The organism is Salmonella sp. SAL4457 (assembly GCF_046548235.1).
Taxonomy (GTDB): Bacteria; Pseudomonadota; Gammaproteobacteria; order Enterobacterales; family Enterobacteriaceae; genus Salmonella; species Salmonella enterica.
Window position 1 is genome coordinate 1 of record NZ_JBGDZO010000007.1, and the last position, 57,379, is coordinate 57,379.

Here is a 57,379-nt window from a genome sequence, read left to right on the forward strand (position 1 = left end):
TCCCCATGCGAGAGTAGGGAACTGCCAGGCATCAAATAAAACGAAGGGCCCTGTCGGAAGACAGGGCCTTTTGTTTTTGTCTGTTTCTGCCGGATGGCGGCTCCGCCTTATCCGGCCTACAGGAATTATCCCGCCTACGAAGCTGGTGTTCTTGTAGAACCGACAAGAGTACATCCCACCCAATCGTTAACGATGAACTATCCTTTACACGTGCTTATATAAGCAGTGAGGATTTTCATTGGCTATCAAACCTTTTAACTACCAGCAGGACTTTTCCAGCATCGACTTCCGCCAGCAGCCTGAATTGTATCAGGTTGGACGAGGCGAGCAGGGGGTGCTACTGGTTGAACCCTACAAAAGCGAAATTCTTCCTTTCTGGCGCTATAAAGATGAAGCATCGGCGATGAAATCCGCAGAACAGATCTACCAGTTGTTCGAAGCTTACCGGCAGCAGGATGATTTCGTTGGTATGGACATGGCGCGTAAATTTATTCAGATGGGATACACCCGCGCCAGGCGATACGCTAACTATAAAGGCGGTAAAAAGTATGCAGAAGACGGCAGCCTGAATACACGGGGTAATGATCCTATTAAGGCCGCGGCGGCAACGGTTTTCAAAGGTTGGTGGGATAAAATCCGTCAGGACGAAGACTATCTGAAACGGAAACGCCAGCATCAGGCACGGTGGGGATAAAAATTAGCAAACAAATAATTAACACTTTATTTACTTTTGGGTCTCGCGTAATCTGAATCTCCAAAATAAAAGGCCGATTAAGCCTGGCAACAAGGAGAACAGTATGGCAGAAATTATTCAGCGTATAGATAAAAACAACGCTGAGGCTCCGGAGATGCGGCGACGCATATGGGCTATCGTGGGGGCCTCTTCCGGAAACTTAGTGGAATGGTTTGATTTCTACGTCTACTCTTTCTGCTCGCTCTATTTTGCACATATCTTCTTTCCTTCTGGTAATACCACTACTCAGCTTTTGCAAACGGCAGGCGTCTTTGCCGCCGGTTTTTTAATGCGGCCTATCGGTGGTTGGCTGTTTGGACGCATTGCAGATCGACGCGGGCGCAAAGCCTCAATGTTGATTTCGGTGTGCATGATGTGCATGGGGTCGCTGGTGATTGCCTGCTTACCTGGTTACGATACCATCGGCACCTGGGCACCGGCGCTGCTACTTATTGCAAGGTTATTTCAGGGGCTCTCGGTAGGGGGAGAGTATGGGACCAGCGCGACATATATGAGTGAAGTTGCGCTTGAAGGTCGTAAGGGATTTTTCGCGTCGTTTCAGTACGTTACGCTTATCGGTGGCCAACTACTGGCATTGCTGGTCGTTGTGATTTTGCAGCAGGTTCTGGACGATGCTGAGCTTCGTGCCTGGGGATGGCGTATTCCCTTTGCGCTGGGCGCCGTGCTGGCGGTTGTGGCGTTATGGCTACGTCGCCAGCTGGATGAAACCTCGAAGCATGAGACTCGCGCATTAAAAGAAGCCGGTTCGTTGAAAGGTTTGTGGCGTAATCGCAAAGCCTTTTTGATGGTGCTTGGTTTCACCGCGGCAGGCTCGCTGTGCTTTTATACCTTCACCACCTATATGCAGAAATATCTGGTAAATACAGCAGGTATGCATGCCAATGTCGCCAGCGGCATTATGACGGCTGCGCTGTGTGTTTTCATGTTGGTGCAGCCGTTATTCGGCGCGTTATCCGATAAGATTGGCAGGCGCACCTCTATGCTATGTTTTGGCGCACTCGCGACGCTTTTCACCGTTCCAATTCTCTCCGCGTTGCAGAATGTGACGTCGCCTTATGCCGCATTTGCTTTAGTGATGTGCGCGCTATTGATTGTGAGTTTCTATACCTCGATTAGCGGGATCCTGAAAGCGGAGATGTTTCCGGCGCAGGTTCGCGCCCTGGGCGTCGGTTTATCTTACGCGGTAGCAAACGCGTTATTTGGCGGCTCTGCGGAATATGTCGCGCTGTCGCTAAAATCTGTCGGTATGGAGAGCTCGTTCTTCTGGTATGTTACCGCGATGGCCGTTCTGGCTTTCCTGGTTTCGTTGATGTTGCACCGTAAAGGAAAGGGCTTACGCCTTTAGTATCGCGCCATTTGCCAGATAGCGTAACCGGTTGTCGCGCCAGCGACATCCCAGACAAAATCTTTCCAGCTCCAGCCGCTGCCTTCCGGGCGGCTGTCCCAGAGTTCTTTTGAGGCTCCGAGACTCAAAGAAAACATCAGCCCTATCGCTGCGCTGCGGTCAGGGCTTACTCCCTGGTGACGCGCATACTCATTACCGGCTGCCGATAGCATCGCTGATGCCATAAAATGCTGGGCTTTATCCTGACCGCTCCAGTGGTCGTTAGCCAGATGGCTGCACCCGGAGAGAAACAACACCGTAAAAGGAATCAACACGCGCACCAGTTCACTCCTAAGAGAAAACCCCGTACAGGACGGGGCTTCGATTACAGGATACGGCTAATTAATCTGTCGATGCGGATCCGGCGCAGACGGCGAATCAATTTACGCACTTTTATCGGATAGTCGGCAATGCTCTGCAGGTCACGATAATGTTTTACGATGGTTGTGTGCGTTCGGATAAGTTCCAGCTCTTTTTCCCGCTGAGGGGCAAGCTCCTGCTTAGGATCGTGGATCAAAATGGCGTTTTCCAGATCCAGACGCCAGGCGCGGGGATTCAGGTTGTTGCCGGTGAGTAGCATCCATTTATCATCTACCCACATCCCTTTCAGATGATAGGTATTGTCGTCATCTTTCCACAGACGCACCACAAGCTGATCGGTATTGACGTAATACTGTAAACGGCTCAGGAAGCGGCGCAGGTTAATCTCATAGAGATAGGGCAGCGCGCCAATGATCTTGAACGGTTCATCTTCCGGAATGTAAAAATCATTCGCGGTTTTATCGCCAACAATGATTTCGACTTTCTTTCCGTCGCGCAGTAGCTGAATAATATTCCGCACCAGTACCGCTGGTAGATTGAAGTAAGGGGTACAAATGGTGAGCTTATGCTCCGCACAGGGCATGAGATGGAAAATGGTTTTGTTCAACAGACTGGACTTTCCAAGCCCGACCAGCGGCGTAACGGAGAGCTGCTCGTCATTAGCGTCACCCTGAAAATGATATGACGCATCACGCAGCTCCTGACGGTATAAGCGGATATCGTTTTTAATCTCCGGGCTTTTCGGCCGCTGGGTATTATCCAGACGATTCACACCACGGCCATTCATCAGATTTTGCGTCACCCAGTCAAACATGATGTCTGCCATTTGCCGATTGCGAATCAGCTGGTAGCGATCGTAGCGATATTTGTCATGCTGATGGAGATAGACATCGTTCAGGCTGGCGCCGCTGTACAGGACGCTATCATCAATGATAAAGCCTTTAAAATGCAGTACGCCAAGCGCTTCTCGCGTATTAATCGGTACGCCGTAAACCGGGACATCAATGCCGGGGTTTTCCTGCGCCAGTCGGCAATACCAGTCTGCATTGGTATTCGAGGCCACTGCGCCAATGCGCCCGCGTTGCGCGCGATGCCAGTCGACCAGCACCCTCACGTCCAGTTCAGGACGCTGCCGTTTAGCCGCATAGAGCGCGTCGAGTATACCTTTACCCCCATCGTCCTGTTCCAGATACAGGGCAACGATACAAATACGCTGCGTCGCGCTGGCGATTTTCTCCAGCAGTGTCTCCCGAAAAGTAGCAGGAGTATAAAAGAAATCTACATCATCAACTGACTGAGAAATCTTAGGGAGTTGGGCAAGGTGTTGTTGATGTTTATTACGCTTAAATTTTGACAACATCACAGTGCATTTCTTCTCTGTTCATTGAAGGGTCCTCTGTGCTATGCAGACGACATAAGCGAGCAATAATAACATCAGTACCCGTTAAAGTGGTCAACATTTCCAGTACATTACTCACGATTCATCACATTTGGCCAGATTCAGCGTCAATCCCACGATGCCCTCGTCGAGCTGAATATCGACCTGAAATCCCAGTTTTCTGGCCAGCGCGACCATGCCGCGATTGTTCGGCATCGTAATACCGTTCAGCCGCTTCAATCCGTGATCGCGAGTATAGGCAATCAATTTCTCCATTAAACGGCGTCCTAAACCCAACCCTTTGAGATCTGAACGCACCAATACGGCAAATTCGGCATCTACGTTGTCAGGATCGGAGATCGCGCGCGTTACGCCGAGGATCTCTTCAGCATTGTCCATCCGCCTCACGGCCACAAAGGCCATTTCTCGATCGTAGTCGATCTGCGTCATGTTGGCTAAATCTTCATGGGTGAATTCGTTGATCTCGCTGAAATAACGGTAGTAAAGATCCTCTTTGGTGACCTGTGCGATGAATTGTCGCAGTTGGGGCTCATCTTCCGGCAGGATAGGACGGAACAGGCAGCGATCGCCATTTTTCATCTCCACCCACTCTTCAAGCTGGTGGGGATAGGGGCGTACCGCAAGTCGACTTTCGTTATCGCCATCAAACGGGGCAATATCCAGCGTCACATCCAGCGCGGTAAACTCACTGGCGGAAGCCAGCAGCGGATGGATATCCAGACGCTGAATTTCCGGGCAGTCGACAATCAGGTTTGAAACCTGGACCAGCAATTGGCTTAAACCTACAATATCCAGCGGACGCAGCGCGCTACGGGCGCGAATTTTCCGCTGTTTAATGCCCTGAATCACCAGATAGCGCGCCAGATTCATGTTGAGCGGCGGCAGCGCGACGACCGCCTGCTCTTCCGGACGCCACTCTACGCCGCCTTCACCCAACATAATCAAAGGACCAAACACCGGATCGTGCTCGACCACCACACGCAGCTCCTGCGCGCCGGCGCGGTTAGCCATGCTTTGTACCAGCAAACCGTGAATCCGCGCCTGCGGCCAGGCCATCTTTACACGATCGAAAATGGCGTTCGCAGCCTGTTGTACCTCGCTTGCGGTCCGCAGGTAAAGCATGACCCCCTGAACTTCAGATTTATGCGGAATGTCGGGCGAGCGCAGCTTGAGAGCTACCGGATAGCCTATCTGTTCGGCGATATGCACCGCTTCAGCGCTGTCGCTGGCAATCCAGGTTGGGAGCGTATGCAGCCCATAGGCGTGTAAAATCGGCTGTACTTCATGGGTATCCAGTGAGGTGGCGCCTTCCGCAATCGCCCGCTGTAACAGATTATGCGCCTCAGCGGTATTGGACGTCAGGTTACTCGGCAGCGCTGGCGTTTCCCGCAGTTGCTTCTGGTTACGCCGGTATTCCACCATATGCATAAACGCGGTAATCGTGCCTTCCGGCGTACGGTAGGTTGGTAATCCGGCTTCGCTGAATAGCCGTCTTGCCTCCTGAGACGAGAACTCGCCGCACCAGTTTGTCAGCAGCGTAACAAACTTGCCTCTGGGGTGGCGCTTAATCGTTTCGATCAGGGCATGGGCGCTTTCCGTACCCGGCGCGGCAGCGCTGGGAGAGTGGATAACCATAAGCGCGTCAAAATCCTGACTGGCGAGCAGGATATCCAGCGTTTTGACGTAATGTTCGCTGCTGGCGTCATCACACAGATCCAGCGGATTGGCAATATCAATGTGCGCGGGAAGCGCCTGCCGTAGTTGCAGGCAGGTCTCTTCGCTCAACGTCGCCAGCTTGCCGTTACGCGACCACAACTCATCTAACGCCAGCGCGGCAGGCGCGGCGCCATTGCTGATGATCATCAGTCTGTCGCCGCGTAGCGGACGCATATGGCTCAGTGTTTCGACGGCGGAAAAAAGCTCGTGCGTATCCTGGACTCGCAGCAGGCCTGCGCGCTGGATGGCCGCATCCCACGCAGGGTCCATTCCCGCGCTGGTATTAAGTAAACGCTGGGCAGCCGGGCTTCGGCCGCTTTTAATCACCAGAATCGGTTTGTTACGTGAAGCGCTACGGGCGGCGGAAACAAAACGGCGGGCGTCGCTTAACTGTTCCAGATAGAGCAAAATCGCGCTGGTCTTGCTATCGCGCGCCAGATAGTCCAGTAGTTCATCGACATCAATATCCAGGCTATCGCCCAGCGCGATAAAGTAGGAAAAGCCCATTTCACGCTGTTGCGCCCAGTCAAGAATAGTATTGGAAACTGCGGCAGACTGGGAAATAAAAGCGAGCTTGCCCTGTTTAATCGGGACGGGAGAAAAGCTGGCATTCAGCCCTTGCCACGGCGCGAGGAGCCCAAGACTGTTTGGACCCAGCAGACGCATTTTATAATGCCGGGCACAGGCAAGAAGTTCTTCATGTTGCGACGTGGGAGCAGAAAGGATAATGCACGTTTTACACCCTTTCGCGCCAAGCGCGTCCAGTAACGCCAGGTTACGGCTGGCGTTAGTGCATAAAATAGCCAGATCGGGTGTGAAAGGAAGACTGGCGATATCCGGCCAGGCCATGACGCCTAAAACGGCTTTCCAGGCGGGCGTCACGGGAAGGACGGGGCCATTGAATCCGCCCGCCAACAAGTTACGCATCATCAGGTAACCCGCGCGGTGGGGCTTCATTGATGCGCCAATCACCGCGATCGATTTTGGTCGCAGTAGCGCTTCCAGTCCTTGCTGGCTCATACCGGTTTCCCTTACACAGAAGTGACCGGATAATTTTAAACGCTTTCGCTATTTTATGCTGTGACGTTTCCCGGATGTTGCGTTTTTCCTGCCAGATAGCGCGTTTTAAAACGGGTGAAATGTTCACCTAAACTGGTTGCCGCCTCGGTATCTCCCGCCAGATCTAACAACGCTATCGCGACTTCGGCGGTACAATATTGCCCTTCGGCATGGATTTCACGCAGACGATAAGCTGAAAGACGCGATAAATCGACGGAAATGACCGGCAGATGATCCAGATAAGGGCTTTTACGAAACATTTTACGTGCTTCGGGCCAGGTGCCGTCCAGCATAATAAACAGCGGCGGTTTCCCGGCGGGCGGGGTGGAAATGACCTCGCGCGCTTCGCCGGCGTAGGACGCAGGAAAGACCACTATCGGTTGATAATCCGGATGCTGTACCAACTCCAGCAACGCCTGTGGCGGCTCGGTACGCGACCACTGAAACGCCGCGGTATCCGGCAAAATATCGGCTATCAGCCGGCCGGTATTGCTGGGTTTCATCGGTTCAGTGTCAAACATGACCAGACAAAAACGGCTTTTCGCCTGAGAAGGCGTTAACGTATCACACAGGCAAGATTTTAGCGGCAGCAGGCAGCGTTGACAGCGGCGAACCCGATTGCCTCTGGCAAGAAAAGGGCGTGTAGCGCGCGCAAGCCGTTCGGCGCGTAACTGAAGGACAGCGTTATTGGTCATAGAAAGCGTTTGCGGAGAAAAACGCTATTGTGGCAGAGGTGAAAACGGGGCACAAGATGCGCCCCGTGGCGTTTACAGCGCTTCGTTCAGCCAGCTGTCGAAAGGCGCTTTAGGCACTGCGCCATTAAGCATATCGACCACCTGTCCATGTTTAAAAATCATAATCGTCGGGATGCTGCGGATACCGAAACGGGCGCTGAGTTCCCGTTCCGCCTCGGTATTCACTTTGACGAAACGGACTTTACCGCTGCGCTCTTCTGCGACATCCTCGAAGATTGGCGCAAAGTTACGGCAAGGGCCGCACCAGGGGGCCCAGAAGTCGATCACCACTGGAAGATCGTCCTTCAACAGTTTGTCCAGCGTTTCGCCGGTCGCATTAATGACTTCTCCGTCAAACAACTCATGACCGCAGCGTCCACATTTTGCCGCGTCCTGAAGCCGATCGTCGGGGATGCGGTTAATGGCCTGACAATGGGTACAAACGGTGTTCATAGCTAACCTCTGAATACGTCGGAAGACGTCCCGCTACGCGCGGGATGTTTCTATAATGTTACATATTATCGAGGAGTCTGTGCTAAACAACAATGTGTTTTATTCAATGAGTACAATAGTCGCAAGCTTTTAAACGAAATCATGGCTAACCGGATGCACATCGGGTAATCTTCGCGCTTCGCGCAGCGCTGGTGGAGAAAAGCATGAACGATGAATTAAAAAACAAAAGCGGCAAAGTCAAAGTGATGTATGTCCGTAGTGATGATGACTCTGATAAACGCACCCATAACCCGCGTACCGGGAAAGGGGGAGGCCGCCCAGCAAAGTCTCGCACTGACGGTGGACGTCGCCCCGCCCGTGATGAGCGAAATAATCAGAGCCGTGACCGTAAACATGAAACTTCGCCGTGGCGCACCGTGTCCCGCGCGCCAGGCGATGAAACGCCTGAAAAAGTCGATCATGGTGGTATTAGCGGTAAAAGTTTTATCGACCCTGAAGTTTTGCGTCGCCAGCGTGCGGAAGAGACGCGCGTCTACGGTGAAAACGCCTGCCAGGCGTTATTTCAGAGCCGCCCGGATGCTATCGTTCGCGCCTGGTTTATCCAAAGCGTGACCCCGCGCTTTAAAGAAGCCCTGCGCTGGATGGCGGCGAATCGTAAAGCCTACCATGTGGTGGATGAAGCCGAACTGGCAAAAGCTTCCGGGACTGAGCACCACGGCGGCGTGTGTTTCCTGATTAAAAAGCGTAACGGTACGACCGTTAAGCAATGGGTAAAGCAGGCGGCGGATCAAGACTGCGTGCTGGCGTTGGAAGATGTCGCTAACCCGCATAATCTGGGCGGCATGATGCGTAGCTGCGCGCACTTCGGCGTGAAGGGCGTGGTGGTACAGGATGCGGCGTTGCTGGAGTCCGGCGCGGCGATTCGTACTGCGGAAGGCGGGGCGGAGCATGTCCAGCCGATCACTGGTGAAAGCATTGTTGACGTACTGGATGATTTTCGTCAGGCGGGGTACACCGTGGTGACGACGTCCAGCGATCGCGGTCAGGCGCTCTTTAGTACGACCCTGCCGGAAAAGATGGTGCTGGTCTTAGGCCGTGAATATGACTACCTGCCGGAAGCGGCGCGCGAACCCGACGATCTGTGCGTGAAAATTAACGGCACCGGGAACGTGGAAAGCCTGAATGTGTCGGTTGCGACAGGCGTACTGCTCGCCGAGTGGTGGCGACAGAATAAAGCGTAAGGGCTGCAGCCCGGTGACGCAACGCGCGCCGGGCCAATGATGTACTTCCTACCGCCCGGTCAGACAAGGCGCTTTCGCGCCGTTATGCGGGCGATAAAACGGCGAGTCGCCAACGTTATTCACTCTCAGCCGGTAATACTGGCGTCCAGTCGATAGTTTTCTCGCCGTGTTGTTCCAGCCATTGGTTCGTTAGCGCAAAATGGTTACAGCCAAAAAATCCGCGGTGCGCAGAGAGTGGCGAGGGATGCGGAGCTTTCAGAATATGGTGGCGCTGTGGATCAATAATCGCGCCTTTTTTCTGGGCGTGCGAGCCCCACAGCAAGAAGACGACCCCTTCGCGGTGTTGGTTAATCAGGCTTATCACTTTATCCGTAAAGGTTTCCCACCCCAGGCTGGCATGAGAGTGCGCCTGGCCTGCCCGTACCGTGAGCACCGTATTCAGTAACAGTACGCCCTGGCGCGCCCAGCTTTCCAGATAACCGTGCGCGGGGCGAACAAAGCCGGGAATGGAGGCTTCCAGCTCTTTGTACATATTCACTAATGACGGCGGGGGAGCGATCCCAGGGCGCACGGAAAACGCCAGACCATGTGCCTGGCCGGGGCCGTGGTAAGGATCTTGTCCCAGGATCACCACCTTAACGTCGCCCAGTTCCGTGAAGCGAAAGGCGTTAAACACATCTTTTTGCGGCGGGTAGACCGTGATACCCGACTGACGCTCGCCAGCAACAGTGTGAAGCGTATTGATAAAGTAAGGTTGCTGTTTCTCATCAGCCAGCACATCGTGCCAGGTTAACTCAGTCGCCATCTCGCTCTCCTGCGAATTTCCAGTTCCCTTAGCTTAACTGCTTCTTTCTGCAGTGCAAAATCCTGCGTGCTACAAAAACGGTTACCTACAAAAGATAGTTGAAAATTTATGTAAAAAGTTTATAGGTCTGAATGGTGTAAGTTGATGTAAAACAATAAATTCCCTTCATCACCCTTTTTGTGGTGTGGTTTTTATTGATTTAAATCAAAGAATGAAGGGTGATCGAAGGGTATATATACACTCAAGCAACAATGGTTTTACCAATTGGCCGGGATTAGGCCGACCGAAATCAAATAATTTTGCCTGGGGAGGCATCACATGATTACAGGTATCCAGATTACTAAAGCCGCTAACGACGACCTGCTGAATTCCTTCTGGCTGCTGGACAGCGAAAAAGGCGAAGCGCGCTGCATCGTTGCAAAATCCGGCTTTGCTGAAGATGAAGTTGTGGCTGTCAGCAAACTGGGCGAGATTGAATACCGTGAAATTCCGATGGAAGTTAAACCGGAAGTACGCGTTGAAGGCGGTCAGCATCTGAACGTTAACGTTCTGCGTCGTGAAACTCTGGAAGACGCGGTTAAGCATCCGGAAAAATACCCGCAGCTGACTATTCGTGTTTCTGGTTATGCGGTGCGTTTTAACTCCCTGACGCCGGAACAGCAGCGCGACGTTATCGCTCGTACCTTTACCGAAAGCCTGTAAGGCTTATCCGGTAATAACAAGCGGAAGAGGCCGGGCCTTTTCCGCTTTTGTTTTATTTGGGTCAGTAAAAAATCCGCACCGCGCAGTACACCAGCAGTAACGCCAGAATGATATTTAACTGGCGACCATAATGGCGAAACGCCCGCTGAAACAGATGTCCCGCCAGCGCCCAGCACACATTACCGAACGTGCCGATCAATGCCAGCAATATACTGACGCCGATGACCCAGTTCAGCGCCTGCGTTTGCGGTAAAACAAATGTAGACAGAGCGGTAATGCCGTACAGAATAATTTTGACGTTCACAAACTGCAGGCCAAAGCTTACCCAAAAGCCAACCGGTTTTGGTCTGACATTCTCATCCGCCGCTGGACTGGTAGCAATTTTCCACGCCAGCCACAGGATATACGCAGCCCCCACCCAACTGAGTAAATGAATGATTGCCGGATCGATAACCGCAAGGGAAAACGCGATCCCGGCGCACAGCAGCATGACGACCAAAAATCCCAGACTCATACCTGCCAGTACACGAATACTCTGCCGAAAACCATGTGCAGTTGCTGCGCTAAGCGCGAGAATATTGTTTGGGCCGGGGGTAAGGGCGGTGATTAATGTATAAGTCCAGAAAGCGCTTAAAAGCATCGGTGTCACTTGTCATCTCCTCTGTTTTAGCAGACAGTACCCGATATGAAATATTTAAAAAAATGAATGTTTTTTAATTCTGAATTCGAGATTTTCGATAGGTTGGTGGTTATGGATCTGCGTCGGTTTATTACGCTGAAAACGGTAGTGGAAGAGGGCTCGTTTCTGCGGGCTTCGCAAAAGCTGTGCTGCACTCAGTCGACGGTAACTTTTCATATTCAACAGCTTGAACGTGAGTTTTCCCTGCAACTGTTCGAGAAAATAGGGCGCCGAATGTGTCTGACCACTGAGGGGAAAAAGCTGATGCCGCATATCCATGAACTGACGCGTGTGATGGAGTCGATTCGTGAAGCCGCAAGACAGGATGCGGAACCCGGCGGAGAGCTGCGCGTGGCGACAGGTGAAACCTTACTGGCGTACAAAATGCCGCAGGTTCTACAACGTTTTAAGCTGCGAGCGCCGAATGTCAAATTGTCGCTACAGTCGCTGAATTGCTATGTGATACGTGATGCGTTGCTGAATGACGAGGTCGATCTGGGCGTTTTTTATCGCGTAGGTAATGATGACGCGCTCACGATGCAGCAACTGGGGGAGCAGTCGCTGGCGCTGGTGGCCTCTCCACTGCTACAGGATGCTGATTTTACGCAGCCAGATCAGCATATCCCCTGCAGCTTCATCATCAATGAACCGCAATGTGTCTTCCGCCAGCTATTTGAAAGTACGCTACGGCAGAGGCGGATTACGCTGGAAAACACCATTGAACTGTGGAGTATTGAAAGCATTAAACAGTGTGTGGCTGCTAACCTGGGCATCAGCTTTTTACCGCGATTTGCCGTTGAACGAGAACTTAGCACCGGTCAGTTGAAAGAGCTGCCGTTTGGCGCGCCGTCGCTATCGATCATGGCGCTGTGCGCCCATCATGCCGGGAAAGCGGTCAGCCCGGCAATGCAGATATTTATGCAGTGTATGGAGGCGTGTTTTACCGTGGAAGATAAAAAAATGCCGGGTTAACGAACCCGGCATTATCATCACTCTTCGCTGGATTGCTCCTGCATTTTCGTACCGCTTGGCTTGCGGCGCTTACCGATATTTTTTGTATCGCGGTGACGTTTCTTCACGCGCGGCTTCTCTTTTTCTTTCTCTTTTTTCTTCTCGGCGCGTTTCGCCAGCACTTTTTTCGACGGTTTGCCGGTCAGCTTTTCGCTGGGCGCACGCGTGGTCGGGCGAAGCTCATCAATGACGCGCGCTTTTAGCGGCTCTTCGATGTAGCGACCGATTTTCAGCAGCAACAGATGGTCGTGGGCTTCTACCAGCGAGATTGCAGTGCCTTTGCGGCCAGCACGGCCTGTACGACCAATGCGATGCAGATAGGTATCGCCACTGCGCGGCATGTCGAAGTTAATGACGTGGCTGACGTCAGGAATATCAATCCCACGTGCCGCGACGTCGGTCGCGACCAGCACGTTAACGCGGCCGTCGGTGAGACGCTTAATACCTTCGTTACGTTTGATCTGCGCCATCTCACCTTCAAGATAGCAATTGTTGATCCCTGCCAGACGCAGCGTTTCAGCCAGTTCATGGACGCGTTCACGTTTACGTACAAACACGATAGAACGGGTTGCATCGTCTTGTTTGAGCAGGTGCTTCAACAGCGCAACTTTATGTTCGAAATTGTCGGCACGGTAGTACCACTGGTGAATTTTCTTACGCTCGCGGGTTGACGGATTGGCGGAAACCTCAACCGGGTCTTCCAGCAGGCGCTCGGCAAAATCTTTAATCGCATCGCCTTCCAGCGTGGCGGAGAACAGCATCGTCTGTTTACGCCAGCGGGTCTCACCAGCGATATGTTCAATGTCCTGAGCGAAGCCCATGTCGAGCATCCGGTCAGCTTCGTCAAGGATCAGTGTTTCAACCGCCCGGCAGTCAAAATTCTCTTCTTTTATATATTGCAGCAGACGGCCCGTCGTGGCGACCACGATATCCTGGTTTTCGCTAAACACTTCAGCATGGTTCATATAGGCCACGCCGCCGGTAATCGTGGCGATATCCAGATGAGTATGCTTAGCCAGTTCACGAGCGTGATCGGCAACCTGCATTGCCAGTTCGCGGGTTGGCGTCAGGATCAGAATGCGCGGCGGCCCCGATTTTTTACGCGGAAAGTCGAGCAGGTGCTGCAACGCCGGCAGCAGATATGCCGCCGTTTTACCGGTGCCTGTCGGCGCAGAACCGAGTACATCACGGCCATCGAGCGCAGGCGGAATGGCGGCAGCCTGAATGGCGGTCGGGCGAGTGAAACCTTTATCCTGGAGGGCATCCAGCAGGCTTTCGTCGAGTTCAAGTTCGGAAAAAGTCGTTACAGTCATGTTCTACCTCTGTGTGGGGCGCTGATTATAGACGTTACGGCCGCAATCTTCATCTGTTTGTATGGATATCCCTTCTCAGGTATTGTTTTCACCCGGCGCTGTCGCCGTTTTTTGCAAGGTTGTTTTTACATGTCTCAGTCTGGCTCCGCTCTTCGTCGTAACGGATTTACGTTTAAACAGTTTTTTGTCGCACACGATCGGTGTGCGATGAAAGTGGGAACTGACGGTATTTTACTCGGGGCGTGGGCGCCGGTCGCGGATGTAAAGCGAATTCTGGATATCGGTACTGGAAGCGGTCTGCTGGCGTTAATGCTGGCGCAGCGGACGGATGACAATGTGCCTATTGACGCCGTGGAACTGGATGCCGGGGCTGCCATGCAAGCGCAGGAAAACGTTGCTCACTCTCCCTGGCCGCATCGAATAACGGTGCATACTGACGATATTCAGCGTTGGGCGCCTCGCCAGACGGTACGCTTTGATCTTATTATCAGCAACCCGCCTTATTACGAACCCGGTGTGGAATGCGCCACGCCGCAGCGGGAGCAGGCGCGTTACACCGCTACGCTGGATCACCAGACGTTATTGGCTATTGCGGCGGATTGTATTACCGAAGATGGCTTTTTTTGCGTAGTCTTGCCGGAACAAATAGGTAACGCTTTTACGCAGCAAGCGCTCAACATGGGATGGCATTTGCGGCTACGTACTGACGTTGCGGAAAACGAAGCGCGCTTGCCGCACCGGGTTTTGCTCGCATTCTCCCCGCAAGCCGGGGAGTGCTTTAGCGACAGATTAGTAATTCGCGGGTCAGACCAGCATTATTCTGAAAGTTATACGGCGCTGACCCAGGCATTTTATCTATTTATGTGAGGCGTTAATGGCGAAAGGATCGATGGGCCTGATTCAGCCAGTTGTTGCGGATAATCCAGCGTAAAGTGCAGCCCCCGGCTCTCTTTACGCATCATCGCGCAACGCACAATCAGTTCGGCCACTTGCACCAGATTGCGCAGCTCCAGTAAATTATTCGAGACGCGAAAGTTGGCGTAATACTCGTCAATCTCTTGTTGCAACATAGTAATACGCCGTAGGGCGCGCTCCAGCCGTTTCGTCGTGCGCACAATCCCCACATAGTCCCACATCAGCAGACGCAGTTCGTGCCAGTTATGCTGAATCACCACCCGCTCATCGGCGTTCTCCACGCGGCTTTCATCCCAGGCGGGAAGGACGTCAACGCTGTGGACAGAAGGCATTCGCCTGTCGATATCCATTGCTGCGGACCAGCCGTACACTAAGCATTCCAGCAACGAGTTGGACGCCATACGGTTAGCGCCGTGCAGGCCGGTGTAACTGACTTCGCCAATGGCATATAAGCCGTCTACATCGGTACGACCATAATCATCGACGACCACGCCGCCGCAGGTATAGTGCGCGGCAGGAACAATGGGAATCGGTTCTTTGGTTAAATCCATCCCCAAATCGAGCAGTTTCGCATAGATCATCGGGAAGTGCTGGCGGACAAAATCGTCAGGCTTGTGGCTGATATCGAGAAACATACAGTCTGCGCCGAGTCGTTTCATCTCATGGTCAATAGCGCGGGCGACAATATCGCGCGGCGCCAGTTCCCCGCGTTCGTCAACGTCCGGCATAAACCGTGAACCGTCCGGACGTTTAAGGTATGCGCCTTCGCCACGCAGCGCTTCGGTAAGGAGAAAATTACGCGCCTGCGGGTGATAAAGGGCGGTGGGATGAAACTGGTTAAATTCCAGATTAGCGACCCGACAGCCTGCGCGCCAGGCCATCGCGATACCGTCGCCGGAGGAAATATCCGGGTTAGTGGTATATTGATACACCTTTGAGGCGCCGCCGGTCGCCAGCACCACCGACTTCGCATGACAGGTTTCAACCCACTCTTTATTGCGATTCCAGATCCAGGCGCCGACGACCCGGCGAGGCCCCGGCAGACCCATTTTATCGGAGATAATTAAATCAACGGCGTTGCTGCGCTCCAGCACCTGAATATTAGGATGATTTTGCGCCCGACTGACCAATGTGGTTTCGACTTCCTTTCCGGTAGCGTCGGCGGCATGAAGGATACGGCGATGACTATGGCCGCCTTCACGCGTGAGATGATAGCTCTCCTTGCCGTTTGGCTGGACATGCGTATCAAACAGCACGCCCTGATCGATAAGCCACTGCACGCAGGTACGGGCGTTGCTGGCGACAAACTCCACCGCGTGGCGATCGCAAATTCCGGCACCGGCAATCAGCGTATCTTCGACATGCGACGCAATACTGTCGGTTTCATCAAACACGGCGGCAATACCGCCCTGCGCATAAAACGTGGAGCCCTCGCTCACCGGCCCTTTACTCAGGACGATAATCTTATGTTTTTCAGCCAGACGCAGCGCCAGCGAGAGTCCGGCCGCGCCGCTGCCGATAATTAACACATCACAGGACAGTTCAGGAGTTGTCATCATGGTTCTTGTTTAATTTACTAAACATGGTTGCGGCAGATTAGCACTATATGGCGCTAAAAAGCACGTTATGATTTCAAAAGTGTTGTGCTTATTAAACATAAAATAAAAATACGGCGAGAGATAAACGGCAAAAAATATTTTATAGGGCAGGGTGTTAGCGTCGGATTTTGTAGTGAAATAAAGATGCTGTTAGGTTACTCTGCAAACGACGAAATGGGCATTTCTGTACAGATAGTGCGTTGTTCAGCATCTGTAGACTTATAATGGAAGATAAGACCTGTCTACAACATGACAAACAAAAACAAATGCGTAACGGAACTTTACGAAACATAGACACTCTAACCTGTTGCTTGCTCATAGTGCGGCTTATGGAGTGGCGTTTCGAAAGCGCGTGGAAATTTGGTTTGGGGAGACATTACCTCGGATGAGCGAGCAGTTAACGGACCAGGTCCTGGTTGAACGGGTCCAGAAGGGAGATCAGAAAGCCTTTAACTTACTGGTAGTGCGCTACCAGCATAAAGTGGCGAGTCTGGTTTCCCGCTATGTGCCATCGGGCGACGTTCCCGATGTCGTACAGGAATCATTTATTAAGGCCTATCGCGCGCTGGATTCTTTCCGGGGGGATAGCGCTTTTTATACCTGGTTGTATCGCATTGCGGTCAATACCGCGAAGAACTACCTGGTTGCGCAGGGGCGTCGTCCGCCTTCCAGTGATGTAGACGCGATTGAAGCAGAAAACTTTGAAAGCGGCGGCGCGCTGAAAGAAATTTCGAACCCTGAGAACTTAATGTTGTCAGAAGAACTGAGACAGATAGTTTTCCGAACTATTGAGTCCCTCCCGGAAGATTTACGTATGGCAATCACCTTACGGGAGCTGGATGGCCTGAGCTATGAAGAGATAGCGGCTATCATGGATTGTCCGGTGGGGACGGTGCGTTCACGTATCTTCCGGGCGCGGGAAGCTATTGATAATAAAGTTCAACCGCTTATCAGGCGTTGACGATAGCGGGATACTGGAAAAGGTATTAGGCATGCAGAAAGAAAAACTTTCCGCTTTGATGGATGGCGAAACGTTGGATAGTGAGCTGCTCAAAGCGCTTACGCACGACCCGGAAATGCAGAAAACCTGGGAGAGTTATCACCTGATCCGCGATTCAATGCGGGGGGATACGCCTGACGTTCTCCATTTCGATATATCCGCTCGCGTGATGGCCGCTATTGAAAACGAGCCAGTACGTCAGGTGTCGCCATTAATCCCTGAGGCCCAACCCGCTCCGCAGCAATGGCAGAAAATGCCGTTCTGGAAAAAAGTGCGTCCGTGGGCGGCGCAGCTTACCCAAATGGGCGTGGCGGCGTGCGTTTCACTTGCAGTTATCGTCGGTGTCCAGCACTATAATGGGCAATCTGAAACATCCCAACAACCTGAAACGCCGGTTTTCAATACCCTGCCTATGATGGGGAAAGCCAGCCCGGTAAGTCTGGGAGTGCCTTCTGAAGCAGCGCCTGTCGGCAGTCAGCAACAGCAGGTACAGGAGCAGCGTCGTCGCATTAATGCCATGTTGCAGGACTATGAACTGCAGCGCCGACTGCACTCCGAACAGCTTCAGTTTGAGCAGGCGCAAACCCAGCAAGCCGCGGTACAGGTGCCAGGAATCCAAACTTTAGGAACGCAATCGCAGTAATGAAGCAACTTTGGTTTGCCATGTCCCTTGTGGCGGCTAGCCTGTTCTTCTCAGCAAACGCCTCGGCCGACCCTGCGTCCGGGGCGTTATTGCAGCAGATGAACATCGCCAGTCAGTCACTGAATTACGAGCTGTCATTCGTCAGCATCACGAAACAAGGCGTTGAATCTCTACGTTATCGACACGCACGCCTGGATGGTCGCCCGCTTGCGCAATTGCTACAGTTGGACGGTCCCCGCCGGGAGGTCGTACAGCGTGGTAATGAAATCAGTTATTTTGAACCGGGCCTTGAGCCGTTCACCCTGAACGGTGATTATATTGTCGATTCTCTGCCTTCCCTGATTTACACCGACTTTAAGCGCCTGGCGCCTTACTACGACTTTATTTCTGTCGGACGCACCCGTATCGCAGACAGATTGTGCGAAGTTATCCGCGTTGTGGCGCGCGATGGTACGCGTTACAGCTATATCGTCTGGATGGACATGGACACCAAACTGCCGATGCGTGTTGATCTGCTGGATCGCGATGGCGAGACGCTGGAGCAGTTCCGCGTTATTGCGTTCACGGTGAGTCAAGATATCGGCAGCAACATGCAGGCGCTGGCGAAGGCGAATCTGCCGCCGCTGCTTTCTGTTCCCGGTGGCGAAAAAACGAAATTTAACTGGAGTCCATCCTGGGTGCCGCAAGGCTTTAGCGAAGTTTCCAGCAGCCGTCGTCCGTTGCCGACGATGGATAACCTGCCTATCGAATCGCGGCTTTATTCTGACGGTCTGTTTAGCTTTTCCGTCAATGTGAACCGGGCGACGCAAAACAGCAGCGATCAGATGCTGCGCACCGGGCGCCGAACGGTTTATAGCAGCGTTCGCGACAACGCGGAAATCACCATTGTCGGCGAGCTTCCGCCGCAAACGGCGAAGCGCATTGCCGACAGTATCAAATTCAGGGCAGTACAATGATTAAAGAGTGGGCAACCGTTGTCTCCTGGCAGAATGGTCAGGCGGTGGTGAGCTGCGACGTTAAAGCGTCATGCAGCAGTTGCGCCTCCCGTGCGGGATGCGGCAGTCGCGTGCTGAATAAATTAGGGCCGCAAACCACGCATACCATTGTTGTGCCAAGCGCGGAGCCGCTGGCGCCGGGGCAGAAAGTCGAGTTGGGCATCGCCGAAAAAAGCCTTTTAGGTTCGGCGTTGCTGGTCTATATGTCGCCTTTAGCAGGGCTATTTCTTTGTGCGGCGCTTTTTCAGATGCTGTTTGGATCTGACCTTGCCGCATTAAGCGGGGCCGTGCTGGGCGGCGTGGGCGGTTTTCTGGTTGCCCGCGGCTATTCCCGAAAACTGGCGGAGCGCGACGCCTGGCAGCCGGTGATTTTAAACGTTGCCCTCCCGCCGAACCTTGTCCGCGTCGAAACTACCTCAATCGAAACGCGCCAGTAAACGTTTTGCCCAACGGTGCACCTGCCGCGTTGGGTTGTTGTCCCGATAAACATGCGCTTTTCCTGCGTTGCGGTGTTTTACAGGAAAAAAGCGAGGCGTTTTCCAGTTCCCGCTCTCCTTACACTATGAACATTTCCTCGCCTTAGCGTTGTAGTGTAGAATGCGGCGTTTCAGTTAAAACAGACGTTAAGCTCAGAACAGCGACCTCTAAAGTCTGGTCAACCAGGCGTAAGGCATAATAATTTATCTCTATGAAGAACATACGTAACTTTTCGATCATTGCTCACATTGACCACGGTAAATCGACGCTGTCTGACCGTATTATCCAAATCTGCGGTGGCCTGTCTGACCGTGAAATGGAAGCTCAGGTACTTGATTCGATGGATCTTGAGCGTGAGCGCGGTATTACTATTAAAGCCCAGAGTGTGACGCTGGATTTTAAAGCGTCTGATGGTGAAACTTATCAACTGAACTTTATCGACACGCCGGGACACGTTGACTTTTCCTATGAAGTTTCCCGTTCGTTAGCCGCCTGCGAGGGCGCGCTGCTGGTGGTGGATGCCGGCCAGGGCGTAGAAGCGCAAACGTTGGCGAACTGCTACACCGCGATGGAAATGGATCTTGAAGTGGTGCCGGTGCTTAACAAGATTGACCTGCCGGCCGCCGATCCGGAGCGTGTGGCGGAAGAAATCGAAGACATTGTCGGTATCGATGCGACGGACGCGGTACGCTGCTCCGCCAAAACGGGTGTCGGCGTGACGGATGTTCTGGAACGCCTGGTGCGCGATATCCCGCCGCCGCAAGGCGATCCGGACGGCCCGCTGCAGGCGCTGATTATTGACTCCTGGTTCGATAACTACCTGGGCGTGGTATCGCTGGTGCGTATTAAAAACGGCACCATGCGTAAAGGCGACAAAATTAAAGTGATGAGCACCGGGCAGACCTACAACGCTGACCGCCTGGGGATCTTCACGCCAAAACAGGTTGATCGTACCGAGCTGAAGTGCGGTGAAGTAGGCTGGCTGGTCTGCGCCATTAAAGATATCCTCGGCGCGCCGGTTGGCGATACCTTAACCTCAGCGCGTAACCCAGCGGAAAAAGCGTTGCCGGGCTTTAAGAAGGTGAAACCGCAGGTCTATGCAGGTCTGTTCCCGGTCAGCTCCGACGATTATGAAAGTTTCCGCGACGCGCTCGGCAAGCTGAGCCTGAACGATGCCTCACTGTTTTATGAACCGGAAAGCTCCTCGGCGCTGGGCTTTGGTTTCCGCTGCGGCTTCCTCGGCCTGTTGCACATGGAGATCATTCAGGAGCGTCTGGAACGCGAATACGATCTGGATCTGATCACCACTGCGCCGACCGTGGTGTATGAAGTAGAAACAACGGCGAAAGAGACTATCTATGTTGATAGCCCCTCCAAGCTGCCGCCGTTGAATAACATTTATGAACTGCGCGAGCCTATCGCCGAATGTCATATGCTGTTACCACAAGCCTATTTAGGTAACGTTATTACGCTGTGTATTGAGAAACGCGGCGTACAAACTAACATGGTGTATCACGGTAACCAGGTCGCGTTGACCTATGAAATCCCGATGGCGGAAGTGGTGCTCGACTTCTTTGACCGTCTGAAATCAACGTCGCGCGGCTATGCGTCTCTGGATTATAACTTCAAGCGCTTCCAGGCTTCCGATATGGTGCGTGTTGATGTGTTAATCAACAACGAGCGTGTCGATGCGCTGGCGCTGATCACGCACCGTGATAACTCGCAAAGCCGTGGTCGCGAGCTGGTGGAGAAAATGAAAGATTTGATTCCACGCCAGCAGTTTGATATCGCGATTCAGGCGGCGATTGGTACGCATATTATTGCTCGTTCGACGGTAAAACAGTTACGTAAAAACGTGCTGGCGAAGTGCTACGGCGGCGATATCAGTCGTAAGAAAAAACTGCTGCAGAAACAGAAAGAAGGTAAGAAACGCATGAAGCAGATCGGTAACGTCGAGCTGCCTCAGGAGGCGTTCCTCGCCATTCTGCATGTCGGTAAAGACAATAAATAATCCCTAAGGAGTTGGCATGGCGAACATGTTTGCCCTGATTCTGGTGATAGCCACACTGGTGACGGGCATTTTATGGTGCGTTGATAAGTTTGTTTTCGCGCCAAAACGTCGGGCGCGCCAGGCTGCCGCGCAAACGGCGTCGGGAGATGCGCTGGATAACGCTACGCTCAATAAAGTGGCGCCTAAGCCGGGCTGGCTGGAGACCGGGGCGTCGGTTTTCCCGGTTCTGGCGATCGTTCTGATCGTTCGTTCATTTCTTTATGAACCCTTTCAGATCCCGTCAGGCTCAATGATGCCGACACTGCTTATCGGCGATTTTATTCTGGTGGAAAAATTTGCCTACGGCATTAAAGATCCGATCTACCAGAAAACCCTGATTGAAACCGGTCATCCAAAGCGCGGGGATATTGTGGTATTTAAATATCCGGAAGATCCTAAGTTAGATTACATCAAACGCGCAGTCGGTTTGCCGGGCGATAAAATCACTTATGATCCGGTTGCGAAAGAGGTGACGATTCAGCCTGGCTGTAGCTCCGGTCAGGCGTGCGAAAATGCGCTGCCGGTTACCTACTCTAACGTTGAGCCGAGCGATTTTGTACAGACCTTTGCCCGCCGTAACGGCGGAGAAGCGACCAGCGGTTTCTTTGAGGTTCCGCTAAACGAGACGAAAGAAAACGGCATTCGCCTGACCGAACGTAAAGAGACGTTGGGCGATGTGACCCACCGCATCCTGATGGTGCCGATAGCCCAGGATCAGTTGGGCATGTATTACCAACAGCCAGGACAACCGCTGGCGACCTGGGTTGTACCGCCGGGGCAATATTTCATGATGGGCGACAACCGCGATAACAGCGCGGATAGCCGTTACTGGGGATTTGTTCCGGAAGCGAATCTGGTCGGTAAAGCGGTCGCTATTTGGATGAGCTTTGATAAGCAGGAAGGGGAGTGGCCGACAGGCGTACGCCTGAGTCGTATCGGCGGTATTCACTAACTGTGACGAAATGATCGTTCACGCTGCCGTCTTTTTAGCGGCAGCGTGAATTATTTCCTGGATAAATTCCCTCAGACTAACGACATCCCCTGTCGTTGTGTATAGAATATTCCCCCGAAGTTTTAGGTTGGCGCCGTTTGGTCGCCACGGCACACGAAACAGCGTTGGTTATAGACAACCTTCTTTCCGCTGCAGCGATGCGGCAGGACAGATGACGTGTATCAGGTCTGTTTCGTGTGCTGGATTGTTGACGCATTCATTTATTGGTATCGCATGAACCCCATCGTAATTAATCGGCTTCAACGGAAGCTGGGCTACACTTTTAATCATCAGGAGCTGTTGCAGCAGGCATTAACTCACCGCAGCGCCAGCAGTAAACATAACGAACGCCTGGAATTTTTAGGCGATTCAATCCTGAGCTTCGTTATCGCTAACGCGCTTTATCACCGTTTTCCACGGGTGGATGAGGGAGATATGAGCCGTATGCGCGCCACGTTGGTACGTGGTAATACGCTGGCGGAATTAGCCCGTGAATTTGATTTAGGCGAGTGCCTGCGTTTAGGGCCGGGCGAATTAAAAAGCGGCGGATTCCGTCGAGAGTCCATTCTGGCGGACACCGTTGAAGCGTTAATCGGCGGAGTATTTCTCGATAGCAATATCCAGACCGTCGAGCAGTTAATCCTTAACTGGTATAAAACCCGTCTGGATGAGATAAGTCCGGGCGATAAACAAAAAGATCCTAAAACGCGCTTGCAGGAGTATTTGCAGGGTCGCCATCTGCCGCTGCCATCTTACCTGGTTGTGCAGGTGCGCGGCGAGGCGCACGATCAGGAATTTACTATCCACTGCCAGGTCAGCGGCCTGAGCGAACCGGTGGTTGGCACGGGTTCCAGCCGTCGTAAGGCGGAGCAGGCTGCCGCCGAACAGGCGCTGAAAAAACTGGAGTTGGAATGAGCACTGACAAAACTTACTGCGGATTTATTGCCATCGTCGGACGTCCGAACGTTGGCAAATCCACCTTGCTGAACAAACTGCTTGGGCAGAAGATTTCAATCACTTCCCGTAAAGCGCAGACCACGCGCCACCGCATTGTCGGTATTCATACCGAAGGCCCGTATCAGGCAATTTATGTCGATACCCCGGGACTGCATATGGAAGAAAAGCGCGCCATTAACCGTTTGATGAATAAGGCGGCGAGCAGTTCGATTGGCGACGTTGAGCTGGTGATTTTCGTTGTGGAAGGCACCCGTTGGACGCCGGACGACGAAATGGTCCTGAACAAACTGCACGATGGCAAAGCGCCGGTTATTCTCGCCGTTAACAAGGTGGATAACGTGCAGGAAAAAGCTGATTTGCTGCCGCACCTCCAGTTCCTGGCAAGCCAGATGAACTTTCTTGATATCGTACCCATCTCTGCTGAAACGGGTATGAACGTCGATACCATTGCCGGTATCGTGCGTAAACATTTACCGGAAGCGATTCATCACTTCCCGGAAGATTACATCACCGATCGCTCTCAGCGCTTTATGGCGTCTGAAATCATTCGTGAAAAGCTGATGCGTTTTCTCGGCGCCGAGCTGCCGTATTCCGTTACCGTTGAGATTGAACGTTTTGTTACCAACGAACGCGGCGGCTATGATATCAACGGGTTAATCCTCGTCGAGCGCGAAGGGCAGAAGAAGATGGTGATTGGCAACAAAGGCGCCAAAATCAAAACCATTGGTATTGAAGCGCGTAAAGACATGCAGGAGATGTTCGAAGCGCCGGTACACCTGGAATTGTGGGTGAAAGTGAAATCCGGCTGGGCCGATGACGAACGCGCTCTGCGTAGTCTCGGTTACGTAGACGATCTGTGAGTTAACACAGCGTGGAAGGGTGGCAGCGCGCATTTGTCCTGCACAGTCGCCCCTGGAGCGAAACCAGCCTGATGCTGGACGTCTTCACGGAAGAATCGGGGCGCGTGCGCCTTGTCGCCAAAGGCGCGCGATCTAAACGTTCCAATCTGAAAGGCGCGTTGCAGCCTTTTACGCCGTTATTGCTACGCTACAGCGGACGCGGCGAGGTGAAAAGCCTGCGCAGCGCCGAGGCAGTTTCTTTGGCGCTGCCGTTAAGCGGTATTACGCTCTATAGCGGCCTGTACATCAACGAACTCCTCTCTCGCGTACTGGAATATGAAACGCGCTTCTCCGAACTCTTTTTTGATTATCTGAACTGTATTCAGGCGCTGGCGGGAACCACCGGCTCGCCTGAACCGGCGTTGCGACGTTTCGAACTGGCGTTGCTGGGTCATCTGGGGTATGGCGTCAATTTCACCCACTGTGCAGGCAGCGGCGAACGGGTGGATGACACCATGACCTACCGTTACCGCGAAGAAAAAGGCTTTTTCGCCAGCGTCGTCATCGATAACAACACCTTTACCGGACGGCACCTGAAAGCGCTGGAGGCGCGGGAATTTCCGGATGTAGATACCCTGCGTGCCGCTAAACGCTTTACCCGTATGGCATTAAAGCCGTATCTTGGGGGAAAACCGTTAAAAAGCCGGGAGCTGTTCCGGCAATTTATGCCCAAACGCACAGTAAAAACGAAGAAAGATTAACGAGGATTGTCATGGCTGAATTACTGTTAGGCGTCAATATTGACCACATTGCCACGTTACGTAATGCGCGCGGCACCGACTATCCGGATCCGGTACAGGCGGCGTTTATTGCTGAACAGGCAGGCGCGGACGGCATTACCGTACACCTGCGCGAAGATCGTCGCCACATTACCGATCGCGATGTGCGCATTCTGCGTCAGACGCTGCATACGCGTATGAATCTGGAGATGGCGGTGACCGAAGAGATGCTGGCGATCGCCGTAGAAACCAGGCCGCATTTCTGTTGTCTGGTGCCGGAAAAACGCCAGGAAGTCACCACCGAAGGCGGTCTGGATGTGGCCGGACAGCGCGATAAAATGCGTGATGCCTGTGCGCGCCTGGCGGCGGCTGGCATCCAGGTTTCGCTCTTTATCGATGCCGATGAAACGCAAATCAACGCGGCGGCGGAAGTCGGCGCGCCGTTTATCGAAATCCATACCGGCTGCTACGCCAACGCAGAAACCGATGCGGAACAGGCAAAAGAGCTGGCGCGTATCGCCAGCGCCGCGACCCTGGCGGCCCGTCTGGGGCTAAAAGTAAATGCGGGTCATGGCCTGACTTACCATAACGTCAAAGCTATTGCCGCACTGCCGGAAATGCACGAGCTCAATATCGGTCATGCCATTATTGGTCGGGCGGTGATGACGGGGCTGAAAGAGGCGGTGGCTGAAATGAAACGTTTGATGCTGGAAGCGCGCGGCTAATGGCGATTCTCGGCCTGGGAACGGATATTGTAGAGATTGCCCGCATTGAGGCAGTGATCTCCCGTTCCGGCGAACGTCTGGCAAGGCGTGTGCTCAGTGACAACGAGTGGGCTATCTGGGAGACGCATCAGCAGCCGGTGCGTTTTCTCGCCAAGCGTTTTGCGGTCAAAGAGGCGGCAGCGAAAGCTTTTGGCACCGGCATCCGCAACGGTCTGGCGTTTAATCAGTTCGAAGTGTTTAACGATGAGCTGGGAAAACCACGTTTGCGGCTGTGGGGCGAGGCGTTAACGCTGGCGGAAAAACTCGGTGTGGCGCACATGCATGTCACGTTGGCCGATGAACGCCATTACGCCTGCGCTACGGTCATTCTGGAAAGTTAGATTTGCCGGATGGCGGCGTAAACACGTTATCTGACCTACAGGCCGATATATTGTCGGCCTGATAAGCATAGCGCCATCAGGCATTGTTGCGTTGGAAATACGTTAACCCGCTTACAGTTTATCTGCGTGATGCATCAGAACAAACTTATCCCACAACTGTTCTTCGCTTTCGACATGGGCGGGATCCTGCAAAATCGTATTGGGGATTGGGCAGACTTTCTGACAGGTCGGCGTTTCGTAATGGCCTACACACTCGGTGCATTTGTCGCTGTTAATTTCATAAATGCTGTCGCCCAATGAAATCGCCTCATTCGGGCACTCCGGCTCGCACATATCGCAGTTGATACATTTTTTGGTGATTAACAGCGCCATCAGGAAATTCTCAGAAACAACACAAATCGGGCGGGCATTATACGCCTATTTTCTGCTCGGGCCAGCTCTTTTCTGGCGCTGATTTGTTATCTACCGTGTAAAAATTTTTGATCTGCTTGAGCAGGCAGATGGTTGCGTTATCCAGTGAAAGGTCATTACTGTGCACCAGCATGACAGGAATAAAGAATGCGGGGATGCCCAGTGAAACCAGGCGAACATTTTTGGGTGTCGATAAATGGGTTAGCGAGCGGGTAATAAATGCGATGCCAATCTGCGCTTCGGCATACTCAAGGCATGAGTAGTGGTTATCCAGTTCGCAGATGACGTTAGGAACGACTTTGCGGTTATTAAATTCTGTGGTGATGATCCCTCTTAATAGCAGAGAGTCATTAAGCACGATAATGGGCTGGTCGTTTAAATCTTTTAGATGCAGACGTTCGCGTGTCGCCAGAGGATGAGAAAGTGGGATTGCAGCGATAATTTCATCTTCAAACAGCATGGTCGAGCTTAGCTGGGCAGGGAGCGCTGTTCGATAAACAATGCCAATATCAACGGCGCTATCCGTCAACTTTTTAATGGTTTGCTCAGTTGAGAACTCTTTAACATTTAAAGATATTTCCGGATGGTGCGCCATAAAGTTGCGAAAAGCGGGCAGGACCAGGTAACTGCCTGACACCCCGATTGAAATAGTATCGCGCTGTTGGTCCTGATAGGGAAGAAGTTCATTTTCGGCATTTTTTAAATCCAGCATTATTTTGTTAGCGTGTCGTTGCAAAATAATGCCTGCTTTTGTTAATTTAATTCCTCTACCTTTTCGCTTAAATAATATTGTTTTAAGTGATGACTCAAGTTGTTTGATTTGCTGACTTAATGATGGCTGAGTGATAAACAGGCGACTGGCTGCCCGACCATAATGTAATTCATCACACAATATCAGGAAGGAGTGTAGTTGTTTGATATTCATTAAAATTTAATGCCAATCGATTGGGTTTTGTTATAACGATTATAAAAAATACCAAATTGTTTGCCTATTTTGCTTTTTTTAAACTGTGATCAGTGCATTTTAAAAAGGGAAAATTATGTCGGCATCAATCAACCGCTGGGGAATGCTTGCCGCTCACGTGTGCATCAATTTTGTGCTCGGGGGCGTCTACGCATTTAGCTATTTCAAAACACCACTCATGGCGCAATATCACTGGGATCCGGCTACGCTGGCGTTAGCATTCTCTATCAATATGGGGATCATTCCTTTACCGATGATTTGGGGCGGGAGAATGATCGACAATGGTAAAGGAAAGCAGGCGATAGTTATCGGTGGTATCCTGTTTTCTTTAGGTTTTATCTTGTCCGGGTTTGTGGATAATTTGCCCATGCTGTTTTTAACCTACGGCGTCATTGCCGGGTTGGGATCGGGCCTGGCTTTTACGGGTAATCTTAATAATATTCTGAAATTTTTCCCTGACCGTCGCGGTCTTGCCAGCGGTATCGTACTGGCGGGTGTTGGCGTCGGGACGCTACTTTGCACCCGCCTGGCCGAATATTTTATGGCGCAAACTCACGATGTTAGTCGGGCGTTGTTATATCTGGGTATTGTTTATCTGGTGGTTATTTTTATCGTCCAGTTCTTTATTCGTAGCGCGCCAGCAAAAGATAGTGGAGGAATTAAAGCGTCGCCACTGGATAAAGACTATCGGCACATGCTGAAAGATCTGCGCTTCTGGCTGCTGTTTATGATTCTGGCGCTGGGCGTGTTCTCTGGGATGGTAATTAGCTCAAGTTCTGCGCAAATTGGTATGACGCAGTACGGTTTACTGTCCGGTGCATTAGTCGTTAGCCTGGTCTCGATATTTAACTCGATCGGTCGCCTGTTCTGGGGAGGGTTAACCGATAAATTAGGCGGCTATAATACGCTGGTTATTGTTTACCTCTTTACTTGCTTGTGTATGCTGCTGTTATTTTTCTTCAATGGCAATACTTCGGTATTTTATTTCAGCGCTCTGGGCGTGGGCTTTGCTTATGCCGGTATATTAGTTATCTTCCCTGGCTTGACCAGCCAGAATTTTGGTATGCGTAACCAGGGGCTAAACTACGGCTTTATGTATTTTGGTTTTGCCGTCGGTGCGGTTATTGCTCCTTATGTAACGTCCGCTATTGCAAAATATACCGGAAGCTACAATACAGTATTTATTTTGACAACGGTGCTATTGCTTATTGGAGTCGTGTTGACCCTGATAACGAAGAAATATGTCGCAACGGTTTTAGCCAAAATTCATTAATCAGATAATAAGGAAATAAAAATGAAAATTGCAATCGCAGGTGCAGGCGCTATGGGATGTCGTTTTGGCTATATGCTGCTGGAGGCCGGGCACGACGTGACGCTTATTGATGGCTGGCAGGAGCATGTCGACGCTATTCGTAGCAAGGGGTTGTTTGTCGAAACGGAAACGACTCAGAAGTATTACCCCATCCCTGCTATGTTGGCTGATGAATCCCAGGGGGAGTTTGAGCTGGTTATTCTGTTTACCAAAGCCATGCAGTTGGATAGCATGTTACAGCGTATTAAGCCGCTGCTGCCAGCCGCGAAGGTCGTGATGATTTTATCTAACGGCCTGGGAAATATCGAAACCCTGGAGAAATATGTCGATCGGCAGAAAATCTATGCGGGTGTGACGTTATGGTCCAGCGAACTGGAGGGGGCTGGGCATATTATGGCCACCGGTACCGGAACGATTGAACTGCAGCCGATTGCCAGCCAGGATTCGGCTCAAGAGGCTAAGGTCATTGCCACCCTTAATAGCGCGGGATTGAATGCTGAAATAAGCCCTGACGTATTATTATCGATCTGGAAGAAAGCAGCCTTTAATAGCGTAATGAACACCTATTGCGCGCTACTGGATTGTAATGTCGGCGGATTTGGTCAGCGGCCTGGTGCTTTAGATTTAGCGCAAGCGGTAGTTGATGAGTTTGTGTTAGTTGCTGCCAGCCAGAATATTCCGTTGACTGAGCAAATGGTGATGAATACGGTGAAGAAAGTGTTCGATCCGCGTGAGAGCGGCCACCACTATCCTTCTATGCATCAGGATTTACATAAAGGCCGACTGACCGAAATCGACTATTTAAATGGTGCGATTGCGCGAATCGGCGCTCAGAACAATATTGCCGTACCGGTTAACAAACTCCTGACGCAATTGATTCACGCTAAAGAAGCGCAATAAACTTGATAGCTCTTCTGCATGAGGCGGAAGAGCCATTTTCAAACCAGTTTTTTTACCAGCGCCTCGCTATGGCGAATACGCTCCGGCGCCCGCTCTAAATCCTGTTGTACCAGCGCCATAAACAGTAAGTCGGTCAACATCATTTGCGCATGTGTCGAAGAGATAGCGGCGCTGCGCGTCGCCTGCTCTTCAGCAATCGTATACAGACAGTGAGTGGCGCGCTGCTGCAAGGCGTTGGGAGAAAAACCGGTAATGGCCAGGATCTTCGCGCCTGCGCGTAATGTTTCGTCCGCCGCCAGGTTCAGCTCGCGCCGTTCCCCGGAATAAGAGATCGCCAGCAGCAGATCCTCCGGCGCCAGCGCCTGCACTGTTGCCAGCAGGGCGTGCATATCGCGCTCAACCACCGCGTTAATGCCAATCTTCAGTAGCTTCCAGGCAAAATTTTGCGCCACCAGCCCAGAGGCGCCAATCCCGGTGATCACAATACGGCGGGCGTGGCGCAGCATCGTGACGCTTTCTAACAGCTTTTCTTCACTGTTAACGTCCAGCGTGGCGTGCATTGCCGCCACATTCTCTTTAATTAATTTTTCCCCGACCAGGCGCATCGGATCGTCGCCGCGAATCTGGTTATGAACGGGAACGGAATGCGGATTAGGATTGCTGGCCAACGCTTCGCTGATAGCCAGTTTCAACGCCGGAAACCCTTTAAACCCCAGTTTTTGCGCGAACTTGACTACGCTGGATTGGCTGACGCCCGCTTCGGCCGCCAGTTGCTGCGAGCTCAGATGCCGCGCCGTATCCGGTTGCGCGAGCAGATAATCCGCCAGTTTCCTGTCGCTTTGCGCGAGATCCGGATAACGCTGGCGAATACGAATCAAACAGTTCATGGGCAGCTCCTGCGAAACGTGATGGCGACGACAAAACGAAATTTCACTCGCCTGGGGGAATATTCTATTCCATCATGGACGCTTATTATGAATTAAAAATTCCAGAGGGACAAAAATGAATCTTGGTACCTTAGTGTCTGAAACCCGTAACCCGCAAACGATGGATCTGGATGCGTTGCCTACTCCTGAATTAGTTAAGCGTTTTAATGAACAGGATACGCGGGTAGCGGAAGCGGTAAAAGCCACTCTGCCTGACGTTGCGCGTGCGGTGGATGCCGCTGCGGCGGCGCTGAAGTCTGGCGGACGTATCATCTATATGGGCGCGGGCACCAGTGGTCGGCTTGGCGTACTGGATGCCTCAGAATGCCCCCCGACGTTTGGCGTTCCGCACGGTCTGGTCGTCGGGCTGATTGCCGGTGGGCCGGGCGCGTTGCTGAAAGCGGTCGAAGGCGCGGAAGACAGCCAACAGGCAGGCGAAGACGATCTTGTCGCGCTAAATCTGCAAGAACAGGATCTGGTCGTGGGGCTCGCGGCGTCGGGTCGTACACCCTATGTGATTGGCGGCCTGCGCTATGCGCGACAGTCCGGTTGTACCACTGTTGCCGTCTCCTGTAATCCAGATTCGCCTATTGCGCGGGAGGCTAATATCGCTATTTTGCCCGTTGTCGGGCCGGAAGCGATTACCGGCTCCACGCGGCTGAAATCCGGCACCGCACAGAAAATGGTGCTCAATATGATTTCTACCGGCGCGATGGTGAAATTCGGCAAGGTCTATCAAAACCTGATGGTGGATATGAAAGCCACCAACGTCAAACTGGTCGATCGCGCGTGTCGGATGGTCGTTGAAGCGACCGGGATAGGTCGTGAAGAGGCGGAAACGTTGCTGAAACAGACCGATTTTGAGGTTAAGCCAGCCATTTTGATGGCGCTTACGGGGCTGGATGCTGCAGCCGCCAGGGAAAAACTCGCCGCTCATCAGGGCTTTTTAAGGGCGGCGTTAGAACACTAAAGAGGTGTGTATGGATAAGACGGCAGCGCTCGCCAGCGACATTTTACGTGGTATCGGCGGAGAGCAAAATATTCTGCGCCTGGAAAACTGTATGACGCGAGTCAGAGTGGAGGTACAGGACGACAGCCAACTGGATATTCCGCGCTTAAAAGCGTTGCCTGGCGTCAGTGGATACGTAAAGCAAGGGGAGCAACATCAGCTGATCGTTGGGCCGGGGAAGGCTGCGCAGGTGGTTGATGCGATGCGCGTGCAGATTGCCGCAGGTGGTGTAAAGCCGGACGATGCTATGGCGCGTACCAAATCCGAGGCGAAAGCGAAGTATAAAGCGCCGATGAGCGATGCGTTGCGTAAGCTGGCGAATGTTTTTATTCCGCTTATTCCCGCCTTTATCGCATCCGGCTTGATTACCGGCATTATCAATATTCTTAAACGTCCGGATATCGTCGGCGATGTTGCCGTCCACTATCCTAACCTGCTGGGCCTGATGGGGATATTTGGTAGCGCGGTGTTCGCTATCATGAACATTCTGGTTGGCGTCAATACCGCGAAAGTCTTTGGCGGATCGCAGGCGTTAGGCGGCGTGATGGCGGGGATCCTTTCCAGCCCGCAACTGGCGCAGATTACGCTCTTTGGCGAGGCGCTTCAGCCGGGACGGGGCGGCGTCATCGCCGTCCTGCTGGTGGTAGCGTTAATGTGCTGGATTGAGCGCCAGTTCCGTAAGCTGCTGCCGGGGTCGCTGGAGTTAATTCTTAACCCTTTATTGACGACTGTTATCACCGGCGCGGTAGCGATTGTCGCTCTGCAACCGCTTGGCGGCTGGATTTCAGACGCTATCGCTCACGGCGCGTCCTGGGCTATCGATCACGGCGGTTTTCTGGTGGGCGCGGTGTTAGCCGGAACCTTCCTGCCGTTGGTACTGACCGGGCTGCATCAGGGGCTGGTGCCTATTCATGTGGAGCTGGTGCAAGCGCACGGCTATAACGCGCTGTTTCCCATCCTGGCGATGGCGGGCGTTGGTCAGATAGGCGCGGCCATTGCCGTACTGATGAAAACCCGCAATGCGCGACTCAAAAAGGTAATTAAAGGCGCGCTTCCTGTCGGACTGCTGGGGATTGGCGAGCCGCTGATTTTTGGCGTCACGCTGCCATTGGGTAAGCCATTTATTGGCGCTTGCCTCGGCGGCGCGGTAGGCGGGGCGTTGATCAGCTACTGGAAAGTGGCGACGGTAATTACCTTTGGTATTTCCGGTTTGCCGCTGGCATTAACAATTGTTGCCGGAAAAGTCCTGTTCTATCTGTTAGGCTATTTAATAGCGGTAATTGCCGGGTTTATTTTTACCTGGCTGCTGGGGTTCAATGATCCAGAGGAGTAAGGTTTGGTCAGCCACGAGCGTCGTGTCGTCTTTTTTGATTTGGATGGAACGTTACATCAACAGGATATGTTCGGCAGTTTTCTGCGTTATTTGCTGCGCCGTCAGCCGCTAAATGCGCTGCTCGTACTGCCGCTGTTGCCCATTATCGGTATCGGTTTACTGGTAAAAGGGCGTGCGGCCCGCTGGCCGATGAGTCTGTTATTGTGGGGCTGTACTTTTGGCCATAGCGAAACGCGTTTGCAGGCGCATCAGGCGGATTTTGTCCGTTGGTTTCGCGCTAACGTCACGGCGTTTCCGGTAGTACAGGAGCGTCTGACCACCTATCTATTGAGCTCTGACGCGGATATCTGGCTTATTACCGGTTCTCCGCAATCATTGGTAGAGCAAGTCTATTTTGATACGCCGTGGCTGCCGCGCGTTAACCTCATCGCCAGCCAGATGGCGCGACGGTATGGCGGCTGGGTATTAACCGTGCGCTGTCTGGGCCATGAAAAAGTCGCGCAACTGGAACGTAAAATCGGTACGCCGCTGCGTCTTTATAGCGGCTACAGCGACAGCAAACAGGATAACCCGCTGCTTTATTTTTGCCAGCATCGCTGGCGGGTGACGCCGCACGGCGAGTTGCAGCAGCTCGAATAGTGAAACGCATAGCGTCTGTGTATAATGCCGCCCGCTTTCATTACCGGAGTTACCTCTTTGTCTGATGTCGAATTAGATCACGAATACTGGATGCGCCACGCGCTGACGCTGGCGAAACGCGCCTGGGACGAACGCGAGGTTCCGGTTGGCGCGGTATTGGTGCATAACCATCGCGTCATTGGCGAAGGCTGGAACCGACCCATTGGCCGCCACGATCCTACTGCGCACGCTGAAATAATGGCGCTGCGTCAGGGAGGTCTGGTATTGCAGAATTACCGGTTACTGGATACCACGCTGTATGTCACACTGGAACCCTGTGTGATGTGCGCAGGCGCTATGGTGCATAGCCGCATTGGACGCGTTGTCTTTGGCGCGCGCGATGCAAAAACCGGCGCGGCCGGATCGCTAATTGACGTGCTGCACCATCCGGGAATGAATCACCGGGTCGAGATTATTGAAGGGGTGTTGCGCGATGAATGTGCGACGCTGCTCAGTGATTTTTTCCGTATGCGTCGTCAGGAAATTAAAGCTCTGAAGAAAGCCGACCGTGCGGAAGGCGCGGGGCCGGCAGTATAGCGCAATGCCGGATAAGACGTTGCGCGTCGCCATCCGATAAGACCATCGCGCTATTTTTCTTCTTTCTTCTGCGGCGTAAACAGTAAAGACGGCGAATGCGTCAGGTAGCCTGATGACTGCGATAAAAACGACAGGAAGGGGAAGGGGGCTTTATTCAGCTCCTCCGGCGACACCGCCGGGTAATCCTGCGCCAGTTTCATGGCTTCCGCTTCCTGCTTTTCTTTTTCCTGCAAATACCCCACCAAACTTATCTGGTATTTACGGATATTTTCCACATAAGCATAAGCCTCATGTCCACGCGCGTAACCGTAGGTTAACTTACTGTAATACGGTTTTTGGCTTAATAGCGGCAAACGCTGCTTCACATCGGTCCAGCTATCCGGATTGCCTTTGGTTTTTACCGTCAGCGATCTGGCGTCGAGCATGTGCGCATAACCCATATTGTAGGCGGCTAAAGCAAACCAGATACGCTCGTCTTCCGGAACGGTTTCGGGAACTTTAGCCATCATATCTTCAAGATAGCGAGCGCCGCCGCTGATGCTTTGCTCCGCATCGGTACGGTCGGTCAGCCCCAGACTTTGGGCGGTATTTTTAGTCAGCATCATCAGGCCGCGCACGCCGGTTGGCGAGGTCGCCAGCGGGTCCCAGTGTGATTCCTGATAAGAAATCGCCGCCAGCAGGCGCCAGTCTATCTCTTTGGCATATTTTTTAAATAACGGTTCCAGCTCCGGCAGGACGTTATCTACCGCTCGCAGGAAAGAGCGGGTATCAACGTAGTCGAAATCATCGCCATGTCCCAGATATTTCTCTTCGATCCGCGCCAACGACCCGTCTTCATTGATCGAATTGAAAAAATCGAGCAGCGCGGCGGAGAGCGTATTATCGTCGTCCAGTCGGCTAAACCAGGTCACGGGCTGTTCATCCGTGACATCCAGCGCCACGGCCAGCTCGGGATGAACGCGCTGAAACAGACTGATCGCCACTGAATCGGCAATGGTGTAATCCAGTTTGCCGCTGATGACCTCTTCCAGCAGCGTCGTCGAGCCTTTTTTATCATCCACTTTCCAGCTCAGGTCGGGAAACTTTGTCTCTTTTAAACGCTGTAAGTCATTGACCACGACGTGCCCTGGCGCAATGGTAAGCTGATTCTCGTTAACGGTCGCCAGCGAACGTGGGCGATATTGTCCGACCCGGTAGACGAGCTGTTGCGAAACCGAGTAATACATGGGACCGGGCTGATAGTTTTTAACGCGTGCGCTGTCGTAGACCAGCCCTGCCGCGAGCAGGTCGGCATTGCCGTTATCCAGATCGTCAAACAACTGGCTGATATTCTGGCGCACCGTCACTTTCAGCTTCACGCCGAGATAGTTGGCGAACTGCTGCGCCAGTTCATAGTCCAGACCATATTTTTTACCGTTGATAACGGAATAGGTTAATGGCGAGTCGATCGTACTGACGCGCAGTACCCCCCGGGCTTGAATCGCGGCGATATGGTTTTCGGTTTTACCGAACCAGGGGATTGAGGGCCAAAGGGCTGCTGCCAGCAGCAGCGTCAATATGCCGATGAACAGATAATTAATCTTTAATTTTTTCAATTAGTTAATTCTCTGGATCGTGCGTTGCCTCGGGCTGAAAAAGATGTTTTGCTGCAATAGATAAGTCATTAATGAGCGGCATTTTGCGTAACAATGCGCCAGTTGGCAACTTATTCGCAACGATAGCCGCACCGTATGACAAGAAAAAGCGGTGATTTTATTTCTACGCAAACGGTTTCGTCGGCGCGTCAGATTCTTTATAATGACGGCCGTTTCCCCCCTTGCGCACACCGAAGCTTAGAAGACGAGAGACTTATGATGGAAATTCTGCGTGGTTCGCCTGCACTGTCTGCATTCCGTATCAATAAACTGCTGGCGCGCTTTCAGGCTGCCAACCTCCAGGTCCACAATATATACGCTGAGTATGTCCATTTTGCTGACCTGAACGCCCCGTTAAATGATAGCGAGCAGGCGCAGCTTACCCGTCTGCTGCAATACGGCCCGGCGCTTAGCAGCCATACGCCGGCGGGTAAACTCCTGTTGGTCACACCGCGTCCTGGTACCATCTCCCCCTGGTCTTCAAAAGCAACGGATATCGCCCACAACTGCGGCCTGCAACAGGTTGATCGGCTGGAGCGCGGCGTAGCGTACTATATCGAGGCTTCGACGTTGACGGCGGAACAGTGGCGACAAGTGGCCGCAGAGCTGCACGACCGTATGATGGAGACGGTGTTCTCTTCTTTAACCGATGCGGAAAAACTGTTTATCCACCATCAGCCTGCGCCGGTTTCCAGTGTCGATCTGCTGGGAGAAGGCCGTCAGGCGTTAATTGACGCCAACCTGCGTCTTGGTCTGGCGCTGGCGGAAGATGAAATCGACTATTTGCAGGAGGCGTTTACCAAACTGGGACGCAACCCGAACGATATCGAATTGTACATGTTCGCCCAGGCGAACTCCGAGCACTGCCGCCACAAGATTTTTAATGCCGACTGGATTATCGACGGTAAACCGCAGCCGAAGTCGCTGTTTAAAATGATTAAAAACACCTTCGAAACCACGCCGGACTATGTGCTCTCTGCCTATAAAGACAATGCCGCGGTGATGGAAGGATCTGCGGTGGGGCGCTACTTCGCCGATCACAATACTGGCCGTTACGATTTTCATCAGGAGCCCGCGCACATTCTGATGAAGGTCGAAACGCATAACCACCCAACCGCCATCTCTCCGTGGCCGGGGGCGGCGACCGGTTCCGGCGGCGAAATTCGTGATGAAGGCGCCACCGGGCGTGGCGCGAAACCAAAAGCCGGGCTGGTGGGCTTCTCCGTTTCCAACCTGCGTATTCCGGGCTTTGAACAGCCGTGGGAAGAGGATTTTGGCAAGCCGGAACGTATTGTCACCGCGCTGGATATCATGACCGAAGGCCCGCTGGGCGGCGCGGCGTTTAACAACGAATTTGGTCGCCCGGCGCTGACCGGTTACTTCCGTACTTATGAAGAGAAAGTGAACAGCCACAACGGCGAAGAGCTGCGCGGCTACCATAAGCCGATCATGCTGGCGGGCGGGATCGGTAATATTCGCGCCGATCACGTGCAGAAAGGCGAGATCGTCGTGGGCGCGAAGCTGATCGTCCTTGGCGGCCCGGCGATGAATATCGGCCTCGGCGGCGGCGCGGCATCGTCAATGGCTTCCGGCCAGTCTGATGCGGATCTCGATTTTGCCTCTGTTCAGCGCGACAACCCGGAAATGGAACGCCGCTGCCAGGAAGTGATCGACCGCTGCTGGCAGTTGGGCGACGCTAACCCAATCCTGTTTATCCATGATGTGGGCGCGGGCGGTCTCTCCAACGCCATGCCGGAGCTGGTGAGCGACGGCGGGCGCGGCGGGAGGTTCGAACTGCGCGACATTCTTAGCGACGAGCCAGGCATGAGCCCGCTGGAAATCTGGTGTAACGAATCCCAGGAGCGCTATGTGCTGGCGGTCGCGGCTGACCAGTTGCCGCTGTTCGATGACCTGTGTAAGCGCGAACGCGCGCCGTATGCGGTCATTGGCGACGCTACCGAAGAACAGCATCTCTCGTTGCATGATAACCATTTCGACAATCAGCCGATCGACCTGCCGCTGGATGTCCTGCTGGGCAAAACGCCGAAAATGACCCGCGATGTGCAAACATTGAAGGCGAAAGGCGATGCGCTGAACCGCGCGGATATCACAATTGCCGACGCGGTAAATCGTGTTCTGCATCTGCCGACCGTGGCGGAAAAAACCTTCCTTGTCACTATTGGCGACCGTACCGTCACCGGTATGGTGGCGCGTGACCAGATGGTTGGCCCGTGGCAGGTCCCGGTGGCTGACTGCGCGGTCACTACCGCCAGCCTCGACAGCTACTACGGCGAAGCGATGTCGATTGGCGAGCGCGCGCCGGTGGCGCTGCTGGACTTTGCCGCCTCCGCCCGTCTGGCCGTCGGTGAAGCGTTGACTAACATTGCCGCGACGCAGATTGGCGATATCAAGCGCATTAAGCTTTCCGCTAACTGGATGGCGGCAGCCGGTCATCCTGGCGAAGATGCCGGTTTGTATGACGCGGTTAAAGCGGTGGGAGAGGAACTCTGTCCGCAGCTTGGTCTGACCATTCCGGTGGGTAAAGATTCGATGTCGATGAAAACCCGCTGGCAGGAAGGCAACGAACAGCGCGAAATGACCTCGCCGCTGTCGCTGGTGATTTCCGCGTTTGCCCGCGTGGAAGACGTGCGTCACACCCTTACGCCGCAGCTGTCAACGGAAGATAACGCCTTGCTGCTGATCGATCTTGGCAAGGGCCACAACGCGCTGGGCGCAACGGCGTTGGCGCAGGTCTATCGTCAGCTTGGCGACAAACCCGCGGACGTGCGTGACGTCGCGCAACTGAAAGGCTTCTATGACGCCATGCAGGCGCTGGTCGCTGCGCGTAAATTACTGGCCTGGCACGACCGTTCCGACGGCGGTCTGCTGGTGACGCTGGCCGAGATGGCCTTTGCCGGCCACTGCGGCGTGCAGGTCGATATCACTGCGCTGGGCGATGACCATCTGGCCGCACTGTTCAACGAGGAGCTGGGCGGCGTGATTCAGGTACGCGCTGAAGACAGAGACGCGGTCGAAGCGCTGTTGGCGCAGTACGGCCTTGCTGACTGCGTCCACTACCTTGGTCAGGCCCTGGCTGGCGATCGCTTTGTGATTACCGCTAATGACCAGACGGTATTCAGCGAAAGCCGCACTACGCTGCGTGTCTGGTGGGCGGAAACCACCTGGCAGATGCAGCGTCTGCGCGACAATCCGCAATGTGCCGACCAGGAACACGAGGCGAAAGCGAATGATGCCGATCCGGGCCTCAACGTGAAGCTGTCGTTTGATATTAATGAAGATATCGCCGCGCCGTACATTGCGACAGGCGCACGACCGAAAGTCGCTGTACTGCGCGAGCAGGGGGTGAACTCTCACGTGGAGATGGCGGCGGCGTTCCATCGTGCGGGCTTTGACGCGATTGACGTCCATATGAGCGACCTGCTGGGCGGTCGTATCGGTCTGGGCAACTTCCATGCGCTGGTGGCTTGCGGCGGCTTTTCCTACGGCGACGTGCTGGGGGCGGGCGAAGGTTGGGCGAAATCCATTCTGTTTAACCCTCGGGTGCGCGACGAATTCGAAACCTTTTTCCATCGTCCGCAGACGCTGGCGCTTGGGGTGTGCAACGGTTGCCAGATGATGTCGAATCTGCGCGAGCTGATCCCGGGCAGCGAACTGTGGCCGCGTTTTGTACGTAACCATTCTGACCGCTTCGAAGCCCGCTTCAGCCTGGTGGAAGTGACGCAAAGCCCATCGCTGCTGCTGCAAGGAATGGTAGGCTCACAGATGCCGATTGCGGTTTCCCATGGGGAAGGGCGCGTTGAGGTGCGGGACGATGCGCATCTTGCCGCGCTTGAGAGCAAAGGCCTGGTCGCTCTGCGCTACGTTGATAACTTTGGTAAGGTGACTGAAACCTATCCGGCTAACCCGAACGGTTCGCCGAACGGCATCACGGCGGTGACGACCGAAAACGGTCGGGTGACGATTATGATGCCGCATCCGGAACGCGTATTCCGCACCGTCGCCAACTCCTGGCACCCGGAAAACTGGGGCGAGGATAGCCCGTGGATGCGTATCTTCCGTAATGCGCGTAAGCAGCTTGGTTAATTAGCCCGATAGCCATTAAGCCCCTCTTCACGAGGGGCTTTTTTGTAGACGGCGCTTATCAGGCCCACGGGGAAGCGCGGTTGAAGCTACCGTCTTGAACGTCAAGCGGTAGGCCGGATAAGGCGTTTACGCCGCCATCCGGCAATAAACTAGTGCTTATGCCGCAAGATTAAAGTGTCGGGAAATCCCGACATGAGTGGGGGATAGGTTGTCGCCAAAAAGAGACATTTAACTATTTGATTTTAAATTGTTTTATTTTTATGTGTTGCAGGTGTTGCTGATTGGCGACAGAAAGGGCAAAAAACAGACAGAGCCATTTTTAGCATGAATAACGATATTTTTCATATCTATCATTGTGTTAACAAAATCTTTTGAATGTTGGCACAATTACTGCATAATGATAACCAGTGGCTCATTCACCTTCTTATGTCAGCCCCTTAGGGACGCGCTACATAAACTTCGAATGACGCACAACAAGGTGCCTGCCGTCCAACTTCTGATAATAGCGTAGCTTTATCAACCTCCGGGCGAAACGTCGAGTTAGGCACCGCCTTATTCCATAACAAAGCCGGGTTTAGCCCGGCTTTGTTGTATCTGGCGCTTCCCTCGGTTAGCATCTTTTTTATTCTTCTTTTATGTGAGCGACACGTTGAAGCGCTGGTCTGTTTTCCCCCGTTCTTTACGACAATTGGTCATGCTGGCCTTTTTGCTGATCCTGCTGCCGTTGCTGGTTCTGGCCTGGCAGGCGTGGCAAAGCCTTAACGCGTTAAGCGATCAGGCTGCGGTGACTAACCGCAGCACGCTTATTGACGCCCGGCGCAGCGAGGCGATGACCAACGTCGCGCTGGAGATGGAGCGAAGCTACCGACAGTATTGTGTGCTTGACGATCCGACGCTGGCAAAAGTGTATCAAAGCCAGCGTAAGCGCTATAGCGATATGCTGGACGCCCATGCCGGCGTCTTGCCGGATGATAAGTTGTATCAGGCGTTACGCCAGGATTTAAACGCGCTGGCGCAATTGCAGTGTAAAGATAGCGGCCCGGAAGCGGCAGCGGCCGCGCGTCTGGAGGCCTTTGCCAACGCGAATACGGAAATGGTGCAGGCGACGCGTACTGTGGTTTACTCGCGCGGGCAGCAGTTACAACAAGAAATCGCCGAGCGCGGACAATTTTTCGGCTGGCAGGCGCTGGTGCTATTTCTGGTGAGCCTGGCGATGGTGCTGCTTTTTACCCGCATGATTATCGGGCCGGTGAAAGGAATTGAACGGATGATTAATCGCCTGGGCGAAGGCCGTTCTTTGGGGAATACCGTCACCTTTACCGGTCCGCGTGAATTACGATCGGTGGGGCAGCGCATTATCTGGCTGAGTGAGCGTCTGGCGTGGCTGGAATCCCAGCGCCATCAGTTTCTACGTCACCTGTCCCATGAGCTGAAAACCCCGCTGGCCAGTATGCGCGAGGGGACTGAGCTGCTGGCCGATCAGGTGGTTGGGCCGCTGACGCCGGAGCAAAAAGAGGTGGTCGATATTCTGGATGACAGCAGTCGTAATTTACAAAAATTGATTGAGCAATTGCTTGATTACAACCGGAAACTGGTAGACAGTGCCACAGAGCTGGAAGCGGTCGATATCGCGCCGCTTGTGGATATGGTGGTTTCCGCCCACAGTTTGCCTGCCCGCGCTAAAATGATGCATACCGATGTCGGCCTGGAGGCCGAACGCTGCATAGCAGAGCCCATGTTGCTGATGAGCGTGCTGGATAATCTCTATTCCAACGCGGTGCACTATGGCGCTGAATCCGGTAACATTTGTATCCGTAGTCGCTCTCAGGGCTCCACGGTTTATATCGATGTGGTTAATAGCGGCGAACCGATTCCGCAAACCGAAAGAGAAATGATTTTTGAGCCTTTTTTCCAGGGAAGCCACCAGCGAAAAGGGGCGGTAAAAGGCAGTGGGTTAGGGCTAAGTATCGCCAGAGATTGTATTCGTCGAATGCAGGGAGAGATCCAACTGGTGGATGACAAAGCGCAGGAAGTTTGTTTTCGCATCTCGCTGCCGCTGCCTGCATCTGACAAACACTAATATGAATTTAAGCCTGGTGCGTATGTCACACGTTTTCGTCCAAACTATTAAACGATGCCTTTTGCGGTGGGGAATACCGGTGGGCATATCGTGTCTGGCGCTGACCGCATGTGTTCCCCATGCTTCACAGCAACTGCCCGGTAGCGCAGCGCAGGACACGCTCCCCCATTATCAACTGGCGGATTATCTCCCGACGGCGTGCGCGGATATCTGGTCGCTACGCGGGCAGGCGGTGGAGACGAATCCGCTGTACTGGCTACGCACGATTGACTGCGCCGATCGTCTGATGCCGGTTCAGTCGCGCGCAGAGGCGCGCGCGTTGACGGATTATAACTGGCAAAATGCCTTCAGGCGCGGGATTTTACTGGCGGATGCAAAAATTACGCCGCCGGAGCGGCGCGCCATAGTGACCCGTCTGGAGGCGTTAAGCGCGCAAATACCGGCTCAGGTACGGCCCGTCTACCAAATCTGGCATGACGGTCAGGCGCTGCAACTGGCGCTTTCTGCCGAACGTCAGCGTTATAGCAAACTCCAGCAAACGTCAGATAGTGAGCTGGATGCGCTGCGTCAGCAGCAACAGGCCTTGCAAACGCAGCTCGATCTTACCACCCGTAAGCTGGAGAGTTTAACCGATATTGAGCGCCAGCTTTCGACACGAAAACCGGCAGGGAATTACAACGCCGATACGCCGCATACGAATGACAAACCCGCGACGTCTGAAGATGGCGCGGCGCCGTCGCCGTCACAAGATGAGGTAACGCCATGATAAGCCGTAAACCGGCGCACCTGCTGCTGGTCGATGACGATCCCGGATTACTGAAATTACTCGGTATGCGCCTGACCAGTGAAGGATACAGCGTAGTGACCGCAGAGAGCGGCCAGGAAGGACTACGGGTACTGCATCGGGAAAAAGTGGACCTGGTAATAAGCGACCTGCGCATGGATGAAATGGATGGTATGCAACTGTTCACAGAAATTCAGAAAGTACAGCCGGGAATGCCGGTTATCATTCTGACGGCGCATGGTTCTATTCCGGATGCGGTGGCCGCTACCCAGAAAGGCGTATTCAGCTTTTTGACGAAGCCGATCGACAGAGACGCGTTATATAAAGCGATAGATGAAGCGCTGGAGCAGTCCGCTCCCGCGACGGACGATAGCTGGCGCAACGCTATCGTTACCCGTAGCCCGCTGATGCTGCGACTGCTTGAACAGGCGCGCATGGTCGCGCAGTCGGATGTCAGCGTATTGATTAACGGACAAAGCGGCACCGGGAAAGAGATTTTCGCACAGGCGATTCATAATGCCAGCCCGCGCAGTAACAAGCCGTTTGTCGCCATCAACTGCGGCGCGTTGCCGGAACAATTGCTGGAGTCCGAATTATTCGGCCATGCGCGCGGCGCCTTTACCGGCGCAGTGAGCAATCGTGAAGGGTTGTTCCAGGCGGCGGAAGGCGGCACGCTGTTTCTGGATGAAATTGGCGATATGCCCGCGCCGTTACAGGTGAAGCTGCTGCGGGTGTTACAGGAGCGCAAAGTCAGGCCGCTGGGCAGCAATCGCGATATTGATATCGATGTGCGAATTATTTCCGCGACGCACCGCGATCTGCCGAAGGCGATGGCGCGGGGCGAATTTCGTGAAGATTTGTACTACCGGCTGAATGTCGTGAGCCTGAAAATTCCGGCGCTGGCGGAGCGTACCGAGGATATTCCGCTGCTGGCTAATCATCTGCTCAGACAGTCGGCACAGCGGCATAAACCGTTTGTTCGCGCCTTTTCTACTGATGCAATGAAACGGCTGATGACGGCAAGCTGGCCTGGCAACGTGCGCCAACTGGTCAACGTCATTGAACAATGCGTGGCGTTAACCTCTTCGCCGGTGATCAGCGATGCGTTGGTCGAGCAGGCGCTGGAAGGCGAAAACACCGCGCTGCCAACTTTTGCCGAAGCGCGAAACCAATTTGAACTGAACTATCTGCGCAAGTTACTGCAAATTACCAAAGGTAACGTGACGCACGCGGCAAGGATGGCGGGGCGCAACCGCACGGAATTCTATAAGCTACTCTCCCGCCACGAACTGGATGCGAATGATTTCAAAGAGTAGTTTTCATGCCGTAAAGTAGCGCGAAATATGTTACGTTTAACCGATCAAAACACAGGCGACCTTTTCAAGGAATAGCATGAAAAAGATTGATGCGATTATTAAACCCTTCAAGCTGGACGATGTCCGTGAAGCGCTGGCCGAGGTAGGTATTACCGGCATGACGGTCACTGAAGTCAAAGGCTTTGGCCGTCAAAAAGGCCACACCGAGCTGTATCGCGGCGCGGAATATATGGTAGATTTTCTGCCGAAGGTAAAAATTGAAATCGTTGTGCCTGACGACATCGTGGATACCTGTGTTGACACCATCATTCGTACTGCGCAGACGGGGAAAATCGGCGACGGTAAGATCTTTGTCTTTGATGTCGCCCGCGTTATTCGTATCCGTACTGGCGAAGAAGACGACGCGGCTATCTGATGTGCCGATTCGCTGCCCGTCTCCTCCTTGTGGGCAGCGAACCACCGTTTAATCGCCCTGCGGTAGCGCCGATGTAGTCCGGGTGCAAACCCATCTCAGGCCGACAATGGCGACGATCAGCGCCACGCAACTTAGCGTCCACTCGCCCATTTGCGAGAAAAAGTGTCCGTAGGCGGCTACCGCCGTATCACTAATTTGCGATTCCGTGGTTTGTTGCGCGACGACGCCAGCCAGCCAGTTAGCGACCGCGCCGGTCGCCAGCATATAAATACCGGTCAGTACGCCCGTGACGCCAGGCAGATTGAGGCGGGTAATTTGCGCCATCGCGACCGGATCAATAAACAGCTCCGCAAAGCCCATCAGCGCCAGCCCTGCGATCATCATTCCCATTGATGCCTGCCCATCTAACCGGGCCTGATGCGCGTTTAGCGCCAGCAGCATAAAACCGCCGCCCATTAATACCAGCCCCACGGCAAATTTAAGCCAGACGCGCAGCACCGAGCGGGCGCTCTCTTTCGGGCTGCTCAGCCACGCCAGCACCACGCCCGCCGCCATCACCGCAATCGCATTGACCGACTGGAACAATGCGGTGGGGACGGTCATATTCAGCCAGTGGCGGTTGACAAAACGGTCGATGAATAAACTGATCGAACTTCCGCCCTGCTGCGCCAGAACCCAAAAGAGAGTGCCGGTGATCATTAACAGAACGATTTGCCACAAGGCGCGACGGTGTTCGGGAAATTTAACCATAATACGGGCGATAAGTTGCGCCGCGAAGACGCAGACAATGGCCAGCACATAGCCAGACCAGTTATTTTCCAGCAGGAGGGTGAAGAATACCGGCGCGATACACAGCATTAATACCAGCCAACCCCAGGTTGGAAGGGCGAATTTAACCGCCCGCAGCGCGGGGCGATTAACCCCACGCGTCTGCTGAAAGTGGCGATGACCGCTTAAAAAGATGAGCAGGCCGATGAACATTCCCACGCCCGCCAGCGCAAAGCCGACATGCCAGCCATACCACTGCGCCGCCAGACCACAGGCGATCGGCGCGGCTATCGATCCAATATTCCCGGCGGCGTAGAGCAGCGAGAATCCCCCGTCGCGGCGGTTGTCATCAGGGGCGTAAAGTTCGCCCAGCAGACAGCTAATATTGGATTTAAACAAGCCGTAGCCGCAGATAATAATGGCCAGCGCCGCATATAAACTCAGCGTTGAATCAGATTCTAAGCCCAATACCACATGACCCAGCGTCATCAATAAGGCGCCGGTGATAACCGCCACGCGGTTGCCAAGCAGGCGGTCGGCAAGCCAGCCGCCAAGAATAGGGGTAACGTAAACTAAAGAGGCGTAGGCGCTGAAGAGGTTGATCGCGTGGCTGTCATTAAAACCAAGCTGGTGGGTAAGATAAAGGATGAGTAAGGCACGCATGCCGTAAAAGCTGAAGTATTCCCAAATTTGAATCGCCACGATGTAAAAAATCGCGCGCGGTTGTGAGGGTGTTTTCATAAAGTCTCCTTGCTGCGTGAAAAAAGGGAAGTGGCAAGCCACTTCCCTTTGGTACTTATTTCGTATTTTCTTTCAGCACCTTAACGGTGTAACGTCCGTCTGCCTGACGATAGGCGCCGTGGATATCGGTTTCGAAGCCCGGATAGTGAGCGCCGATTTCGCACAGCATTTGCAGGAATTCCAGTACCGGACGGCTTTCCTCGGTGATCATTTCACCAGGCATCACCAGCGGCACTCCCGGAGGGTAAGGAAGGATCATGTTGGCGTTGACGCGTCCAACCATCTCTTCAAGATACACCTCTTCCGTTTCGCCATGCAGCTCTTTCTGGAACGCAGTATACGGCGTCATCACCATTTTCGGCAGCACTTCAAACGCACGGTACATTAAGTCCGGTAGATTATGATGTTCGACCAGTTTATGAATATTCTGTGCCAGTTCCTGGATGCGCATATTTTCATAAAACTCAGGCGCTTCGCGGTACAGTGCCGGCAGAATGTTTTTGACGCGCAGGTTCAGGTCAAAGGCGCGTTTAAATTCAGTGAGCGCGCGCAGCAGGCTCAGAGCTTTGGTTTTGTCGATACCAATGCTGAACAGGAACAGCAGGTTGTATGGACCGGTTTTTTCTACGATGATGCCACGTTCATCGAGATATTTGGCGACCAGACTTGCCGGAATACCGAATTCATCCATCGTACCGTCTTTCTTCATCCCCGGCGTCAGGATAGTGACTTTGATCGGGTCGAGGTACATGTGTTCGTTATCGATATTTTTGAAGCCATGCCATGCGCTATCTGAACGCAGCGGCCAGCACTCAGCTCCATCGATATGTTCCGGCTGCCATACGTCAAAGAACCAGCCGTCAGATTCGCTTTTCAGGCGTTTAATTTCTTTACGGAATTTAATCGCACGTTCAATAGAGCCGTTAATCAGGCGTTTACCCGCATTACCTTTCATCATCGCCGCTGCGGTTTCAGTAGACGCTACGATACCGTAGTGCGGAGAAGTGGTGGTATGCATCATGTAGGCTTCGTTAAAGGTTTCTTCGTTAATGTCGCCTTTAACATGAATCATGGATGCCTGTGAAAACGCCGCCAGCAGTTTATGCGTGGACTGGGTTTCATAAATGATTTTGCCTTCCACACGGTCGCCGCTCATACCGCATTTACCCTGATAAATAGGGGAGAAATTGGTATAAGGCACCCAGGCGGAGTCAAAATGAATGGACTTCACATCCAGAGTTTTCTTGATGTAGTCAGTGTTATACAACAGACCGTCATAGGTTGAGTTAGTAATAACAGCATGGACCGGCCAGGTTGCGTTAGGCGTCTCTTTTACCCGTTTAGCGATAGTGGCGTGCTGGAACTCGCTTTGCGGAATACCGCCAAGAATACCGTAGGCGTTACGGGTTGGGCGGAAATAAATCGGCGTAATGTCGCTCATCATCATCAGATGGGTCAGCGATTTATGGCAGTTACGGTCAATCAGTACCGTGCTGCCTGCCGGCGCGGAGTACATACCGACGATTTTGTTCGCCGTAGAGGTGCCGTTCGTCACCATGTAGCTACGTTCGGCGTTAAAGACGCGGGCGATATACTCTTCCGCTTCTTTATGCGGGCCGGAGTGGTCCAGCAGCGAACCCAGTTCAGAAACGGAAATCGAAATATCGGATTTCATCGTGTTCGGGCCGAAGAAATCATAAAAGATGCTGCCGACGGGGCTTTTCTGGAAAGCGGTCCCGCCCATGTGGCCAGGCGTACAGAAAGTATATTTCCCTTCGCGCACATATTTGAACAGCGCTTTTGTCAGCGGCGGCAGAATATTGTCGATGTATTCATCGGTATTCTGGCGAATTTTCGCCGCGATATCGGCTGCGGCGCCTAAAGCATATTCAAAGAAGCGAACCTGCATTCTCAGATCGTTGAGGCTGACGTCCAGCGTAGAGTAGCTGTTGGCGAAGGCGTACAGCGGCATATACTCGTTCAGCTTGCTAATCTCTTCGCAAAGCTCAAGGTTATATTTATCCCAGTCGAAAATGACGCCGCAAAGGCGGGAGTTATTTTCAATCAGCTTCAGCAGGTCTTCTCGGTCGTTTGGATAGACGATACGGAAATTTAAACCTTCCAGTGCACGATGCAGTTCACGAATAGGCTCTTCTTTAAAGTAGACGCCCATGTGGTTCATGATAGCAATAACGTTCATAGTCTTGTTCCTGGTAAAGTGGGCCCCTCCCGCTACGCTATAGCAGGTGACGAAAGGGGCTTTGAGAAAAAGGAGTTAGCGGTTAAAGCGCTTCAGCCGTATTGTTGTCGCTGTCGTTGTTCTGGCGCTGGTGCATTTTGCGACCGTAGAACATCAGGATGATCAGACTGACGATAAAGGTGCCGGAGAGTTCGAAGGAGCTGGCGCCCATCAGTGCGATGAAGCAAAATGCGCAGCCCAGTACAGAACAAATCAGGCTTACCGAGTTACGGATGTTGAACCCTTCGAAGCGAATCAGGTCAACACAGGAGTAGAAGTACGGCAGCATGGTAAGCAGTACGGCAATCCCGGTCAGTTCGCCGAACAGGTCGGACGCTTTACCGCCGCTGGAGTTCATGATGGTGATCAGAATCATCAGCGCCGTCATTTTCACCGCAGCCAACAGCAGACCTTTTTTCGGAATACCGTTTTTATCCATTTCACCGTAAATTTTCGGGAAGTTGCCGTCGTTGGCGGCGCGAACCCCAGCCTGGCCGACCAGCATCATCCAGGAGCCCAGAGACGTCAGGCAGGCGAAAGCGGTAAAGGCGGAAACCAGCGGCGCAGCCCAGCCACCCAGAATCGTGGAGGTACTGATAGCGAACGGCGCGCCGGAAGAGGCCATAACGGAAGCTGGGAACATCCCGGCGATAACCTGAGTCGCGGCGATATAGATGATGCCTGCCAGCGCGGTACCCAGCATGGTTGCCAGCGGTACGGTGCGTTTCGGGTTTTTCACCATGCCGGTGCTGACGGCGGCAGACTCAACGCCAACGAACGCCCACAGGCAGAGCAGAATACTTTTAACAATGGCGTGAGAGTCGGTCGTCGTAGACGTGTTCCAGTTCGCGTGATAGGTCGCGATATCGAACCAATGCCAGCCGGCGACTGCGGTCAAGACTACCGGGATCAGCACCAGGAATAGGCCAATCGTTGTCAAACGGCTGACCCAGGCCCCGCCCAGCATATTAATAAAGGTGAACAGCCAGACGATAGCAATACAGGCAATACCTGCCGGTATTGGATTATTTAACGCCGGGAAGAACGTAGAAAGATAAGAAACCGCGGTAATACCGATGGCTAAGTTACCAATCCAGTTTGCGTGATAATAAAGAACGCCGGTCTGGAAACCAAACGCCGGAGATATTTCCCCAGCATAAGCGATAGGGCCACCCTGTTGCGGGTTTTTGGTTGCCAGCCTCGCATAAACATAAGCCAGCGACATTGCCCCAATAATAGAAATTACCCAGCCCCAGATGGCAATGCCACCAATACTGGCAAGGTTGGCGGGTAATAATGCAATCCCGCTCCCCATCATATTACCGGCAACGACGCCAGTACAGGCAAATAGCCCGATCTTTTTGACAGAACTCATGTTCATTTCTCCTGAGCTGTATTTTTAAGAACCGGGCTTATGCTTCATATATGCTGCGTGCCCGTTCAACTGTCGACAAGATTAACGAATGAGTTGAGATAAGTCCTAAAGAAAAAGTGAAATAAACACAAACATGAAAAAACTGATAGATTGATTTTTTTGAATTAACATATAAATATCATGAAAAATATCATGAAAGGATAAACATAGTTTAATTACAAAGGGTTATATTTACATTTCTTTGCGATGAATATGTTGCCAAAATTAACATAAGCTATTTTTGGCAACATGTTTTTCACAAAATAAAAGCGAAAAATTTAATATCTTTTCGCTTTTATTTGTCATGGTTCAGCGTTAAATTTAATCTTCTGCCAGAAAACTATTCAGATAAGGGACAATTTTCTGAACGGATGTCTGAAATACGCCATTTTCGATCCAGTACAGCGTGTTTTCACCTGGACGTAAATTAAAGGCGGTCAGATAGGCATCAGCGGCCAAACGATTCTCACCTTTCATTTCGTAAACTTTCCCCAACAGGACATAGTTAAACCACGACATTTCAAGCTCGATGCTTTTATTGATTTCCTCATACGCTGCATCGATATCACCTTTGCCTAACAGATCAACGGTCTTGATTTTATAATAAACAGACGTTTTCTCAACGCCCGGAATTTGATCTATTTTTTTAAACTCTTCGTTCAGCGCAGCCACTTGTTCTTTATCAAACGGCTGTTGTGATTGCCGTAATACATCTACCAGCACTTTATATTCATAGGCATAGTTGAAATCAGGCGTTTCCTTAATAATGCCATTCAGAATATCGCTGGCTTTACCTAGCGCCTGCGCATCGCCGCTCAGAATAAGCTGGCGCGCCTCATAAAAACGCATCAGCGCGGTATTTTGCGGCGTTCTGAACAGGGCCAGTTGTTCTCGCATACGATCAGGCCAGGGCTGTGTTAAAACGAAAGACAGGCTATTAAACAGATCATCCTGGATGGACAACTGGTTAGTATTGGTGACGAAATAACGCTTATCCAGCATGGTTGAACCATCGGCGTTATCAATGAGCACTACAGACATAAAGCACTGCTGCGCCCGATAGTGGCGCTGATTGACAAACTGAATGGTTAACGTCTTACCGGAGCTGCTTGGCTCATTGACCCGGTAATTGGTTTTATCGTGCACCATAAAGGTCGAGTAGGTGTTCAGCAGGTCGGTGATTAAGCCGCCCAGACCGATGGCGTAGGACTCCTGCGAGACCCAGTTATTACAGGAATTGCCGCCTTCAAAACGAACATCTATATCTCGTGGGTTAAGTAATAACCGCGTTTTTGTTACCGCGGCATTATGATCTACCACCGACATCACGATAAACACCACCAGCGTCGCCAGCGAGAGCAGGAACATCACCCACGTCCAGAAAGCGGCGATACGCGGCTTTTTCGCCTTTTTAGTCGGCGTTTGCAAAGAGGCGGGCGGCACAGGCGCAGCGGCAGTAACCCCCTCCGTCGGTTCTGCATTCGTCGCTGCGATCGGCGGCGGCGACGTTGATGAATTATCGATCTCATCGCTATTTTCTTCGCACCAGATAACCGGCGCCGTCAGCTTATAGCCGCGTTTAGGTACGGTAACGATGTATTCAGCATTGCTGTCTCCGCCATCTCTTAATGATTTGCGTAGTTCAGAAATGCTTTGGGTGACAACATGGTTGGTCACGATGGTGCGCATCCAGACATGATCAATAATGTTATCCCGGCTTAACACTTCATCCGGATGATGCGCAAAATACATCAGAAGATCGATCAGCCGTGGTTCAAGAGTAATCTGGCGTCCCTGACGACTGATCTGATTAACAGAAGGTGTAACCAGCCACTCTCCAATGCGTACAACAGGTTGCTGCATAAAAAGATGCCCTAACGAGCTAAGTCAAACGTTAATAATAACACGATTTGCACAGACTTTTTTTATTCCCCTTTTTTGTAAAAGAAAGGCATAAAAAGCAGCGCAATAAGCAGGAGAACGGGGAGGAAAACGGGCGTTCGCCTTAACGATAACGCCCGTTTTTTCAGCGGATTTCTTGCAATTACAGCACTTTATGCGGGCCGAAGCATTCGTAATGAATGTTTTCGTTATTCACGCCAAGTGAAACCAGTTGTTTTGCGGCAAACTGCATAAAGCCTACCGGGCCGCAAAGATAGAACTGCATTGCCGGATCGCTGATTGCGGCTTCCAGTTGGCTTAAATCCATCAGCCCTTCGCTGTCAAAGAGGCGTTGGGCGCGATCGGCCTCGGTCGGCTCGCGGTACCAGGTATGGGCAGTGAAACGCGGCAGTGTACGGCCCAGCTCGCTCACTTCGTCGGCAAACGCATGAACGTCGCCGTTCTCCGCCGCGTGGAACCAGTTCACCTGCGCGGTATGCTGTTCTTTCGCCAGCGTATCGAGCATCGCTAACATCGGCGTCTGGCCGACGCCAGCGGAAATCAGCGAAACGGGGGTATCAGCGGCGACATTCATAAAGAAGTCACCTGCCGGCGCAGCCAGATGTACCACATCGCCTACGCTGGCGTGATGGTGTAACCAGTTTGATACCTGGCCGCCGTCTTCACGCTTCACGGCAATACGGTACCCTTTGCCATCGGGTTTACGGGTCAGTGAATATTGGCGGATCTCCTGATGCGCAAAACCTTCCGGCTTCAGCCAGACGCCCAGATACTGCCCGGGACGGTATTCCGCCACCGTACCGCCGTCGACCGGTTCAAACTCAAAGCTGGTGATCAGTGCGCTACGCGGGGTTTTCGCAACGATGCGGAAGGGGCGCGTGCCTTCCCAGCCGCCGTCTTTGCTGGCGTTCTCGTGATAAATCTCGGCTTCCCGATGAATAAAGACGTTAGCCAGTACGCCATAGGCTTTGCCCCACGCGTCCAGCACTTCCTGGCCCGGGTTGAACATTTCGTCCAGCGTCGCCAGCAGATGCGTCCCGACGATGTTGTACTGCTCCGGCTTAATCTGGAAGCTGGTGTGCTTCTGCGCGATTTTTTCTACCGCCGGCAGCAACGCCGGTAAATTTTCGATATTGCTGGCGTAGGCCGCGATAGCATTAAACAGGGCTTCGCGCTGATCGCCGTTACGCTGGTTGCTCATATTGAAGATTTCTTTGAGCTCCGGGTTATGCGTAAACATACGGTCGTAGAAGTGGGCGGTCAGTTTCGGTCCTGTTTCAACCAGCAGGGGAATGGTGGCCTTTACTGTAGCGATGGTTTGTGCGTCAAGCATACGTGCTTCCTTTATGTGAAAATCTAATGATGTATATCAAATGCATCTTATAAAAATACCCTTGCATTGTAAATGGATCTTCTCTGCTTTACGTTATGGATGTAACAACGTGAAAAATCTGCATCACAAAGCTGAAAAGAAATCCGTTGAAATTCGTCAGGCTCTCGTTCAGGAAACCCTTATCTGACGCATAGGTAATCGTTTGCGTAAAAACCTTTGTCAAGACCTGTTATCGAAGAATGATTCGGTTATACTGTTGGCCGAAGTCCCACGGACTGCCTTTTCAGGCACAAATTTTATTGTTAGCTGAGTCAGGAGATGCGGATGTTAAAGCGTGAAATGAACATTGCCGATTATGATGCCGAGTTGTGGCAGGCTATGGAGCAGGAAAAAGTACGTCAGGAAGAGCACATCGAACTGATCGCCTCCGAAAACTACACCAGCCCGCGCGTGATGCAGGCGCAGGGGTCTCAGCTGACCAACAAATACGCTGAAGGTTATCCGGGCAAGCGCTACTACGGCGGTTGCGAATACGTTGATGTCGTAGAGCAGCTGGCTATCGACCGCGCGAAAGAACTGTTCGGCGCTGACTACGCTAACGTGCAGCCGCACTCCGGTTCTCAGGCTAACTTCGCTGTTTACACCGCGCTGCTGCAGCCGGGCGACACCGTTCTGGGTATGAACCTGGCGCAGGGTGGTCACCTGACTCACGGCTCCCCGGTTAACTTCTCCGGTAAACTGTACAACATCGTACCTTACGGTATCGATGAGTCCGGTAAAATTGACTATGACGAGATGGCGAAGCTGGCCAAAGAGCACAAGCCGAAGATGATTATCGGTGGCTTCTCTGCCTACTCCGGCGTGGTTGACTGGGCAAAAATGCGTGAAATCGCTGACAGCATCGGCGCATACCTGTTTGTCGACATGGCGCACGTGGCGGGCCTGATTGCCGCAGGCGTTTACCCGAACCCGGTTCCGCACGCTCACGTTGTCACCACCACCACCCACAAAACCCTGGCGGGTCCGCGCGGCGGCCTGATCCTGGCGAAGGGCGGCGATGAAGAGCTGTACAAAAAACTGAACTCCGCCGTGTTCCCAAGCGCGCAGGGCGGCCCGCTGATGCACGTGATCGCGGGTAAAGCGGTAGCGCTGAAAGAAGCGATGGAGCCGGAGTTCAAAGTTTACCAGCAGCAGGTGGCGAAAAACGCCAAAGCGATGGTGGAAGTGTTCCTGAACCGCGGCTACAAAGTGGTGTCTGGCGGCACTGAGAACCACCTGTTCCTGCTGGACCTGGTGGATAAAAACCTGACCGGTAAAGAAGCTGACGCCGCGCTGGGCCGCGCCAACATCACCGTGAACAAAAACAGCGTGCCGAACGATCCGAAGAGCCCGTTCGTGACCTCCGGTATCCGTATTGGTTCTCCGGCGGTTACTCGTCGCGGCTTCAAAGAAGCGGAAGTGAAAGAGCTGGCTGGCTGGATGTGTGACGTGCTGGACAACATCAATGATGAAGCCACCATTGAACGCGTGAAAGCGAAAGTGCTGGATATCTGCGCCCGCTTCCCGGTTTACGCATAAGCGCTTGTGTTGTGAAAATGGCCCGATGGCGCTGCGTCTGTCGGGCATTACTTATGCGCCATAACGTGACGCCGCCGGAAGTCATTATCCGGCGGCGTTGCCGTTTGAACTTCACCCTCCGCCTGTTAACCTTATGTTACCCTTGCCAGCGCAACCGTTTACCGCCAGACTATCGCCTCCAAACGGGAGGGAATCATGGCATTGCATTCCACGCGCTGGCTGGCGCTCAGTTATTTCACCTACTTCTTTAGTTACGGTATTTTTCTGCCCTTCTGGAGCGTCTGGCTCAAAGGTCTTGGGCTAACGCCGGAAACCATCGGTCTTCTGCTGGGCGTGGGTCTGGTCGCGCGTTTTCTCGGTAGTCTGCTCATTGCGCCTCGCGTAAGCGATCCTTCGCGGTTGATCTCCGCGCTGCGCGTACTGGCATTGCTGACGCTGGTATTTGCGCTGGCATTTTGGGCAGGAACGCATGTCGCGTGGCTAATGGTGGTGATGGTTGGGTTTAACCTCTTCTTTTCACCACTGGTGCCGCTGACCGATGCGCTGGCCAATACTTGGCAAAAGCAAATTACCCTGGACTATGGTCGGGTGCGGCTGTGGGGGTCCATCGCCTTCGTGATAGGGTCGGCGCTGACCGGTAAGCTGGTGAGTTTATACGATTACCAGGCGATTCTGGCGCTACTGACGCTCGGCGTCGCCTCGATGTTGCTGGGTATGTTGTTACGTCCCAGCGTGCCGCCGCAAGGGGAAAGCCGTCAGCAGGAGAGCGCAGGCTGGCCCGCCTGGCGTACGCTGGTGGCACAAAGTTGGCGTTTTCTCGCCTGCGTCTGTTTGCTGCAAGGGGCGCACGCCGCCTACTACGGTTTTAGCGCCATCTACTGGCAGGGGGCTGGCTATTCAGCATCGGCGGTCGGCTATTTATGGTCGTTGGGCGTGGTGGCGGAAGTGATCATTTTTGCCCTGAGTAAAAAGCTATTCCGCCGGTTTAGCGCCCGCGACTTGCTGTTGCTTTCCGCTGTGTGCGGCGTGGTACGCTGGGGACTGATGGGCTGGAGTACGGCGTTGCCGTGGCTGATTGTGATACAAATCCTGCACTGTGGCACGTTTACCGTTTGCCATCTGGCCGCCATGCGCTATATCGCTGCGCGTCAGGGAAGCGAGGTGATTCGTTTGCAGGCCGTCTATTCCGCTGTGGCGATGGGCGGCAGTATCGCGATTATGACGGTATTTGCCGGTTTTCTGTATCAACATCTGGGCGGCGGCGTATTCTGGATTATGGCGCTGGTGGCATTGCCCGCTATCTTCCTTCGGCCCAAAGTGGTTGCCGCGTCATGATTCTAGGATCTTGCGGATCTGCTGCTGTTGGTGCTCTGTGAGGGCGCGATCCGCATGAATTAATGGCGGTGAGAAGAGCGGTAGCGGCGTGGCGTAAGGGGTAACAATCAGCGCTACGCCGCGCGGGCATCCCTCTTTTTGAAACGCCTGGAGCGATATCCGTCTGATATTCAGCGGCAATAAGGTCAGTTCACGCAGTTGCTGCTCAATATGCGTCTCCAGCGCATCATTTTTATCCGCTAACAATACGATCTGTCTCTCATGCAAATCGTTATCCTGCATCAGCCAGGCGCCGAAAATCACTGCCACCAGCCCCGTCTCTTCCTCGGAAAAGTGGATACCATATTCGGCTTCAAACCCGGCGAGCGCCTCACGTGTGGTGCGAACCAGACGCGGATAAAGACGGTTGAACTCTTCCGGAAGCGTATTATCGATGCCAATCGTGAATAAACTTCGGTTCAGCGCCTGGGCGAGATGGACATAGAGCTGATCGTTAAGCCCTTGTTCGTCGCTGAAGCGTACGTTCCCTTTTTCTCGAAAGCGCAGCACCAGCCGCGCCACCTCCAGTCGCAGTTGCTGCGCCCGTTGATGCGTGTCGCGAATCGGGTCGGGGAGGCGAATCATTGAAAACAGTAACGCCATAAACAGCGCTTCATTGAGCGGTGCGGCCTGCATCACGTGGCGCTGCCAGTGACGACCAATTTCCTGGGCGAGTGGATATTCCGCGCACGACTGCGCCCAAATCTGCTGTACAGGGTTGAACTCCGGGGTGATGCCGGCATGGTGTTGTAGCAGACAATACTGTAAAAAGAGACGCAGGAACTGCACGTCGCGATGTTCAAATGGTTTTTGCAACCGGCGGGCGCACAGATTGATGAGCGCGTGCAGATTAATATCGTCATACAGCGGACGCGCGATACCGCGCTGCTTTAGCGCGTTTTTTAAGGCCGGGGTAAACTGTTGCGTGACGAAGGTCGGGCATAAACGCAGGCCGCGCCTGAGCCAGTGTAAAAGGCAAAGGCGCTGATCGAGTGCTGTACCTTCGATCCGATAGCAACCGTTCTGGCATGTTGTGATGGCAAGGCGATGATAGCGCTGGATCTCCAGGCTTGTCTCAGTGATATCCTCACGGGCAGTATCATCATCAACGCCATTAAGCGCGCTGAAGATTTCCACCGTGGCAATTGGCTCCGGCTGGAAAAGCGTCAGCAATACCTGACAGCGGCGCTGGGGAGCGGAAAGTACAGATGGTGGGGCAATTGTCGGCATCATCTGTCAGGTCTCCCGTTAGTTTGTCTGGTAAGGATAGCTAAAGTTTGCGTGTGAAAAATGTGATAAGCGTGCTTTTAGGCCAGGAATGCTGAGGAGTGTCACAGAATTTTTATCGCGAGGAACAGATGAAGCCAGTGAAACGCAGCGCCTTAACACTATTTCTTGCCGTTTTATCTTTCGTGGCGGCGGCGCATCCGCATAGCTTTATCCGTCTGCAAACGCAGGTGGTCAGTGAAAATGAGCAATTTGTGGCGTTAAAAATGCGCTGGACAATGGACGCGCTGACGTCCGCCGATCTGCTGTATGACGCCGGAAACGCGGCACCGGGGTCAGAAATATGGAAAAAGTTGGCGGCGGAAGTGATGGCTAACGTACTTGGGCAGCACTACTTTACAGAAGTGTGGCGCAATGGCGCGAAAGTGAAGTTTAAAAACAGGCCGACAGAATACGGTATGACGCGTGACGCGCATCAGG

General features: G+C 53.0%; 52 protein-coding genes (1 of these 52 cut by a window edge). 32 read left to right on the forward strand and 20 right to left on the reverse strand.

Features of this window, described 5'->3' with window-relative positions; all coding sequences use genetic code 11:
• The first annotated feature begins 238 nt into the window (after positions 1-238).
• Both ACLJNW_RS19220 and ACLJNW_RS19225 read left to right on the forward strand, forming a co-directional pair.
• On the forward strand, positions 239-694 hold the full coding sequence (locus ACLJNW_RS19220; protein WP_000985653.1) for a DUF4385 domain-containing protein: 456 nt from the start codon (positions 239-241) through the stop codon (positions 692-694).
• Positions 695-797: 103 nt separating this feature from the next.
• Positions 798-2,099, forward strand: coding sequence for an MFS transporter (locus ACLJNW_RS19225; protein WP_000807810.1), 1,302 nt, complete (start codon positions 798-800; stop codon positions 2,097-2,099).
• Here ACLJNW_RS19225 and ACLJNW_RS19230 read toward each other — a convergent pair.
• From ACLJNW_RS19230 to trxC, 5 genes are all read right to left on the reverse strand, one after another.
• Complete coding sequence (locus tag ACLJNW_RS19230; protein WP_001264473.1) at positions 2,096-2,419, reverse strand: YfiM family lipoprotein; 324 nt, start codon at positions 2,417-2,419, stop codon at positions 2,096-2,098. The two genes, ACLJNW_RS19225 and ACLJNW_RS19230, sit on opposite strands and share 4 nt — an antisense overlap.
• A gap of 44 nt (positions 2,420-2,463) precedes the next feature.
• Positions 2,464-3,819, reverse strand: coding sequence for a CDP-diacylglycerol--serine O-phosphatidyltransferase (pssA, locus tag ACLJNW_RS19235; protein ID WP_023204706.1), 1,356 nt, complete (start codon positions 3,817-3,819; stop codon positions 2,464-2,466).
• Between the two features lie 114 nt (positions 3,820-3,933).
• Positions 3,934-6,594, reverse strand: a complete 2,661-nt coding sequence (gene pat / locus ACLJNW_RS19240; RefSeq protein ID WP_000082642.1) for a protein lysine acetyltransferase — start codon at positions 6,592-6,594, stop codon at positions 3,934-3,936.
• A 53-nt stretch (positions 6,595-6,647) separates the two neighbouring features.
• The gene (gene tapT, locus ACLJNW_RS19245) at positions 6,648-7,328 is read right to left on the reverse strand and encodes a tRNA-uridine aminocarboxypropyltransferase (protein ID WP_000183642.1); all 681 of its coding nucleotides are present in this window, start codon (positions 7,326-7,328) and stop codon (positions 6,648-6,650) included.
• A 72-nt stretch (positions 7,329-7,400) separates the two neighbouring features.
• The gene (trxC, locus tag ACLJNW_RS19250; protein ID WP_001098732.1) at positions 7,401-7,820 is read right to left on the reverse strand and encodes a thioredoxin TrxC; all 420 of its coding nucleotides are present in this window, start codon (positions 7,818-7,820) and stop codon (positions 7,401-7,403) included.
• A gap of 203 nt (positions 7,821-8,023) precedes the next feature.
• Here trxC and ACLJNW_RS19255 point away from each other — a divergent pair, with 203 nt between their 5' ends.
• On the forward strand, positions 8,024-9,061 hold the full coding sequence (locus tag ACLJNW_RS19255) for a tRNA/rRNA methyltransferase (RefSeq protein WP_000997368.1): 1,038 nt from the start codon (positions 8,024-8,026) through the stop codon (positions 9,059-9,061).
• 115 nt (positions 9,062-9,176) lie between these two features.
• Here the strand turns inward: ACLJNW_RS19255 and ung are convergent, their stop codons facing one another.
• Positions 9,177-9,866 (reverse strand): uracil-DNA glycosylase, encoded by a 690-nt coding sequence (gene ung, locus ACLJNW_RS19260; RefSeq protein WP_000179978.1) that lies wholly within the window; start codon positions 9,864-9,866, stop codon positions 9,177-9,179.
• A 318-nt stretch (positions 9,867-10,184) separates the two neighbouring features.
• Between ung and grcA the strand changes: the two genes are divergently transcribed.
• Positions 10,185-10,568: an autonomous glycyl radical cofactor GrcA gene (gene grcA, locus ACLJNW_RS19265; RefSeq protein WP_000627811.1), complete on the forward strand. Its 384-nt coding sequence runs from the start codon at positions 10,185-10,187 to the stop codon at positions 10,566-10,568.
• 61 nt (positions 10,569-10,629) lie between these two features.
• Here the strand turns inward: grcA and eamB are convergent, their stop codons facing one another.
• Positions 10,630-11,217 (reverse strand): cysteine/O-acetylserine transporter, encoded by a 588-nt coding sequence (gene eamB / locus ACLJNW_RS19270; protein WP_000188415.1) that lies wholly within the window; start codon positions 11,215-11,217, stop codon positions 10,630-10,632.
• Positions 11,218-11,319: 102 nt separating this feature from the next.
• On the opposite strand from eamB, the gene ACLJNW_RS19275 reads away from it, so the two are divergent.
• On the forward strand, positions 11,320-12,219 hold the full coding sequence (locus tag ACLJNW_RS19275) for a LysR family transcriptional regulator (protein ID WP_023204705.1): 900 nt from the start codon (positions 11,320-11,322) through the stop codon (positions 12,217-12,219).
• A 17-nt stretch (positions 12,220-12,236) separates the two neighbouring features.
• Here ACLJNW_RS19275 and srmB read toward each other — a convergent pair whose 3' ends face one another.
• Entirely contained in the window at positions 12,237-13,571 is a 1,335-nt protein-coding gene (gene srmB, locus ACLJNW_RS19280; RefSeq protein ID WP_000219174.1) for an ATP-dependent RNA helicase SrmB, read from the reverse strand.
• Between the two features lie 129 nt (positions 13,572-13,700).
• Between srmB and trmN the strand changes: the two genes are divergently transcribed.
• Entirely contained in the window at positions 13,701-14,438 is a 738-nt protein-coding gene (trmN, locus tag ACLJNW_RS19285) for a tRNA(1)(Val) (adenine(37)-N(6))-methyltransferase TrmN (protein WP_000083339.1), read from the forward strand.
• On the opposite strand, the gene nadB is transcribed toward trmN, so the two are convergent.
• Positions 14,423-16,045: an L-aspartate oxidase gene (gene nadB, locus ACLJNW_RS19290; RefSeq protein ID WP_000989163.1), complete on the reverse strand. Its 1,623-nt coding sequence runs from the start codon at positions 16,043-16,045 to the stop codon at positions 14,423-14,425. The genes trmN and nadB overlap by 16 nt on opposite strands.
• 263 nt (positions 16,046-16,308) lie before the next feature.
• On the opposite strand from nadB, the gene rseD reads away from it, so the two are divergent.
• The 12 genes from rseD (at position 16,309) to acpS (ending at position 25,920) form a co-directional block, all read left to right on the forward strand.
• Positions 16,309-16,473: a rpoE leader peptide RseD gene (gene rseD / locus ACLJNW_RS19295; RefSeq protein ID WP_014344135.1), complete on the forward strand. Its 165-nt coding sequence runs from the start codon at positions 16,309-16,311 to the stop codon at positions 16,471-16,473.
• Positions 16,470-17,045 carry an RNA polymerase sigma factor RpoE gene (rpoE, locus tag ACLJNW_RS19300; protein WP_000003307.1) on the forward strand — a complete coding sequence of 192 codons (576 nt, stop codon included), beginning with the start codon at positions 16,470-16,472 and terminating at the stop codon, positions 17,043-17,045. The genes rseD and rpoE overlap by 4 nt, the downstream gene beginning before the upstream one ends.
• A 31-nt stretch (positions 17,046-17,076) precedes the next feature.
• Positions 17,077-17,727, forward strand: a complete 651-nt coding sequence (rseA, locus tag ACLJNW_RS19305) for an anti-sigma-E factor RseA (RefSeq protein WP_001168374.1) — start codon at positions 17,077-17,079, stop codon at positions 17,725-17,727.
• Complete coding sequence (gene rseB, locus ACLJNW_RS19310) at positions 17,727-18,683, forward strand: sigma-E factor regulatory protein RseB (RefSeq protein ID WP_000812017.1); 957 nt, start codon at positions 17,727-17,729, stop codon at positions 18,681-18,683. Before rseA ends, rseB begins: the two co-directional genes overlap by 1 nt.
• Positions 18,680-19,159, forward strand: a complete 480-nt coding sequence (gene rseC / locus ACLJNW_RS19315) for a SoxR-reducing system protein RseC (RefSeq protein ID WP_000589088.1) — start codon at positions 18,680-18,682, stop codon at positions 19,157-19,159. Before rseB ends, rseC begins: the two co-directional genes overlap by 4 nt.
• Positions 19,160-19,410: 251 nt before the next feature.
• Entirely contained in the window at positions 19,411-21,210 is a 1,800-nt protein-coding gene (gene lepA, locus ACLJNW_RS19320) for a translation elongation factor 4 (RefSeq protein WP_000790154.1), read from the forward strand.
• Between the two features lie 16 nt (positions 21,211-21,226).
• The gene (gene lepB / locus ACLJNW_RS19325) at positions 21,227-22,201 is read left to right on the forward strand and encodes a signal peptidase I (protein ID WP_000002559.1); all 975 of its coding nucleotides are present in this window, start codon (positions 21,227-21,229) and stop codon (positions 22,199-22,201) included.
• Positions 22,202-22,474: 273 nt separating this feature from the next.
• Positions 22,475-23,155: a ribonuclease III gene (gene rnc, locus ACLJNW_RS19330; protein WP_001068341.1), complete on the forward strand. Its 681-nt coding sequence runs from the start codon at positions 22,475-22,477 to the stop codon at positions 23,153-23,155.
• Positions 23,152-24,057 carry a GTPase Era gene (gene era, locus ACLJNW_RS19335; protein WP_024154444.1) on the forward strand — a complete coding sequence of 302 codons (906 nt, stop codon included), beginning with the start codon at positions 23,152-23,154 and terminating at the stop codon, positions 24,055-24,057. Before rnc ends, era begins: the two co-directional genes overlap by 4 nt.
• An 11-nt stretch (positions 24,058-24,068) precedes the next feature.
• On the forward strand, positions 24,069-24,797 hold the full coding sequence (recO, locus tag ACLJNW_RS19340) for a DNA repair protein RecO (RefSeq protein WP_023204508.1): 729 nt from the start codon (positions 24,069-24,071) through the stop codon (positions 24,795-24,797).
• An 11-nt stretch (positions 24,798-24,808) separates the two neighbouring features.
• Positions 24,809-25,540, forward strand: a complete 732-nt coding sequence (gene pdxJ / locus ACLJNW_RS19345; RefSeq protein ID WP_000818972.1) for a pyridoxine 5'-phosphate synthase — start codon at positions 24,809-24,811, stop codon at positions 25,538-25,540.
• On the forward strand, positions 25,540-25,920 hold the full coding sequence (gene acpS / locus ACLJNW_RS19350; protein ID WP_000986043.1) for a holo-ACP synthase: 381 nt from the start codon (positions 25,540-25,542) through the stop codon (positions 25,918-25,920). Before pdxJ ends, acpS begins: the two co-directional genes overlap by 1 nt.
• 111 nt (positions 25,921-26,031) lie before the next feature.
• Here acpS and ACLJNW_RS19355 read toward each other — a convergent pair whose 3' ends face one another.
• Positions 26,032-26,292: a YfhL family 4Fe-4S dicluster ferredoxin gene (locus tag ACLJNW_RS19355; RefSeq protein ID WP_024154445.1), complete on the reverse strand. Its 261-nt coding sequence runs from the start codon at positions 26,290-26,292 to the stop codon at positions 26,032-26,034.
• A 37-nt stretch (positions 26,293-26,329) separates the two neighbouring features.
• Complete coding sequence (locus ACLJNW_RS19360) at positions 26,330-27,256, reverse strand: LysR family transcriptional regulator (protein WP_001022463.1); 927 nt, start codon at positions 27,254-27,256, stop codon at positions 26,330-26,332.
• Positions 27,257-27,371: 115 nt separating this feature from the next.
• Between ACLJNW_RS19360 and ACLJNW_RS19365 the strand changes: the two genes are divergently transcribed.
• Both ACLJNW_RS19365 and ACLJNW_RS19370 read left to right on the forward strand, forming a co-directional pair.
• Positions 27,372-28,568, forward strand: a complete 1,197-nt coding sequence (locus ACLJNW_RS19365; RefSeq protein WP_001276364.1) for an OFA family MFS transporter — start codon at positions 27,372-27,374, stop codon at positions 28,566-28,568.
• Between the two features lie 21 nt (positions 28,569-28,589).
• The gene (locus ACLJNW_RS19370; protein WP_000684022.1) at positions 28,590-29,507 is read left to right on the forward strand and encodes an oxidoreductase; all 918 of its coding nucleotides are present in this window, start codon (positions 28,590-28,592) and stop codon (positions 29,505-29,507) included.
• Positions 29,508-29,545: 38 nt separating this feature from the next.
• On the opposite strand, the gene ACLJNW_RS19375 is transcribed toward ACLJNW_RS19370, so the two are convergent.
• Entirely contained in the window at positions 29,546-30,394 is an 849-nt protein-coding gene (locus ACLJNW_RS19375) for a MurR/RpiR family transcriptional regulator (protein WP_000995692.1), read from the reverse strand.
• A 115-nt stretch (positions 30,395-30,509) separates the two neighbouring features.
• Here ACLJNW_RS19375 and murQ point away from each other — a divergent pair, with 115 nt between their 5' ends.
• The 4 genes from murQ to tadA are packed head-to-tail and all read left to right on the forward strand — an operon-like array spanning position 30,510 to position 33,990.
• A complete protein-coding gene (gene murQ, locus ACLJNW_RS19380) occupies positions 30,510-31,403 on the forward strand; it encodes an N-acetylmuramic acid 6-phosphate etherase (protein ID WP_024154446.1) in 894 nt (297 codons plus the stop codon).
• 10 nt (positions 31,404-31,413) lie between these two features.
• Positions 31,414-32,775: a PTS transporter subunit EIIC gene (locus tag ACLJNW_RS19385; RefSeq protein WP_023204505.1), complete on the forward strand. Its 1,362-nt coding sequence runs from the start codon at positions 31,414-31,416 to the stop codon at positions 32,773-32,775.
• A 3-nt stretch (positions 32,776-32,778) separates the two neighbouring features.
• Positions 32,779-33,414: a phosphatidylglycerophosphatase C gene (gene yfhb, locus ACLJNW_RS19390; RefSeq protein WP_000253558.1), complete on the forward strand. Its 636-nt coding sequence runs from the start codon at positions 32,779-32,781 to the stop codon at positions 33,412-33,414.
• Between the two features lie 24 nt (positions 33,415-33,438).
• Positions 33,439-33,990, forward strand: a complete 552-nt coding sequence (tadA, locus tag ACLJNW_RS19395) for a tRNA adenosine(34) deaminase TadA (protein ID WP_001134566.1) — start codon at positions 33,439-33,441, stop codon at positions 33,988-33,990.
• 50 nt (positions 33,991-34,040) lie between these two features.
• Here the strand turns inward: tadA and mltF are convergent, their stop codons facing one another.
• Both mltF and ACLJNW_RS19405 read right to left on the reverse strand, forming a co-directional pair.
• Complete coding sequence (gene mltF / locus ACLJNW_RS19400) at positions 34,041-35,585, reverse strand: membrane-bound lytic murein transglycosylase MltF (RefSeq protein WP_000734248.1); 1,545 nt, start codon at positions 35,583-35,585, stop codon at positions 34,041-34,043.
• On the reverse strand, positions 35,586-35,816 hold the full coding sequence (locus tag ACLJNW_RS19405) for a hypothetical protein (protein ID WP_001667158.1): 231 nt from the start codon (positions 35,814-35,816) through the stop codon (positions 35,586-35,588).
• Positions 35,817-35,840: 24 nt separating this feature from the next.
• Here ACLJNW_RS19405 and purL point away from each other — a divergent pair, with 24 nt between their 5' ends.
• From purL to glnB, 5 genes are all read left to right on the forward strand, one after another.
• Complete coding sequence (purL, locus tag ACLJNW_RS19410) at positions 35,841-39,728, forward strand: phosphoribosylformylglycinamidine synthase (RefSeq protein ID WP_024146349.1); 3,888 nt, start codon at positions 35,841-35,843, stop codon at positions 39,726-39,728.
• A 649-nt stretch (positions 39,729-40,377) separates the two neighbouring features.
• Positions 40,378-41,808 carry a two component system sensor histidine kinase QseE/GlrK gene (gene qseE / locus ACLJNW_RS19415; protein WP_023204503.1) on the forward strand — a complete coding sequence of 477 codons (1,431 nt, stop codon included), beginning with the start codon at positions 40,378-40,380 and terminating at the stop codon, positions 41,806-41,808.
• 1 nt (position 41,809) lies between these two features.
• Positions 41,810-42,574, forward strand: coding sequence for a two-component system QseEF-associated lipoprotein QseG (gene qseG / locus ACLJNW_RS19420; protein WP_077910344.1), 765 nt, complete (start codon positions 41,810-41,812; stop codon positions 42,572-42,574).
• Positions 42,574-43,908 (forward strand): two-component system response regulator GlrR, encoded by a 1,335-nt coding sequence (gene glrR, locus ACLJNW_RS19425; protein ID WP_024131115.1) that lies wholly within the window; start codon positions 42,574-42,576, stop codon positions 43,906-43,908. The genes qseG and glrR overlap by 1 nt, the downstream gene beginning before the upstream one ends.
• Positions 43,909-43,984: 76 nt before the next feature.
• Positions 43,985-44,323 carry a nitrogen regulatory protein P-II gene (glnB, locus tag ACLJNW_RS19430; RefSeq protein ID WP_000717694.1) on the forward strand — a complete coding sequence of 113 codons (339 nt, stop codon included), beginning with the start codon at positions 43,985-43,987 and terminating at the stop codon, positions 44,321-44,323.
• 48 nt (positions 44,324-44,371) lie between these two features.
• On the opposite strand, the gene dtpD is transcribed toward glnB, so the two are convergent.
• From dtpD to hmpA, 5 genes are all read right to left on the reverse strand, one after another.
• Positions 44,372-45,832 carry a dipeptide permease DtpD gene (dtpD, locus tag ACLJNW_RS19435; RefSeq protein WP_000856793.1) on the reverse strand — a complete coding sequence of 487 codons (1,461 nt, stop codon included), beginning with the start codon at positions 45,830-45,832 and terminating at the stop codon, positions 44,372-44,374.
• 55 nt (positions 45,833-45,887) lie between these two features.
• On the reverse strand, positions 45,888-48,032 hold the full coding sequence (gene cadA / locus ACLJNW_RS19440) for a lysine decarboxylase CadA (RefSeq protein ID WP_001100652.1): 2,145 nt from the start codon (positions 48,030-48,032) through the stop codon (positions 45,888-45,890).
• 82 nt (positions 48,033-48,114) lie between these two features.
• Positions 48,115-49,446, reverse strand: a complete 1,332-nt coding sequence (gene cadB, locus ACLJNW_RS19445; RefSeq protein ID WP_000100008.1) for a cadaverine/lysine antiporter — start codon at positions 49,444-49,446, stop codon at positions 48,115-48,117.
• Between the two features lie 360 nt (positions 49,447-49,806).
• Positions 49,807-51,348: a lysine decarboxylation/transport transcriptional activator CadC gene (gene cadC, locus ACLJNW_RS19450; RefSeq protein ID WP_023204501.1), complete on the reverse strand. Its 1,542-nt coding sequence runs from the start codon at positions 51,346-51,348 to the stop codon at positions 49,807-49,809.
• A 181-nt stretch (positions 51,349-51,529) separates the two neighbouring features.
• A complete protein-coding gene (hmpA, locus tag ACLJNW_RS19455; RefSeq protein WP_023209431.1) occupies positions 51,530-52,720 on the reverse strand; it encodes an NO-inducible flavohemoprotein in 1,191 nt (396 codons plus the stop codon).
• A gap of 324 nt (positions 52,721-53,044) precedes the next feature.
• Here hmpA and glyA point away from each other — a divergent pair, with 324 nt between their 5' ends.
• Together glyA and ACLJNW_RS19465 are read left to right on the forward strand one after the other, a co-directional pair.
• Positions 53,045-54,298 carry a serine hydroxymethyltransferase gene (gene glyA, locus ACLJNW_RS19460; RefSeq protein WP_000919178.1) on the forward strand — a complete coding sequence of 418 codons (1,254 nt, stop codon included), beginning with the start codon at positions 53,045-53,047 and terminating at the stop codon, positions 54,296-54,298.
• Positions 54,299-54,493: 195 nt separating this feature from the next.
• Positions 54,494-55,633 (forward strand): 3-phenylpropionate MFS transporter, encoded by a 1,140-nt coding sequence (locus tag ACLJNW_RS19465; protein WP_001173729.1) that lies wholly within the window; start codon positions 54,494-54,496, stop codon positions 55,631-55,633.
• Here the strand turns inward: ACLJNW_RS19465 and csiE are convergent.
• Complete coding sequence (gene csiE / locus ACLJNW_RS19470) at positions 55,628-56,905, reverse strand: stationary phase inducible protein CsiE (protein WP_000982961.1); 1,278 nt, start codon at positions 56,903-56,905, stop codon at positions 55,628-55,630. The genes ACLJNW_RS19465 and csiE overlap by 6 nt on opposite strands.
• Before the next feature lie 125 nt (positions 56,906-57,030).
• Here csiE and ACLJNW_RS19475 point away from each other — a divergent pair, with 125 nt between their 5' ends.
• Positions 57,031-57,379: the 5' portion of a DUF1007 family protein gene (locus tag ACLJNW_RS19475; RefSeq protein WP_001540629.1), read on the forward strand. Its footprint extends 290 nt past the window's final position; the window shows 349 of its 639 coding nt (coding positions 1-349); the start codon lies at positions 57,031-57,033; its stop codon lies beyond the right edge, outside the window.

What these genes read in the sequence shown, in the direction of transcription:
- rseB (WP_000812017.1), top strand. Translation starts at nt 17,727, where the DNA reads ATGAAGCAACTTTGGTTTGCCATGTCCCTTGTGGCGGCTAGCCTGTTC.
- ACLJNW_RS19370 (WP_000684022.1), top strand. Translation starts at nt 28,590, where the DNA reads ATGAAAATTGCAATCGCAGGTGCAGGCGCTATGGGATGTCGTTTTGGC.
- lepA (WP_000790154.1), top strand. Translation starts at nt 19,411, where the DNA reads ATGAAGAACATACGTAACTTTTCGATCATTGCTCACATTGACCACGGT.
- ACLJNW_RS19255 (WP_000997368.1), top strand. Translation starts at nt 8,024, where the DNA reads ATGAACGATGAATTAAAAAACAAAAGCGGCAAAGTCAAAGTGATGTAT.
- cadB (WP_000100008.1), bottom strand. Translation starts at nt 49,446, where the DNA reads ATGAGTTCTGTCAAAAAGATCGGGCTATTTGCCTGTACTGGCGTCGTT.
- era (WP_024154444.1), top strand. Translation starts at nt 23,152, where the DNA reads ATGAGCACTGACAAAACTTACTGCGGATTTATTGCCATCGTCGGACGT.
- pdxJ (WP_000818972.1), top strand. Translation starts at nt 24,809, where the DNA reads ATGGCTGAATTACTGTTAGGCGTCAATATTGACCACATTGCCACGTTA.
- dtpD (WP_000856793.1), bottom strand. Translation starts at nt 45,832, where the DNA reads ATGAAAACACCCTCACAACCGCGCGCGATTTTTTACATCGTGGCGATT.
- rseC (WP_000589088.1), top strand. Translation starts at nt 18,680, where the DNA reads ATGATTAAAGAGTGGGCAACCGTTGTCTCCTGGCAGAATGGTCAGGCG.
- ACLJNW_RS19360 (WP_001022463.1), bottom strand. Translation starts at nt 27,256, where the DNA reads ATGAATATCAAACAACTACACTCCTTCCTGATATTGTGTGATGAATTA.
- tadA (WP_001134566.1), top strand. Translation starts at nt 33,439, where the DNA reads ATGCCGCCCGCTTTCATTACCGGAGTTACCTCTTTGTCTGATGTCGAA.
- srmB (WP_000219174.1), bottom strand. Translation starts at nt 13,571, where the DNA reads ATGACTGTAACGACTTTTTCCGAACTTGAACTCGACGAAAGCCTGCTG.
- ACLJNW_RS19355 (WP_024154445.1), bottom strand. Translation starts at nt 26,292, where the DNA reads ATGGCGCTGTTAATCACCAAAAAATGTATCAACTGCGATATGTGCGAG.
- nadB (WP_000989163.1), bottom strand. Translation starts at nt 16,045, where the DNA reads ATGATGACAACTCCTGAACTGTCCTGTGATGTGTTAATTATCGGCAGC.
- ACLJNW_RS19385 (WP_023204505.1), top strand. Translation starts at nt 31,414, where the DNA reads ATGGATAAGACGGCAGCGCTCGCCAGCGACATTTTACGTGGTATCGGC.
- lepB (WP_000002559.1), top strand. Translation starts at nt 21,227, where the DNA reads ATGGCGAACATGTTTGCCCTGATTCTGGTGATAGCCACACTGGTGACG.
- pssA (WP_023204706.1), bottom strand. Translation starts at nt 3,819, where the DNA reads ATGTTGTCAAAATTTAAGCGTAATAAACATCAACAACACCTTGCCCAA.
- tapT (WP_000183642.1), bottom strand. Translation starts at nt 7,328, where the DNA reads ATGACCAATAACGCTGTCCTTCAGTTACGCGCCGAACGGCTTGCGCGC.
- qseG (WP_077910344.1), top strand. Translation starts at nt 41,810, where the DNA reads ATGAATTTAAGCCTGGTGCGTATGTCACACGTTTTCGTCCAAACTATT.
- grcA (WP_000627811.1), top strand. Translation starts at nt 10,185, where the DNA reads ATGATTACAGGTATCCAGATTACTAAAGCCGCTAACGACGACCTGCTG.
- rpoE (WP_000003307.1), top strand. Translation starts at nt 16,470, where the DNA reads ATGAGCGAGCAGTTAACGGACCAGGTCCTGGTTGAACGGGTCCAGAAG.
- ung (WP_000179978.1), bottom strand. Translation starts at nt 9,866, where the DNA reads ATGGCGACTGAGTTAACCTGGCACGATGTGCTGGCTGATGAGAAACAG.
- ACLJNW_RS19365 (WP_001276364.1), top strand. Translation starts at nt 27,372, where the DNA reads ATGTCGGCATCAATCAACCGCTGGGGAATGCTTGCCGCTCACGTGTGC.
- glyA (WP_000919178.1), top strand. Translation starts at nt 53,045, where the DNA reads ATGTTAAAGCGTGAAATGAACATTGCCGATTATGATGCCGAGTTGTGG.
- rseD (WP_014344135.1), top strand. Translation starts at nt 16,309, where the DNA reads ATGGAAGATAAGACCTGTCTACAACATGACAAACAAAAACAAATGCGT.
- cadC (WP_023204501.1), bottom strand. Translation starts at nt 51,348, where the DNA reads ATGCAGCAACCTGTTGTACGCATTGGAGAGTGGCTGGTTACACCTTCT.
- rnc (WP_001068341.1), top strand. Translation starts at nt 22,475, where the DNA reads ATGAACCCCATCGTAATTAATCGGCTTCAACGGAAGCTGGGCTACACT.
- trmN (WP_000083339.1), top strand. Translation starts at nt 13,701, where the DNA reads ATGTCTCAGTCTGGCTCCGCTCTTCGTCGTAACGGATTTACGTTTAAA.
- rseA (WP_001168374.1), top strand. Translation starts at nt 17,077, where the DNA reads ATGCAGAAAGAAAAACTTTCCGCTTTGATGGATGGCGAAACGTTGGAT.
- ACLJNW_RS19375 (WP_000995692.1), bottom strand. Translation starts at nt 30,394, where the DNA reads ATGAACTGTTTGATTCGTATTCGCCAGCGTTATCCGGATCTCGCGCAA.
- cadA (WP_001100652.1), bottom strand. Translation starts at nt 48,032, where the DNA reads ATGAACGTTATTGCTATCATGAACCACATGGGCGTCTACTTTAAAGAA.
- murQ (WP_024154446.1), top strand. Translation starts at nt 30,510, where the DNA reads ATGAATCTTGGTACCTTAGTGTCTGAAACCCGTAACCCGCAAACGATG.
- pat (WP_000082642.1), bottom strand. Translation starts at nt 6,594, where the DNA reads ATGAGCCAGCAAGGACTGGAAGCGCTACTGCGACCAAAATCGATCGCG.
- acpS (WP_000986043.1), top strand. Translation starts at nt 25,540, where the DNA reads ATGGCGATTCTCGGCCTGGGAACGGATATTGTAGAGATTGCCCGCATT.
- ACLJNW_RS19225 (WP_000807810.1), top strand. Translation starts at nt 798, where the DNA reads ATGGCAGAAATTATTCAGCGTATAGATAAAAACAACGCTGAGGCTCCG.
- csiE (WP_000982961.1), bottom strand. Translation starts at nt 56,905, where the DNA reads ATGATGCCGACAATTGCCCCACCATCTGTACTTTCCGCTCCCCAGCGC.
- trxC (WP_001098732.1), bottom strand. Translation starts at nt 7,820, where the DNA reads ATGAACACCGTTTGTACCCATTGTCAGGCCATTAACCGCATCCCCGAC.
- ACLJNW_RS19275 (WP_023204705.1), top strand. Translation starts at nt 11,320, where the DNA reads ATGGATCTGCGTCGGTTTATTACGCTGAAAACGGTAGTGGAAGAGGGC.
- purL (WP_024146349.1), top strand. Translation starts at nt 35,841, where the DNA reads ATGATGGAAATTCTGCGTGGTTCGCCTGCACTGTCTGCATTCCGTATC.
- ACLJNW_RS19465 (WP_001173729.1), top strand. Translation starts at nt 54,494, where the DNA reads ATGGCATTGCATTCCACGCGCTGGCTGGCGCTCAGTTATTTCACCTAC.
- hmpA (WP_023209431.1), bottom strand. Translation starts at nt 52,720, where the DNA reads ATGCTTGACGCACAAACCATCGCTACAGTAAAGGCCACCATTCCCCTG.
- glnB (WP_000717694.1), top strand. Translation starts at nt 43,985, where the DNA reads ATGAAAAAGATTGATGCGATTATTAAACCCTTCAAGCTGGACGATGTC.